61 protein-coding genes and 2 pseudogenes (2 of these 63 cut by a window edge) are annotated in these 54701 nt (G+C 65.7%); 30 read left to right on the top strand and 33 right to left on the bottom strand.

The window, feature by feature from the left end:
- The 13 genes and pseudogenes from AB839_RS03135 to AB839_RS03190 form a co-directional block, all read left to right on the top strand.
- A protein-coding gene (locus AB839_RS03135) for a CBS domain-containing protein (protein ID WP_061478230.1) crosses the window boundary here: on the top strand, nt 1-43 show its end. It extends 407 nt beyond the left edge of the window; only the last 43 of its 450 coding nucleotides appear in the window; its start codon lies off the left edge, out of view; the stop codon is at nt 41-43.
- Nucleotides 44-162: 119 nt separating this feature from the next.
- Nucleotides 163-990, top strand: coding sequence for a universal stress protein (locus AB839_RS03140; RefSeq protein WP_197467667.1), 828 nt, complete (start codon nt 163-165; stop codon nt 988-990).
- A gap of 83 nt (nt 991-1073) precedes the next feature.
- Nucleotides 1074-1913: a universal stress protein gene (locus AB839_RS03145; RefSeq protein ID WP_061478232.1), complete on the top strand. Its 840-nt coding sequence runs from the start codon at nt 1074-1076 to the stop codon at nt 1911-1913.
- 130 nt (nt 1914-2043) lie between these two features.
- Nucleotides 2044-2694 carry a BON domain-containing protein gene (locus tag AB839_RS03150; protein ID WP_061478233.1) on the top strand — a complete coding sequence of 217 codons (651 nt, stop codon included), beginning with the start codon at nt 2044-2046 and terminating at the stop codon, nt 2692-2694.
- A 99-nt stretch (nt 2695-2793) separates the two neighbouring features.
- The gene (locus AB839_RS03155; RefSeq protein ID WP_082783278.1) at nt 2794-4275 is read left to right on the top strand and encodes an MBL fold metallo-hydrolase; all 1482 of its coding nucleotides are present in this window, start codon (nt 2794-2796) and stop codon (nt 4273-4275) included.
- A gap of 9 nt (nt 4276-4284) precedes the next feature.
- The gene (locus AB839_RS03160; RefSeq protein WP_061478234.1) at nt 4285-5544 is read left to right on the top strand and encodes a DUF4010 domain-containing protein; all 1260 of its coding nucleotides are present in this window, start codon (nt 4285-4287) and stop codon (nt 5542-5544) included.
- 112 nt (nt 5545-5656) lie between these two features.
- Entirely contained in the window at nt 5657-6652 is a 996-nt protein-coding gene (locus AB839_RS03165; RefSeq protein WP_061478235.1) for a universal stress protein, read from the top strand.
- Nucleotides 6642-7352 carry a DUF2238 domain-containing protein gene (locus AB839_RS03170; RefSeq protein WP_061478236.1) on the top strand — a complete coding sequence of 237 codons (711 nt, stop codon included), beginning with the start codon at nt 6642-6644 and terminating at the stop codon, nt 7350-7352. Before AB839_RS03165 ends, AB839_RS03170 begins: the two co-directional genes overlap by 11 nt.
- Before the next feature lie 147 nt (nt 7353-7499).
- The gene (locus AB839_RS03175; RefSeq protein ID WP_061478328.1) at nt 7500-8366 is read left to right on the top strand and encodes an MBL fold metallo-hydrolase; all 867 of its coding nucleotides are present in this window, start codon (nt 7500-7502) and stop codon (nt 8364-8366) included.
- A complete protein-coding gene (locus AB839_RS03180; protein WP_061478237.1) occupies nt 8363-8794 on the top strand; it encodes a hypothetical protein in 432 nt (143 codons plus the stop codon). Before AB839_RS03175 ends, AB839_RS03180 begins: the two co-directional genes overlap by 4 nt.
- A 1-nt stretch (nt 8795) precedes the next feature.
- Nucleotides 8796-9109: pseudogene (locus AB839_RS20965) on the top strand (sulfur transferase domain-containing protein); the annotation flags it as partial.
- Nucleotides 9110-9136: 27 nt separating this feature from the next.
- Nucleotides 9137-9705 (top strand): annotated as a pseudogene (locus AB839_RS03185) (sulfite exporter TauE/SafE family protein); the annotation flags it as partial.
- A 342-nt stretch (nt 9706-10047) separates the two neighbouring features.
- Nucleotides 10048-10515 carry a tetratricopeptide repeat protein gene (locus AB839_RS03190; RefSeq protein ID WP_241776737.1) on the top strand — a complete coding sequence of 156 codons (468 nt, stop codon included), beginning with the start codon at nt 10048-10050 and terminating at the stop codon, nt 10513-10515.
- A gap of 61 nt (nt 10516-10576) precedes the next feature.
- On the opposite strand, the gene AB839_RS03195 is transcribed toward AB839_RS03190, so the two are convergent.
- Nucleotides 10577-11101, bottom strand: a complete 525-nt coding sequence (locus AB839_RS03195) for a hypothetical protein (protein WP_061478238.1) — start codon at nt 11099-11101, stop codon at nt 10577-10579.
- A 589-nt stretch (nt 11102-11690) separates the two neighbouring features.
- Between AB839_RS03195 and AB839_RS03200 the strand changes: the two genes are divergently transcribed.
- Together AB839_RS03200 and AB839_RS03205 are read left to right on the top strand one after the other, a co-directional pair.
- Nucleotides 11691-12047 carry a hypothetical protein gene (locus tag AB839_RS03200; RefSeq protein WP_061478239.1) on the top strand — a complete coding sequence of 119 codons (357 nt, stop codon included), beginning with the start codon at nt 11691-11693 and terminating at the stop codon, nt 12045-12047.
- Entirely contained in the window at nt 12048-12518 is a 471-nt protein-coding gene (locus tag AB839_RS03205; protein WP_061478240.1) for a hypothetical protein, read from the top strand.
- Nucleotides 12519-12622: 104 nt separating this feature from the next.
- Here the strand turns inward: AB839_RS03205 and AB839_RS03210 are convergent, their stop codons facing one another.
- The 8 genes from AB839_RS03210 to AB839_RS03245 all read right to left on the bottom strand — a co-directional run bounded on the left by AB839_RS03210 (nt 12623) and on the right by AB839_RS03245 (nt 20121).
- Complete coding sequence (locus AB839_RS03210) at nt 12623-13249, bottom strand: nucleotidyltransferase family protein (protein ID WP_061478241.1); 627 nt, start codon at nt 13247-13249, stop codon at nt 12623-12625.
- A complete protein-coding gene (locus AB839_RS03215) occupies nt 13225-14286 on the bottom strand; it encodes an XdhC/CoxI family protein (protein ID WP_061478242.1) in 1062 nt (353 codons plus the stop codon). Before AB839_RS03215 ends, AB839_RS03210 begins: the two co-directional genes overlap by 25 nt.
- Before the next feature lie 9 nt (nt 14287-14295).
- Nucleotides 14296-16500: an aldehyde oxidoreductase molybdenum-binding subunit PaoC gene (paoC, locus tag AB839_RS03220; RefSeq protein WP_061478243.1), complete on the bottom strand. Its 2205-nt coding sequence runs from the start codon at nt 16498-16500 to the stop codon at nt 14296-14298.
- Complete coding sequence (locus AB839_RS03225) at nt 16500-17450, bottom strand: xanthine dehydrogenase family protein subunit M (protein ID WP_061478244.1); 951 nt, start codon at nt 17448-17450, stop codon at nt 16500-16502. Before AB839_RS03225 ends, paoC begins: the two co-directional genes overlap by 1 nt.
- Entirely contained in the window at nt 17447-18094 is a 648-nt protein-coding gene (gene paoA, locus AB839_RS03230) for an aldehyde dehydrogenase iron-sulfur subunit PaoA (protein WP_061478245.1), read from the bottom strand. The genes AB839_RS03225 and paoA overlap by 4 nt, the downstream gene beginning before the upstream one ends.
- Nucleotides 18095-18405: 311 nt before the next feature.
- Complete coding sequence (locus tag AB839_RS03235; RefSeq protein ID WP_061478246.1) at nt 18406-18933, bottom strand: hypothetical protein; 528 nt, start codon at nt 18931-18933, stop codon at nt 18406-18408.
- Nucleotides 18934-19012: 79 nt separating this feature from the next.
- On the bottom strand, nt 19013-19489 hold the full coding sequence (locus AB839_RS03240; protein WP_033834192.1) for a nuclear transport factor 2 family protein: 477 nt from the start codon (nt 19487-19489) through the stop codon (nt 19013-19015).
- 62 nt (nt 19490-19551) lie between these two features.
- Nucleotides 19552-20121 (bottom strand): TetR family transcriptional regulator, encoded by a 570-nt coding sequence (locus AB839_RS03245; protein ID WP_061478247.1) that lies wholly within the window; start codon nt 20119-20121, stop codon nt 19552-19554.
- A 168-nt stretch (nt 20122-20289) separates the two neighbouring features.
- Between AB839_RS03245 and AB839_RS03250 the strand changes: the two genes are divergently transcribed.
- Nucleotides 20290-21243, top strand: coding sequence for an alpha/beta hydrolase (locus AB839_RS03250; protein WP_061478248.1), 954 nt, complete (start codon nt 20290-20292; stop codon nt 21241-21243).
- A gap of 237 nt (nt 21244-21480) precedes the next feature.
- Nucleotides 21481-21792 carry a hypothetical protein gene (locus AB839_RS03255; protein WP_061478249.1) on the top strand — a complete coding sequence of 104 codons (312 nt, stop codon included), beginning with the start codon at nt 21481-21483 and terminating at the stop codon, nt 21790-21792.
- A 43-nt stretch (nt 21793-21835) separates the two neighbouring features.
- On the opposite strand, the gene AB839_RS03260 is transcribed toward AB839_RS03255, so the two are convergent.
- Nucleotides 21836-22135 carry a hypothetical protein gene (locus tag AB839_RS03260; RefSeq protein ID WP_061478250.1) on the bottom strand — a complete coding sequence of 100 codons (300 nt, stop codon included), beginning with the start codon at nt 22133-22135 and terminating at the stop codon, nt 21836-21838.
- 550 nt (nt 22136-22685) lie between these two features.
- On the opposite strand from AB839_RS03260, the gene AB839_RS03270 reads away from it, so the two are divergent.
- Complete coding sequence (locus AB839_RS03270) at nt 22686-22934, top strand: hypothetical protein (protein ID WP_241776738.1); 249 nt, start codon at nt 22686-22688, stop codon at nt 22932-22934.
- On the opposite strand, the gene AB839_RS03275 is transcribed toward AB839_RS03270, so the two are convergent.
- Nucleotides 22931-25612: an excinuclease ABC subunit UvrA gene (locus AB839_RS03275; RefSeq protein ID WP_061478252.1), complete on the bottom strand. Its 2682-nt coding sequence runs from the start codon at nt 25610-25612 to the stop codon at nt 22931-22933. The genes AB839_RS03270 and AB839_RS03275 overlap by 4 nt on opposite strands.
- A 271-nt stretch (nt 25613-25883) precedes the next feature.
- On the opposite strand from AB839_RS03275, the gene AB839_RS03280 reads away from it, so the two are divergent.
- The 3 genes from AB839_RS03280 (at nt 25884) to AB839_RS03290 (ending at nt 27161) form a co-directional block, all read left to right on the top strand.
- Nucleotides 25884-26138 (top strand): hypothetical protein, encoded by a 255-nt coding sequence (locus tag AB839_RS03280; protein ID WP_061478253.1) that lies wholly within the window; start codon nt 25884-25886, stop codon nt 26136-26138.
- Nucleotides 26135-26551: a low affinity iron permease family protein gene (locus AB839_RS03285; protein WP_082783279.1), complete on the top strand. Its 417-nt coding sequence runs from the start codon at nt 26135-26137 to the stop codon at nt 26549-26551. The genes AB839_RS03280 and AB839_RS03285 overlap by 4 nt, the downstream gene beginning before the upstream one ends.
- A 112-nt stretch (nt 26552-26663) precedes the next feature.
- Nucleotides 26664-27161, top strand: coding sequence for a DUF892 family protein (locus AB839_RS03290; protein ID WP_005416567.1), 498 nt, complete (start codon nt 26664-26666; stop codon nt 27159-27161).
- 39 nt (nt 27162-27200) lie between these two features.
- Here AB839_RS03290 and AB839_RS03295 read toward each other — a convergent pair whose 3' ends face one another.
- The 3 genes from AB839_RS03295 to AB839_RS03305 are packed head-to-tail and all read right to left on the bottom strand — an operon-like array spanning nt 27201 to nt 29159.
- Nucleotides 27201-27935: a DNA-formamidopyrimidine glycosylase family protein gene (locus AB839_RS03295; protein WP_061478255.1), complete on the bottom strand. Its 735-nt coding sequence runs from the start codon at nt 27933-27935 to the stop codon at nt 27201-27203.
- A complete protein-coding gene (locus tag AB839_RS03300) occupies nt 27928-28695 on the bottom strand; it encodes a DUF72 domain-containing protein (RefSeq protein WP_061478256.1) in 768 nt (255 codons plus the stop codon). The genes AB839_RS03295 and AB839_RS03300 overlap by 8 nt, the downstream gene beginning before the upstream one ends.
- Nucleotides 28692-29159 carry a BLUF domain-containing protein gene (locus tag AB839_RS03305; RefSeq protein ID WP_061478257.1) on the bottom strand — a complete coding sequence of 156 codons (468 nt, stop codon included), beginning with the start codon at nt 29157-29159 and terminating at the stop codon, nt 28692-28694. The genes AB839_RS03300 and AB839_RS03305 overlap by 4 nt, the downstream gene beginning before the upstream one ends.
- 303 nt (nt 29160-29462) lie before the next feature.
- On the opposite strand from AB839_RS03305, the gene AB839_RS03310 reads away from it, so the two are divergent.
- Nucleotides 29463-29786 carry a KGG domain-containing protein gene (locus AB839_RS03310; RefSeq protein WP_061478258.1) on the top strand — a complete coding sequence of 108 codons (324 nt, stop codon included), beginning with the start codon at nt 29463-29465 and terminating at the stop codon, nt 29784-29786.
- Nucleotides 29787-29907: 121 nt separating this feature from the next.
- On the opposite strand, the gene AB839_RS03315 is transcribed toward AB839_RS03310, so the two are convergent.
- The 3 genes from AB839_RS03315 to AB839_RS20970 all read right to left on the bottom strand — a co-directional run bounded on the left by AB839_RS03315 (nt 29908) and on the right by AB839_RS20970 (nt 31916).
- The gene (locus tag AB839_RS03315) at nt 29908-30816 is read right to left on the bottom strand and encodes a manganese catalase family protein (protein ID WP_061478259.1); all 909 of its coding nucleotides are present in this window, start codon (nt 30814-30816) and stop codon (nt 29908-29910) included.
- Between the two features lie 39 nt (nt 30817-30855).
- Nucleotides 30856-31377, bottom strand: coding sequence for a ferritin-like domain-containing protein (locus AB839_RS03320; RefSeq protein WP_049416479.1), 522 nt, complete (start codon nt 31375-31377; stop codon nt 30856-30858).
- A 158-nt stretch (nt 31378-31535) separates the two neighbouring features.
- Nucleotides 31536-31916, bottom strand: coding sequence for a hypothetical protein (locus tag AB839_RS20970; protein WP_241776739.1), 381 nt, complete (start codon nt 31914-31916; stop codon nt 31536-31538).
- A gap of 166 nt (nt 31917-32082) precedes the next feature.
- Between AB839_RS20970 and AB839_RS03330 the strand changes: the two genes are divergently transcribed.
- Nucleotides 32083-32475, top strand: coding sequence for a response regulator (locus AB839_RS03330; RefSeq protein ID WP_061478260.1), 393 nt, complete (start codon nt 32083-32085; stop codon nt 32473-32475).
- 15 nt (nt 32476-32490) lie between these two features.
- Here AB839_RS03330 and AB839_RS03335 read toward each other — a convergent pair whose 3' ends face one another.
- From AB839_RS03335 to AB839_RS03370, 8 genes are all read right to left on the bottom strand, one after another.
- Complete coding sequence (locus tag AB839_RS03335; protein ID WP_061478261.1) at nt 32491-32838, bottom strand: BLUF domain-containing protein; 348 nt, start codon at nt 32836-32838, stop codon at nt 32491-32493.
- A 188-nt stretch (nt 32839-33026) separates the two neighbouring features.
- On the bottom strand, nt 33027-33455 hold the full coding sequence (locus AB839_RS03340) for a BLUF domain-containing protein (protein WP_061478262.1): 429 nt from the start codon (nt 33453-33455) through the stop codon (nt 33027-33029).
- Nucleotides 33456-33632: 177 nt separating this feature from the next.
- Entirely contained in the window at nt 33633-34322 is a 690-nt protein-coding gene (locus AB839_RS03345) for a glycosyltransferase (protein ID WP_061478263.1), read from the bottom strand.
- Nucleotides 34319-34906, bottom strand: coding sequence for an SAM-dependent methyltransferase (locus AB839_RS03350; RefSeq protein ID WP_061478264.1), 588 nt, complete (start codon nt 34904-34906; stop codon nt 34319-34321). The genes AB839_RS03345 and AB839_RS03350 overlap by 4 nt, the downstream gene beginning before the upstream one ends.
- The gene (locus tag AB839_RS03355; RefSeq protein ID WP_061478265.1) at nt 34903-35661 is read right to left on the bottom strand and encodes a PIG-L family deacetylase; all 759 of its coding nucleotides are present in this window, start codon (nt 35659-35661) and stop codon (nt 34903-34905) included. The genes AB839_RS03350 and AB839_RS03355 overlap by 4 nt, the downstream gene beginning before the upstream one ends.
- A complete protein-coding gene (locus tag AB839_RS03360) occupies nt 35649-36590 on the bottom strand; it encodes a hypothetical protein (RefSeq protein ID WP_061478266.1) in 942 nt (313 codons plus the stop codon). The genes AB839_RS03355 and AB839_RS03360 overlap by 13 nt, the downstream gene beginning before the upstream one ends.
- 109 nt (nt 36591-36699) lie before the next feature.
- Nucleotides 36700-37197, bottom strand: a complete 498-nt coding sequence (locus AB839_RS03365) for a hypothetical protein (protein WP_061478267.1) — start codon at nt 37195-37197, stop codon at nt 36700-36702.
- Between the two features lie 10 nt (nt 37198-37207).
- The gene (locus AB839_RS03370) at nt 37208-38371 is read right to left on the bottom strand and encodes a zinc-dependent alcohol dehydrogenase (protein WP_061478268.1); all 1164 of its coding nucleotides are present in this window, start codon (nt 38369-38371) and stop codon (nt 37208-37210) included.
- Between the two features lie 148 nt (nt 38372-38519).
- Between AB839_RS03370 and AB839_RS03375 the strand changes: the two genes are divergently transcribed.
- The 3 genes from AB839_RS03375 to AB839_RS03385 all read left to right on the top strand — a co-directional run bounded on the left by AB839_RS03375 (nt 38520) and on the right by AB839_RS03385 (nt 40001).
- Nucleotides 38520-38708: a hypothetical protein gene (locus AB839_RS03375; protein WP_005409707.1), complete on the top strand. Its 189-nt coding sequence runs from the start codon at nt 38520-38522 to the stop codon at nt 38706-38708.
- A gap of 99 nt (nt 38709-38807) precedes the next feature.
- The gene (locus AB839_RS03380; protein WP_061478269.1) at nt 38808-39446 is read left to right on the top strand and encodes a DUF6766 family protein; all 639 of its coding nucleotides are present in this window, start codon (nt 38808-38810) and stop codon (nt 39444-39446) included.
- Nucleotides 39447-39449: 3 nt separating this feature from the next.
- Nucleotides 39450-40001 carry a cysteine hydrolase gene (locus tag AB839_RS03385; RefSeq protein ID WP_061478270.1) on the top strand — a complete coding sequence of 184 codons (552 nt, stop codon included), beginning with the start codon at nt 39450-39452 and terminating at the stop codon, nt 39999-40001.
- A 15-nt stretch (nt 40002-40016) separates the two neighbouring features.
- On the opposite strand, the gene AB839_RS03390 is transcribed toward AB839_RS03385, so the two are convergent.
- The 4 genes from AB839_RS03390 to AB839_RS03405 form a co-directional block, all read right to left on the bottom strand.
- Nucleotides 40017-40250, bottom strand: coding sequence for a hypothetical protein (locus AB839_RS03390; RefSeq protein ID WP_061478271.1), 234 nt, complete (start codon nt 40248-40250; stop codon nt 40017-40019).
- A gap of 147 nt (nt 40251-40397) precedes the next feature.
- The gene (locus AB839_RS03395; RefSeq protein ID WP_241776740.1) at nt 40398-40844 is read right to left on the bottom strand and encodes a Rap1a/Tai family immunity protein; all 447 of its coding nucleotides are present in this window, start codon (nt 40842-40844) and stop codon (nt 40398-40400) included.
- A 45-nt stretch (nt 40845-40889) separates the two neighbouring features.
- Entirely contained in the window at nt 40890-41510 is a 621-nt protein-coding gene (locus AB839_RS03400; RefSeq protein WP_229298446.1) for a hypothetical protein, read from the bottom strand.
- A 96-nt stretch (nt 41511-41606) separates the two neighbouring features.
- A complete protein-coding gene (locus AB839_RS03405; protein WP_061478273.1) occupies nt 41607-42590 on the bottom strand; it encodes a LacI family DNA-binding transcriptional regulator in 984 nt (327 codons plus the stop codon).
- A gap of 157 nt (nt 42591-42747) precedes the next feature.
- Here AB839_RS03405 and ptsP point away from each other — a divergent pair, with 157 nt between their 5' ends.
- From ptsP to AB839_RS03425, 4 genes are all read left to right on the top strand, one after another.
- Nucleotides 42748-45261, top strand: a complete 2514-nt coding sequence (ptsP, locus tag AB839_RS03410; RefSeq protein WP_061478274.1) for a phosphoenolpyruvate--protein phosphotransferase — start codon at nt 42748-42750, stop codon at nt 45259-45261.
- Nucleotides 45258-46214, top strand: coding sequence for a 1-phosphofructokinase family hexose kinase (locus AB839_RS03415; RefSeq protein WP_061478275.1), 957 nt, complete (start codon nt 45258-45260; stop codon nt 46212-46214). The genes ptsP and AB839_RS03415 overlap by 4 nt, the downstream gene beginning before the upstream one ends.
- 86 nt (nt 46215-46300) lie before the next feature.
- On the top strand, nt 46301-48007 hold the full coding sequence (locus AB839_RS03420; protein ID WP_061478276.1) for a fructose-specific PTS transporter subunit EIIC: 1707 nt from the start codon (nt 46301-46303) through the stop codon (nt 48005-48007).
- A gap of 14 nt (nt 48008-48021) precedes the next feature.
- Nucleotides 48022-49275: a carbohydrate porin gene (locus tag AB839_RS03425; protein WP_061478277.1), complete on the top strand. Its 1254-nt coding sequence runs from the start codon at nt 48022-48024 to the stop codon at nt 49273-49275.
- Nucleotides 49276-49364: 89 nt separating this feature from the next.
- Here AB839_RS03425 and AB839_RS03430 read toward each other — a convergent pair whose 3' ends face one another.
- The 4 genes in view from AB839_RS03430 to AB839_RS03445 are tightly spaced (at most 59 nt apart) and all read right to left on the bottom strand, a layout consistent with a single transcriptional unit that may run on beyond the window.
- Nucleotides 49365-50210: an aldose epimerase gene (locus AB839_RS03430; protein WP_061478278.1), complete on the bottom strand. Its 846-nt coding sequence runs from the start codon at nt 50208-50210 to the stop codon at nt 49365-49367.
- A complete protein-coding gene (locus tag AB839_RS03435) occupies nt 50200-51237 on the bottom strand; it encodes a glycoside hydrolase family 43 protein (RefSeq protein WP_061478279.1) in 1038 nt (345 codons plus the stop codon). Before AB839_RS03435 ends, AB839_RS03430 begins: the two co-directional genes overlap by 11 nt.
- A gap of 16 nt (nt 51238-51253) precedes the next feature.
- Nucleotides 51254-52738: an MFS transporter gene (locus AB839_RS03440; RefSeq protein ID WP_061478280.1), complete on the bottom strand. Its 1485-nt coding sequence runs from the start codon at nt 52736-52738 to the stop codon at nt 51254-51256.
- A gap of 59 nt (nt 52739-52797) precedes the next feature.
- Nucleotides 52798-54701, bottom strand: partial view of a glycoside hydrolase family 3 protein gene (locus tag AB839_RS03445; protein ID WP_156476612.1) — the 3' portion only. 790 nt of this gene lie beyond the right edge of the window; the window shows 1904 of its 2694 coding nt (coding positions 791-2694); its start codon lies off the right edge, out of view; it ends in the stop codon at nt 52798-52800.

Below are 54701 nucleotides of genomic sequence, written 5' to 3' on the forward strand. Positions count from 1 at the left end.
GTTTACGCGAGAACAGGTCCGCGAGATGGAGAAGAACGCCTAGCATCAATGGGGCCAATGCCTGTGACTTTGACCTGGATCAACATCGAGCAACCCGTTGCGCGGCACATTGCCAGCAAGAGGTCGTTGCGTTCAAGAATCCGCATAGAGCCGGAGTTCGCCATGTACAAAGATATTCTGCTCCCATTTGCACTCGGGCGTGTCCACGAAGGCGCCCTTGGGGTTGCCGTCGCGCTCGCGCGGCATTCCAACGCCAGACTGGTGGCATTCATCGGAGCAAGTATCGCCGTTCCGATCGCGACTGGCTGGATGTACTATCCGTCAGAGTATGCTGCCCTGCATGGACCAGCCAAGAATACAGTGCGAACGCTTTCCGCCAGGATGCATGAGCGTCTTGCCAAGGAAGCTGCTGCGTCGGAGGTGCGTTCCAACGAGAACGTATGGGAGAGCGCAACCTATCAGACATTGCCTCACGCGCGTACGGCGGATCTGGCCATCGTCGGGCTGCATCGGCAGGACCACGGAACGGAAGAGGCATTTGCCAACTCGTTGTTGTTGGAGGCGGGAATCCCGATCATCTTCGTGCCTGGCGAGACCGCGCGGATGCCACCGCAACGCGTTCTGGTTGCATGGAAGAATACGCGTGAGGCCACCCGTGCCATACACGACGCGCTTCCGATCCTGAAGGTCGCCAAACACGTTGACATTCTGCATGTCTCATCCGGCGCCGGCGCTGGTGACAATGTCAACGACGCGGCTGCACAGCTGCTGGCCCACCTCCAGCAGCACTCGGTGAGTGCGACCCTGGTGCAAAGGGAGCCCATGGATGGCGGAACTTCGCCGGTGATTCTGAGCCATGCCGAGCAGTCCGGTGCTGACTTGATCGTGGCGGGTGCCTATGGCAGATCAAGAGCATCCGAGTACGTCTTTGGTGGCGTGACACGGACATTGCTGAGGTCGAGCCCGCTTCCAGTGTTGCTTTCGCACTAGCCAGTCATCGCCACGTCGCCACTCGGGGCCATTGCGCGCGGAAGAGACTGCAACTGATGTTCCAGAATTCAAGGAGTGTAGCCATGTTCAGAGACATCTTCGCTCCGCAGACTGGCTCGCTCTGCGACGACGAGGCGCTCGCTTCTGCGGTGAAGCTGGCGCGGGCGCTTCAGAGCCATCTGACCGTAATGGAGCTGGTCAGTCTGCCCTACCCAATGGTAAGCGCATGGGGGCCGTCCGCCGATTTTGCCGTCGGCGATCTTTATCAACAGTTGCAGGCACAAGGTGAGGCCAACGTTTTGCGGTTGACTGCCCGTTTGCGCGGAGAGCACATTTCCCACGAGGTGCGCTTGGTCCAGGCGTACTATGGGGCGCCCGCGCAGATTGCCGCCCAGCATGCCGTCCATGCGGACGTCTCGGTCATTTCGGGGGCTGCAGGTGACACGGCCGAAGGCGATCTCGGCCGCTCTTACTTCGGTAGCCTGCTGATCGCCTCCGGGCGACCGGTGCTCGTCATTCCGAAGGGTTCCAGTGCGGCGCTGCCACCCGCGACCATGCTGGTGGCCTGGACGCCCACCCGCGAATCATCGCGGGCACTCCACGATGCACTTCCGCTCCTGCTGGCTGCTCATTCAGTGCACCTGATCGTGGTAGTGGAAAACGGAGAGGGCGCAGTCGAAAGGACAGACATGGCAGAGATCGCCCGGCATCTGGAACGCCATGGAGTGAAGGTTCAGGCGAAGATCCTGAAGGAGGAGGGCGTCAGCACAGCTGCCCTTCTCCTCGAACACGCGGATCACGTTGGCGCGGACATGCTGGTCGTCGGTGGCTTTGGCCATTCACGGTTCCGCGAATGGGCGTTCGGTGGCGTCACGCGCGAGTTGTTGTTCGATGCAAAGCTCCCAGTCCTCTACTCTCACTGACAGCTCACGTGAATGCGCCACAGAGCTCGCGCAAAACTTGATATTTCAGCTAGCAACTTGACCTGGATCAGGATGCGCGCTCTGCCAGAACGGACAGTATCCTCTCCCCAACAAGGCTGGAGAAGCCATCATGAACGATCTCGAACTGCGCCGCGACGTCCTGGAAGAGTTGGAGTTTGAGCCAAGCATTGACGCCGCTGGCATTGGCGTAATGACCGAGAACGGAGTCGTTACGCTTGATGGGCATGTTCCCAGCTACGCGCAGAAGCTTGCCGCTGAGCGTGCCGCTTGGCGTGTGAAGGGGGTGAAAGCGCTTGCCCAGAACATTGAGGTGCGCCTGCCTGGCGACGACGTCATTCACGATGACGAACTTGCCGAGAGAGCAATCACTTCAATGACCTGGGCGACGGCCGGGCTGCGGGACAAAGTCAAGATCCGCGTTTCCCATGGCTGGGTCACGCTCTCAGGGGAGGTGGATTGGAACTACCAGCGGATGCTCGCCGAATCGGTCGTTCGCAAGCTGAGGGGCGTTCGCGGCATCACGAACAGCATTGTGCTTGCCAAGACCGTCGAGCCGGCGGACGTGAAGCAACGCATATCCGAGGCATTGAAACGGCATGCCGAGGTCGAAGCCAGCAGGATCCGGGTGAAGGTAAGCGGTGGTGGAGCGGTGACGATCGATGGTGAAGTCGATACCTGGGATGAGCGGCGGGCGGTAGAAAGGGCCGCGTGGTCGGTCGCGGGCGTGAACTCGGTTGTGGATCAGATCAAGATTCACTGACTCGCACGAACTGTCAATTGACCTGGCGGTGTTCCCGGAAAGTGCTCCCGGGAACAAATCCGCCTCGGACAGCGACGGCCACCGCTCGGAATGCGCGACATGCACTCAGGTCTTTCCAGCGTCAAGCAGTTACCTTTCCGCCTCACCTTCCTGGGGGCTGCGGGAACCGTGACCGGGTCCCGCTATCTGGTCGAGGCGGGGTCCTCCAGGGTGCTGGTCGACTGCGGACTTTTCCAGGGATACAAGTCGTTGCGCCTTAGAAACCGGGCCCCCTTCCCGGTTGAGCCGGGATCGATCGACGCAGTAATACTCACGCACGCGCACCTGGACCACAGTGGTTACCTGCCCCGCCTTGTCGAGTCGGGCTTTCGAGGACCGGTATGGTGTACCCCGGCAACCCGCGACCTGTGCGGAATATTGTTGCCCGACTCGGCTCAACTGCTGGAGGAAGAAGCGGACTACGCCAACCTCAAGGGCAGCTCCAGGCACCATCCCGCGGAGGCGCTGTATACCACTGAACAAGCGCACCGCTGCCTTCGACAGTTGTGCCCGGTAGCCTATCGGGAGACGTTCGAGCCGGTTCCGGGCCTGGCGGCAACCCTGTTTCCCCAGGGCCACATTCTTGGCGCCGCCTCGGTGGCCCTGGAGTTTCAGGGGACCCGCCTTGTGTTCAGCGGCGATGTGGGGCGCCCGCATGATCTGGTGATGAATCCCCCCTCGCCTCCACCTGAATCGGATTGGCTGGTGGTGGAGTCGACCTATGGCAATCGTCGGCATGCTGGCGCCGCGCTGGACGATGAGATCGAGCAGGTGCTCTCACCCGTACTGGCGCGCGGCGGTGTGGTGATCATCCCGGCCTTTGCGGTGGGGCGCGCGCAGCTTCTGCTCCATGCTGTCATCAGCCTCCAGGCAAGGGGACGCCTTCCTGCGGTGCCTGTATATCTGAACAGCCCGATGGCCAGTGATGTCACAGCACTGTATGAGCGCTACAAGGCCGAACATCGATTGACCCACCAGGATCTTGACCTGATCCGGAAGGTCACTCGGGTCGTCAACAGCGTGGACGAATCGAAGGCGCTCAACCGCCGGCATGGCCCCATGATCATCATTTCTGCGAGCGGGATGCTGACTGGCGGGCGCGTTCTTCATCACCTCATTGCCTTTGCACCTGACCATCGCAACGCGATAGTGCTGTCAGGCCATCAAGCGGGAGGCACGCGCGGTGCGGCCTTGGCCGAGGGCGCAACGCATCTGCGCATCTACGGCGAGGACATCCGCGTGAAGGCGCAAGTCATCGCGATCTCGTCCGCATCCGCACACGCAGACGCGGACGAGCTGCTGGACTGGATGCGCGGGCTGGGCAAATCGCCGCGGGCCGTGTTCATCACACACGGTGAACCAGACTCTGCCGACGCATTGCGACTGCGAATAGAACGTGAACTCGGATGGTGCGTATGCGTGGCCGAACAGATGCAGTCAGTGGATCTGATGATGCGCGCTACTGACGGTGATCCTGCTGCACAGATGCACGACGCAGGTACTTCGCCACCGCATGAACTGACAAGCGGCCAGGACCAGTGAGCTCGTCCCATGATGGACTTCATGCAGGCCTCGAACCCTACGCCCTGGGGTGTGGCTATGGCCGGCGGGTTGGGGTTGCTGATTGGAGTGGAGCGGGAGCGCAGCAGCGGCGGTAATTCCGAGGGTGCCGGAATCCGCACGTTCACCGTGATTGGGCTGACCGGCGGTTTGGCGGCCTGGGCTGGCACAATTCCGCTCCTTGTCTCAGGCCTGGGCGTAGTCAGCATGGCGGTCGCAAGTTACCGTCATACCGCAGCCAATGACCCCGGTTCAACCAGCGAATTTGCGATGCTGCTGACGTGGCTGCTGGGGGTCACCGCAATGCACTCTACCGTGCTGGCTGCGGCAGCCGGTATCGGTGCGGTGCTGCTTCTGGCATCCAAGTCCCGCATCCACTATTTCGCTACCCGACAGCTCACTCGACGGGAGCTGCATGACGCGCTGCTGTTGGTAGCTGTTGCCTTCGTGGTGCTGCCGCTTCTCCCTGCTCGGGCGGTCGATCCCTGGGGTGCCATCAATCCCCAGCGCCTGGGCTTCCTGATAGTGGCGATGATGGTGGTGAGCTCGGCCGGCTACCTTGCGCTGCGCTTCCTTGGGCCGCGACTGGGCCTGGCGCTTACCGCTCTCGCCGGGGGGCTGGTCTCAAGTACCGCCACCATCGCGGCGATGGCCAGCAAGGCTCGCGATGATCCGGCCAACGCGTCGGCCTTTGCAGGGGCAGGATTGCTTTCCAACATCGGCACCTTGGCGCAGATTGGAGTGGTTGTCGCGCTGCTCTGCCCCGCATTGCTGACGCCTCTGGCAGTGCCTTTGCTTGCATCGTGCGTGACGACTCTTGTGGTAGCGGTAATGTCCGGCTGGCGGGCAATGCGCTCACTACCGCACGGGGCGCTGTCGCCGGGTGCTCGCCCTTTCCAACCCCGGCATGTTCTTGCCTTCGTTGGCCTCATGGCGTTGCTTATGCTGGTCGGCGCTTTCGCGCGGAACTGGCTTGGGCAAGGCGCTCTGGCGTGGATATCCGCCGTATCGGGGCTGGCCGACGTGCACGCTGCCATAGCGGCCGCAGCGCAACTCACTGCGGGTCATCAGGTCGACGCAGAGGAAGCCCTGCAGGCCATGGCGGCTGCCCTTGCCAGCAACTCAGTGCTGAAGTGCACGCTTGCCATCGCCCGCGGCGGGCGAAGCTACGCGAGCTGGGTAATTGCGGGCATCGTCGCGATGGTCGCCACCTTTGGCGGCAGCCTGATGCTGGTGCTTTCAACCGCATGACAATGGGCGGGCAGATGTCCACGCCGATCTGCCCGCAACAGTGCGCCGACCGGAACATTGACCCACGTCAATATGCACCCACAGCGCTGGCGGACAATGCAGGCCACTCCCGATGCAGAAGAAAACCAGCCAGGATGGACCGCCCGTCGCCTTCGCAGGAGCAGCTGCCGGCCGTGTTGCATGGACAGATGCGAGCGTCGACATGTCTACCCCCATTGTCAGGTCAACCCCAGCGTTCCTGTTCCGCTGGAATGATCAAGAGGACAGAGCCGTGTTGAAGGACCTTCTGGTGCCGCTGGCTGATTCGACAGCAGACGGCGCGGCCATACGTTTTGCTATTGAACTGGGCGAGTCACAGGGCGCACGCGTGCGCATCATCGAAACGGTCTACCTGCCGCCTCCTGCGATAGGAACGCCTGATCCAACACCCAGGCCATCGTTCCTGGCGGCGCAGGATGCGCTGCGCAGGGAGGCCGCCGATAGAGCCGCAAGGATCAGGGCGAGAACCGCAGAACACCCTGGAATCTCCGTGGAAGTTCATGAAGCCGGAACTGAAACGCCTGCAGAGCTTGCCGCGCAACTGGCCTTCTCTGCGGACATGGCCATTCTGGGCGGCTGGTCGGGGTTTGCGACTCCCGACCCGATAGGCCTGGCCCTGTTCAACGCGTTGCTTTTTGAAGCGGGACGGCCTGTTGTGGTGGTTCCGCCACACTGGCGGCCGAGTGGTAACGCGTGCGCAATCGTGGGCTGGAAAGGCACCGCCAATGCGTGCCGCGCCCTGCATGCTGCCATTCCGCTACTGCAGCAGGTCCAGTCTGTGCAGCTGGTGGAAGTATGCAGGTACCGGGACGAGCTGGACGAGGCTGACACGGTGATGCCCTCCCTTGTCGAGCACCTCCGGGGCTGGGGCATCGCGGCATCCGCCACCAGGCTGTCTGGGAGACACCGCCGCTCCAGCGAGGTCCTTGTCGACCATGCCAACGCGGTCAAGGCATCGCTGATCGTGGTCGGTGGATACGGTCATTCCCGCCTCCGCGAGTGGGCAATCGGCGGAATGACAAGAGAGCTGCTGCTGGGGGCGGCCATCCCGGTCCTGTATGCCCACTGACGATCCCTCACTGGAGCCGCTCAGCCCGGCAAGGCCAGAAGGCAGGTTCCTTGCCACGCTGCTGGAGCCCGGTCGCTTTGCGTTGTTCTGCCTTGCGATCTATGCGGTCTGCTGGCTGCTGGCCGCGGTGGAGCCGTACCACCGTCGCGATTGGTTGCTGGAGAATCTACTGGCATTCGTTGCCGTTCCCTACCTCGTCGTCCAGCAGTGGCCGCGCCCGTTTCGGCCTGGCACCAACGCGCTGCTTCTCATCTTTCTTTGCCTTCATGCCGTGGGCGCCCATTTCACCTATGCCGAAGTTCCTTATGACGCGTGGGCACAGAAGCTGACCGGCCGGACTGTCTCTGATCTGCTGCACTGGGATCGCAACCATTTCGACAGGCTCGTTCACTTTGCCTACGGCGCATTGGTGATGCCTGCGGCAAAGGAGCTCTATGCAAGGCATCTGGCCGCCAGTGAGTTGACGCTGAATCTGATTGCCATTCAGTTCATCGTCGCCACGTCCGCTGCCTATGAACTGATCGAATGGGGCGCAGTACTGGTGGTCGATCAGGACCTTGGAATGGCATATCTCGGTATCCAGGGCGACGTATGGGATGCCCACAAAGATGTGCTGTTGGCTTCGGTCGGGGCCATCGCCAGCGCGGTGGGTATCAGCGTGCGCCGCGTCACCGCCGCTCATGCCTGGCCGTCGGCCTGATCTACGTACAAGAGCCCATGCAGTGCAACCAGCCATGAATTGATATCCCTCATCGAACGCCAGGAGCATGTCGTGGATACCCCTGTCATCGTCGATTCCGCATTGGAGCGAGCTCAGGACATCGTGCGCAAGGCGCGATGCGGCCTCCTGCCTTCACCCTGCGTGAAGACGTTCTTTGACCCCGTCACCTTTACGGCGAGTCATGTAGTACGTGCCCCCGAGTCTGCAGCTTGCGCCGTCATCGACTCCGTTCTTGACTTCGACATGACCTCTGGACGCATCTCGACCGGCTCCGCCTCAGCGCTGGTCCAGTACATTCGTGATGAAGGCCTGCAGGTTCAATGGCTGCTGGAGACGCATGCCCACGCCGATCATCTTTCCGCCGCATCGTTGTTGCAGCAGCAGGTTGGCGGAAAGCTTGCCATTGGCGAGCATATCACTGCCGTGCAGGACACCTTCGGCAAGGTGTTCAACGCTGGTACGGAGTTCAAGCGCGACGGAAGCCAATTCGACCATCTGTTCGCCGATGGCGCTGAGTTCAGTGTTGGAGATCTGCAGGCAATCGCATTGCATGTGCCGGGACACACCCCTGCGTGCATGGCCTACGTCATCGGGGACGCGGTGTTTCCCGGCGATACGCTGTTCATGCCGGACTACGGCACGGCCCGCTGCGACTTTCCCGGAGGCTCGGCCCGCCAGCTCTATCGCTCCATAAAGCGCCTGCTGGTTCTGCCGGATGAAACCCGGGTCTTCCTCTGCCACGACTACAAAGCCGCGGGCCGGGATCGGTTCGCATGGGAAACTACGATAGGCGCGGAACGAACCGCCAATCTCCATGTGCACGAGGGTGTGACGGAGGCCATGTTCGTGGAGATGCGCGAGAACCGCGACGCGACGCTGCCCATGCCGCGCCTGATCCTGCCCTCTGTGCAGGTCAACATGCGCGCGGGCCATCTGCCCGAGCCTGAAGATAACGGGGTGCGTTACCTGAAGTTGCCGGTGGACCTGCTATGACCCTGCCCTCCTTGGCGTGGTACTGGCCACTCATTGGCGGCCTGATGATCGGTACGGCAGCCGGTGGCTTTCTGGTGCTGACCGGTCGCATTGCCGGCGTCTCTGGCTTGCTCACCGACCCCCTCGGCCTGTCGTCAGGTGGCGACCGCTCCTTGTCGAGCCTGTTACTGGCAGGGCTGCTGGTTACGTCCGGCTTGGCGATGGCGATCAAGCCCATTGCGCTGCCCTCGCTTTCAACCTCCGCGACGCCGTTGTTGGTGTGGGCCGGGCTGCTGCTCGGCTTTGGAACGAGCCTCGGATCTGGCTGCACGAGCGGGCACGGCGTTTGCGGCTTGGCCAGGCTGTCATCGCGTTCCATGGTGGCCACCGGCGTTTTCATGCTCATCGGCATGGCGGTCGTGCGCATGATTGTCGGAGGTGGAGCATGATCCGGAACAGCCCGATCACCTTGCACTGCAGGCGGCCTGTTCCAGGGCGAGCCTGACCTTTGCCTATCTGCCCGTCGTGCCTGGCAGCATCACCGATAGACATGTTCAGCAGTTCGCGGTGCTGCTGGAACAACTGCCTGCACCCATCGCCGCTTACTGCAGGACCGGCACCCGCTCTGCGTCGCTATGGGCACTTTCCCAGGTCCGTGCCGGCAGCGCTACGCTTGAACAGGTGCTGTCCGTTGCGGCGAGGCTGGTTACGACCTGTCCTCTCTTGCTTCGCGCCTGCGAGGCGCCCCGTCCTCCCCTGCCTGACGGCCAACTGACATGCAAACCCTTTCCCTGCTGCAGCTCGCGCTGGGGGGACTCTCTGGCATTCTCGTTGGTTTCATACTCGGACTGGTCGGGGGAGGCGGCTCCATCCTGGCTGTCCCGCTGATGCTCTACCTGGTGGGTATCGACAACCCTCACGTCGCCATTGGTACGAGCGCACTTGCGGTTGCTGCCAATGCTCTCTCAAACCTGTTCGTTCACGCACGCAGGGATAATGTCAGATGGCCGTGCGCATCGGTCTTCGCCTCGGCAGGTGTCTCGGGTGCGTACCTCGGCTCGACCTTGGGCAAGGCCATCGATGGACAGCGACTGCTGTTCCTGTTCGCCCTGCTCATGATCGTGGTCGGCATCCTCATGCTGCGCAAGCGCAATGCGGAAGGCTCGGCATTGGCGGAGGCGTCCTCGTCGTCCGCGGGTTGGTGGCTGCGACCGGGACGCCGATGCTGGCGGCGATGGGCAGCTACCTCGTGGCGGTTTCTGCTTTTGGTCCGGCGACCGCCATCAACCATGCGTCATCCGGACTGGTGAACTGGCAGCTCGCCGCAGTATTCATCGTTGCAGGCAGTGTGGGCGGCATCATTAACATGACGCGTCACGCTCGATCACCCCCACCCCATTGGCACCTCACCCCACCCCCACTATAGTTCCACCCCTCACAAGGACGAGGCGGCAGACATGCCCTATATAGGAATCGGACTCCACGTACTGGCGGCCATTGGCTCATCCTGCTCTTCTCGTTCCCGCTGCTCGGCAGCGTCGTCTACTTCCTGGCGATCTACTTCCCGGAAGTCCGCCATTCGCGTGGTGCCCGGCAGGTCGTCCGCTCCGCCAAGCAGCTCATGGACCCGGGCCAGGACCTGCGCAACGCCCGCGCCGAGCTAGCGCGTACGCCCACCGTGCAGAACCGGGTTCGCCTGGGCATGACGCTGCTGGATGGCGGCCAGGCCGAGGAAGCCAGAACCTTGCTTGAGCAGGCAGCCAGCTCGCCGTTGGGCGACGATCCCTACATCCTGACCGGACTCGCCCGCGCTCGCCTCGAGTCCGGACAGCCCGCGCTTGCGGTGGAGACGCTGGACGGCCTGTTCGCCCGCCACCCGGATGTGCGCCGCAAGCCGGAACAGACCCTGCTTTACGCGCAGGCACTGGCGGCTGCCCAAGCGCCCGGCACCCGTGCCGCGTTCGAGCGCGCCGTGGAATGCGGAAACGATGCGGCCGCTCGCTGCCTCTACGCCGAATGGCTGATGGCGCAGCCGCAACCCGACGATCGCGAGCAAGCCCGCAGCCTGTTCGCCAGCATCATCGATGATGCCCAGCACTGGTCGCGCCATGCGCGCAGCCACAATGCCGCATGGCTGGAGCGAACCAAGGCGGCGTTGAAGGGCTACTGACGCCCCGGCAGCGGGTGGCGGGCTCGAACACCTGCACTTCCAGGAAACTATCGCAGCCGGCCTAGCGGGAGCCCGGCTTGGGGAAGAGCAGCTTGGGGGTTCCGATAAACAGCAGCCATGCACCCAGGGCCGCTGCGTAGGCGAGCACCGTTCCCACAAGGAATGTGCCGAAGAGACTGCCAGTGAACAGCTGATACAGCCCTTTGCCGCGACCTGCAGCGCTGCCTCCAACAGTCAGCACGATGACTGGCAGCATGATCATTCCGCTGCAGAGGACCAGGGAGAACGCGCCCAGCAACCAGCGCTTGAGTGGCGGGTTCCATGGCATGGGATAGCCTGCGAGCAGTCGCCTCATCCGAAGAAACAGCACTGGAAAGGCGATCAGGTACATCAATGCCACATACAACCAGGTTCGAGCATCAGCGCTGCCCGCCTCGAAGATGGCTCGCGGGTATACCCCTATGCGATAGAGCGTTTCTGCGCTTGCCGCCAGCGCCGCGCTAATGATCATCGCAGGCTTGAACAGGCGCGACACCTTGCCCCATTGCGCGTTGCGTAGTTGCTGCCCGTCAGTCATACCAGACATGAAGACCTTCTTGGGCGGGTGTGTCCATGAGGCACCAAGGGGCATTGTGCAGATGATTCGTCCGCCACATGGTGACATGCAGCGCCCTGCTTCGCAGATTTCACCTATTAACGTGACGCGTCACACGCAGTCGGCAGCGCATTGCCGGACAGGCCTGTCGCATTCGCCTCGCTCACGGCCTCGCCGGGCGGATGCCGACACTCGCTAGGCTTGCACCACCGGCATCGCCGATAGCGTTGTAGCGCAAGGCTCCAGCTTGGTTGCGTCGTATGCAACGATTCTGAAAATGTTGAAAGTAGTGACGTCATCAGCCCTACTGCATTGGCATCACGCATAGGTCCGCGTATTCCTTGCCCTGCCACCGTGCATCGGTGGTCGGGATTCGAAACCCCGGTTGTGTGGATGTTGCTCGCACTTGCCAGCCGGCACTGCTTCGCGCGGTGCCGGCTGGCAATCCGTCAGTCGGCTATGGCGGGCGGTGCGTGGAGGCCTTGCGCCTGCCCGGTCATCCACACACGGGGTTTCGAACCACGCATCGTCCGCCACCTTTATCGGTGGCGGCTTCTGCATGCACGCAAGGAGCCCCGCCATGACCCAGCCCCACTCCCCTGCCCCGCGCCCGATCCACGACGCGCCCGCCAACGGTCCTGCCTTGGACCCGAACACGCTCATCGCCCTGCTGCACAGCATCGGCGCCGGTGTCGCCTCCGATGGCCAGCCCTGGCCAGAACGCCATCAGATGCCCGGTCGACGCATCGCCTTGGCGGATACCGATTGCTCGCTGGCCGGGCTTCGCGTGGTCCTGGAGATCCTGCTGGCCGCACAGCGTGCCCGCGAGAACGGCGAGCTGGAGCAATACGTCGGCCCGCGCGTGATGGAGGGGCTGATCATGGCCGGAATCGGCCTTACCGCACACGCGAGTACCCGACTGCATCCGGAGGGCTGAGTGGCGTGGTGCCGCTGGGCGGCCACAGCGCTGCTCCTCACGTCAGTGGTCGCGGCACAACTTTGGTGGTCGGTGCGGCCTGTGCCCGAGCAGCTCGCGTTCCACAGCATCGCTGACAATCGCTTTTCACAGCTGCGCCGCCAAGCCGTTCAGTTCGTGGAGGATCGGCCACGACAAGGCTTCCAGTTCGTCGAGCGGCATCGAGATGCCGAGCTCCAGGTTCATTGCCGAGGCATACCCGTGCTGTGGCTGGAGAGGCGCCCGCACCATCTGCTGTTGCAGGTCTCACTGAATGCGAAGCAGCGGGCGCCTGCCGTTGTGCGGTTGCGGGCGCTCCTCCAATGGCAGTTGGAGCCGTTGGATTACCTGGAGCAGGTACTGGCGGGCGTGCCGGAGCCTGTTGTGTTGGATCGGGTGCTGCAGATTCTTGCTGGTGATCTGCCTGTTGGGGCGCGATGTGGCGTGCCGTAGTCGAGCATGGCTCGACTCTACAGGGCTGAGGGCAGCGAGGGTTCGGGCTCCAGTCCTTCCGCTCGTCACGTGCGCGACAGGCATTGGTCCAGTGATCATGCGGGTCACCTCCCGGCATCGATCCAGCCCGCATCGCGCGCACGCGCAAGATCTTCTGGCGTATCGATATCCAGGGCCAGTTCAGGCGCCTGCAGGACATGCACCGTATCGACAGGAAGTTGCCGCAGGCGCGCTCCGAATCCGCGGTCACCGGCTGCACCGACAGCGGTGAACCAGGCGCGCGGCACTACTGCGGGAACGCCAAGCACATTTCCGTGGCGGGTGCCCGCGCACGTTGACGCTGCGGCGCGGGCACCCGAAAGCAGCGCCTGCAGATGGCAGCGCTCGATCGCGGGCTGGTCGCATGCCACGACCATCACCGCGGTCACCGTGGGCAGCAGGTGTGCGCCGGCAACCTGCAGGCTGCTCGCCAGGCCGCGTTCCCAGTGGTGGTTGGTTACCGGGGTGGCATCCAGCCCGGCAATGCTGGATGTCACGGCCTGGGCGTTCGCGCCCACCACGACCAGCACCTGCGCTGGCGCGAGCTCCCGCGCCAACCGCACCACGCGATGTACCAGGGTCTCGCCCTGCCGGGTCAGAAGCTGCTTGGGCTGGCCAAGTCGGGTGCTCCCGCCGGCAGCCAGCACGACGACCGCATGCGCGTCAGTCACCTGCCGTGCGCGCTTCGCCATTGCTGCAGCTGCGCGGCGATGCTGAGCGAAATCGCCTCTGGCCCCCGGCCGCCGATGTTCAGGCCGACCGGTGACCGTAGTCTCGGGGAAAGGCGGTGGCGCTGATCCGGTGTCAGCAGCTTGAACAGGTCCTCGCGCCTTCGCCGCGGACCCAGCAGCCCAATGAACGCGACGTTGGTATCAGCCAGGGCCACCAGCGTCTCCCGGTCCAGTTCGAAATCGTGATGCATCACCAGTACCGCGTCGCACGGGTCGCCATGAAGGGCCTCTGCCGGGCTGGTCTGAAGATGCGCATCCGCGCACTGCCCGGCTGAGGCCCAGCGCGCTCGCCGTTCGGCCACGCTGACCCGCCACCCCAGGCCCCGCAGCAACGGAACCAGCAAGGGCGTTTCGGGACCGCCCCCCAACACCAGGGCCCGCGGAAGACGGGGCAACGGCAACCGCCATGCGCCCTCGCCAAAGGATTGCGCCCCCTCCATCGGATGCAGCTGCCACGCCTGCTCGCGATGGCCGGCGCGGAAGACGACCTGGCCCGACGTACGAAGGTCGCGCTGGAGTGACACGCCCTCGCGCAGCCAGACCTCGATGACGTCGTCGATGCCGGCCATGGCACGCAATGGCAGGAGCGCAATCCGCAGCCGGCCGCGGCACCCGAGCGCGGACCCACTCAACAGATCGTCGTCACTGCGGGTGTCGATCTCGATCCAGTCGACCCGCCCTGCCGCGCTCACCTGCTCCGCGCGTCGCGCGAGCTCCGGCTCCAGGCATCCGCCGCTGAGCCAGCCGACCTGGCTGCCGTTGCAGAACAGCACCATGTCGCCGGCACCGGCGTAGGTGGAGCCATCGATTTCCAGCACCAGCGCGAGCACGGCGTGCTCCCCCGCGCGCACGCGCGTCAAGGCCGTCTCGAGTACGCCGCGCGGGCTGCCTTCGGCGAGGAAGCCCGGCGCTGCGGACAGGTCCCCGGCAAGATCGCCGGGCTCCCCTCCGCCTGCGGCGGAGGCCTCCAGAGTGGGCGAGGCTGCGGGTCGGTCCATGCGCAAGGATCAGCCCACGTCGGGCAAGCCGGGCAACAGCTTGTCCAGGGTAATGGGATAGTTGCGCACGCGCACGCCGGTTGCGTTGTAGATCGCATTGGCGATCGCGGCGCCAACCCCGCAGATGCCCAGTTCACCCACACCCTTGGCCTTCATCGGCGAGATCACCGGATCCAGCGTGTCGAGGAAGACCACCTCCTGGTACGGGATGTCGGCGTGCACGGGAACCTCGTAGCCGGCCAGGTCGTGGTTGATGAACAAGCCCAGCCGTTTGTCGACCACCAGCTCCTCCATCAGGGTCGCGCCCGCACCCATCACCATCCCGCCGATGACCTGGCTGCGTGCGGACAGCGGATTGAGGATCCGGCCGCCATCGCATACGGCAAGCATGCGGCGAATGCGCGTCTCTCCCGTGTAGGCATGCACGGCAACCTCGCAGAAATGCCCTGCATAGGTGCCGACGTCGTAGCCTTGCTTGAAGTCGCCGAAGGCAATGCCGTCCTCCGCCGACAGTGTCCCCGCCTCCGCCAGCTTGATCGTCCGCCCACCCGCTTGGATGCGGCCATTGGCGAAGTCTGCGGTGTCGCCGTCGAAGCCCAGTTTCTCGCCCACTTTGCGGCGCAGGCTGACGCACGCCGCGTACACGCCTGCGGTGGAGCTTGCCGCACCCCACTGGCCGCCGGAACCGGCGGAGGCGGGATGACGGGAGTCGCCGAGGGTCACCTGGACCCGGTCCAGCGGCACGCCCATGGTCTCGGCTGCCGTCTGCGCGATGATCGTGTAGGAGCCGGTGCCAATGTCGGTCATGTCGGTCTCGACAATCACCCCGCCCTGGCCGTCAAGCCGGACCCGCGCCGCCGACTTCATCGTCGGTGCGCCGCGATAGCCCGCAGACACGCCCATGCCGACCAGCCAGTACCCTTCCCTGACCTGCGCCGGCCTGGCGTTGCGCTTGTTCCAGTTGAAGCGCTCCGCGCCTTCGCGCAGGCAGCGCACCAGGTTGCGGTCGGAGAACTTCTTGGACGGATCGCCGGGCACGACCTCGGGCTCGTTGAGGATGCGGAACGCGATTGGGTCGAGACCCAGCTTCTCGGCCATTTCGTCCATCGCCACTTCCAGCGCCATGTGGCCCGGTGCTTCGCCCGGTGCGCGCATCGCATTACCTTCGGGCATGTCGAGCGTGGCGATGTAGTTGGCCACCAGGCGGTTGGCGCCCGCATAGAGCTTGGGCGTCTGCAGGGTGCCGTTCTCTCCATCCTCGCCGTTGATGTTGCCCGACCAGTTCTCGTGGGCGATGGCGGAGATCCGGCCATCCTTTCCGCAGCCGATCCGCACGCGCTGGAGGGTGGCGTGCCGGTGCGTGGTGTTGTTGGGCATCAACGGGCGTTGCAGCGCGATCTTCACCGGTCGCCCGACCTGCTTGGCCGCCAACGCGGCCAGCACCGCGTCGGCACGGATGAACAGCTTGCCGCCGAAGCCGCCGCCGATATAGGGCGAGTCCACGCGCACCTTGGCAGGATCGATGCCGAGGATCGCCGCCATGCCTTGCCTGGCCCAGTCGATCATCTGGTTCGCCGTCCACAGCGTGAGCGTGTCGCCCTCCCAGGCCGCGATGGTGGCGTGCGGCTCCATCATCGAATGACTTTCGTCGGAGGTGTGATAAGTCTCATCGAGCTTGACCGCGGCGCTCGCGTAGGCGGTGTCGAAATCGCCGAGCGTCTGCCGGTCGGGCTTGCCACCGCGCCCCTTTGCCAGCGGCGCGGACGGCGCCAGGGCCGGGAAATCGAAGCGCCCCTTGCCGCGCTCGTAGCGGGTGCGGATCAGCGCCGCGGCGGCGCGGGCCTGCTCGAAGGTCTCTGCCACCACGCAGGCGATGGCCTGGTGGTAGTGGGCCACTTCGGGTCCGCCGAACAGCGGCGCGTTGTTCCAGTTCGATGTGCCGACCGGCTTGGTTTCCGGTGCGGTGATGACCGCCAGTACGCCGGGCGCGGCACGTGCGCGGGAGGCATCCATCGAAATGATGCGCCCCTTGCCGATGCCCGCACCGACGATGTAGCCGTAGGCCTGGTTCGGCGCCACGTCGTGGCGCTCGTAGGCATAGGGAGCGGTGCCGGTGGTCTTGCGTGGACCGTCGATGCGCGGCGTCGACTTGCCGACGACCTTGGCCTTGTCGAACAGGTTGTCGCCGGCGGGGGCGTTGAACTCAAGGGGCATCAGCGCTCTCCTTCCACCAGCACGGCCGCGAGGGTGCGCTCGGCGAGCGCGATCTTGAACGCGTTCTCCGGCGTCGGACGGGCGCCGGAGAACACCTGCCGGGTCGCGGCCTTTACGCCGTCGCGCAGCAGCGGTTCGGCTGCCTCGACGCGCCACGGCTTCGGCGCGACCCCACCGAAGGCGAACCGTGCCGAGCCGTCACGCTGCACGACCGCGGCGACCGACACCAGTGCGAACGCATAGGACGCGCGGTCACGTACCTTGTGGTACACGTGCCGACCGCCCAGGGGCTTCGGCAGCGTGACGTGGGTGATCAGCTCACCGCGCTGCAGCACGTTGTCCTGCTGCGGCCTGTCGCCGGGGGAACGATGGAAATCGGCAATCGGGATGCTGCGCGTACTGCCGTCACCGCTGACGGTCTGGATCGAGGCGTCCAGCACCCGCAGGGCCACCGCCATGTCGCCCGGATAGGTCGCGATGCAGCTGTCCGAGGTGCCGATCACGCCCATCTGCCGGGAGAACCCCTCGAGTGCGCCGCAGCCGGATCCGGGCAGGCGCTTGTTGCAGGGCAGATTGGGGTCGTAGAAATACGGGCAGCGCGTGCGCTGCAGCAGGTTGCCGCCGGTGGTGGCTTTGTTGCGCAGCTGCCCGGAAGCGCCTGCCACGATCGCGCGGGTCAGCACCGCATAGTCGCGGCGCACGCGCTCATGCGAGGCCAGCGCGGTATTGGTGACCAGCGTGCCGATGCGCAGGCCGCCCTCGTCGGTGGGTTCAATCCTGTCCAGGCCGATGTCCTGCACATCGACCAGATGCGCTGGCGTCTCGACCTCCAGCTTCATCAGGTCGAGCAGGTTGGTCCCTCCGGCCAGGAACTTCGCGCCCTCGGTACCGGCGACGGCCTTGGCGGCCTCGGCCGGGGATTTCGCGCGTTCGTAACTGAAGGCCCTCATGCGCGCCTCCCTGCAGAGGTCACGCCAGCGACCTCTGCCATCGCCTCGGCAATGTTGGAATAGGCCCCGCAGCGGCAGAGGTTGCCGCTCATGCGTTCGCGCATCTCCATGTTGGTGGCCCGGGGCCTTGCACTGACGTCTGCCTGCACATGGCTGGGGACACCCCGCTTGATCTCGTCCAGTACCGCCACCGCCGAGCAGATCTGCCCCGGCGTGCAGTACCCGCACTGGTAGCCGTCATGCTTGATGAAGGCGGCCTGCATCGGATGCAGGTCATCGGGGGTTCCGAGGCCTTCGATGGTGGTGATGGCATCGCCCTGGTGCTGCACCGCCAGGCTGAGGCAGGCATTGATGCGCTCACCGTTGACCAGCACGGTACAGGCACCGCATTGACCGTGGTCGCAGCCCTTCTTGGTGCCGGTCAGCTTCAGATGTTCGCGCAGGGCATCGAGCAGCGTGGTCCGGGTGTCGAGTTCAAGCTCCCGCCGCACGCCGTTGACGGTCAACGCCACCGTGCTGATGACCGGCGGCCTGGGCGGCGGGTGCGCCGCCAGTTCGGCGGCGAGCGATGATGCCCCCGGTGCGGCGGACATCGCCACGGTCGTGACGCCACCGGCGATCACCTGGCGACGCGTCAACTTCATTCCTTCATCACAACTTGGCACAGTGACCTCCTGGCGTTCGGGGAAACCCCCGTGGCTGGATGGACGCGCTCACACTACCCAAAGGCCACTATGCCCATCTGCGGGGTACAGATCTGTGAAGCCGGCGAAATGTACGGCCCGACCAAGGCAGTCAGCCTGCGTGCCTAGAAGAACGTGTTGTAGTAGGTCCGAAGAAATCGACTGCATCGAGCTCTTTCAAGGACACCCGGACTCATTCCCAGCCTGCAGGCCAACTACGGCGGGCTTGACTGAGTTGCCACGCTCGCTTCTCTCGTAGGTAGATGGCTTCTCTATTCCTCTCGCTTGCTGGCACATCGCCGAGACGCCGTGCGTGCCGCGTGCTCAAGTTCGGAATCCGCGACCGTCACTCCCTTCAGCGCGGCACTCCTGAGCCATGCGTATGCCTCACTGGATGACTCACAGTCCTGCTTGTCCCTCAACATGAAGAACACGTTGTACTGTGCAATCGGGTGCCCCAGCGCTGCGGCGTAGACAAGCCACATATGGGAGTTGCCGGCCACGCCTTTGCCCTCAAAGTGGCGCGAAAGTCGAAACGCCGCATCAGCATCGCCTGCATCTGCGCGCCGGACCAGCGTGCGTAGCTGCTTGTCATCAAGCTCCGCGCCACTATCCGTTGCGATCGGGCCGTCAAGCTCAACTTTCGGCCTGTCCGGTTGAGGGGGTACCTGCGCATTAACCAACCCTGCGCCCGCCAGGCACAAGAGAAGACCGGCTCTCTTGAATAGGATCATCAATCCCAGTTCCTGCGAATCGGTCTTCGCGGGCGGAACGAATCCGCCCCGTGCCTGCATGTCCATTGCGCCCCCTGCCCCGCCGGCGCGGATGCCGGCGGTCTCATCGTACCCGAGCGCGCTTCGGATGGCGTCTCAGCGGGAATCACATACCCAGCTCAGACAACCCCGGGTGGTCATCCGGGCGACGCCCCAGTGGCCAATGGAACTTGCGGTCGCTTTCCTTGATCGGCAGGTCGTTGATGCACGAGAAGCGGCGCTGCATCAGGCCATCGGCGCCGAATTCCCAGTTCTCGTTTCCATAGGAACGGAACCAGTTGCCGGAGTCGTCGTGCCATTCGTACGCGTAGCGGACCGCAATGCGGTTTTCGGTAAAGGCCCAGAGCTCCTTGATCAGGCGGTACTCGAGTTCCTTGTTCCATTTGCGTGCCAGGAACTGCCGGGCTTCCTCCCGGCCGTTGGTGAACTCGGCACGGTTGCGCCACTGGGTGTCGAGCGAATAGGCAAGCGACACCTTGTCGGCATCGCGGGAATTCCAGCCATCCTCGGCAAGACGCACCTTCTGGGTGGCGGATTCGAGGGTGAACGGAGGAAGCGGCGGACGGGGTTGTTCTGCGGACACGGGGAGACCTCCAATCGAAATGGATACATGGATTGCTTCAAAGGATCTGGCATACCCAGGCGCTAACGCTTGGCCTGTTCCAGCAACAGCTTCGCGACATCCTTCGCAGTGTCTGCAGCGTCGTAATCACCCATCACGCGCGACAGGGTGATGGCGCCTTCCATCAGGACCAGCAGCTGACGGGCCAGGTCCGCCGGCTGCTCCACATCCAGTTGTTCGGTAAGTTCCAGCGTGTAATCGAGCAACTTCCGCTTGTGATTCCGCGCGATCTCCCGGATCGGATCAGCCGGGTCGCCGACCTCGCCCGCGGTATTGATGAACGCACAACCGCGATAGCCCTCGGACTGGAACCAACCCTTGAGCACGGTGAACATGCCGAGAATGCGTGCTTCCGGGGTGTCCGCTTTATCGCATTCGTTCCGGAACCAGGCCAACCAGCGCACGTCGCGCGCCTTCAACGCGGCGGCGGCCACGTCGTCCTTGTTCTCGAAGTGGCGGTAGATGCTCTTCCGCGCCACGCCCGAGGTCTTCACCAGCAGGTCCATGCCGGTGGCGTGGATCCCGTTCTGGTAGATCAGCGCCTCGGCCGTGGCCAGGATCTTCTGTTGGGTGTCGGTGGTGAGCTTGCTCATGGCTGCAAAGTAGAACGAGCGTTCTACCCTGTCAACAGGCGATCGCGATCGATTCGTACGCGCACATCCGTGCAAGACGATCTATCAAGAAATCAGGACAGTTCATCACCCGGACGCCTGATTGCAGGCGCAAAGTACGTCTCATCACCCACCCATGAGAGTTCCCGCATGAACACCTTCGCCCGTACCCTGGCCGTTGCCGCCCTCGCCCTCTCGGTCCAGGCCGGCCTGTCCGCGCAGGCCGCCGAACCGCCCAGGCCGGCGGCAGTCACCAGCATCGCGCGCACCGCCAGCTACATCACCACCGCCGATGGCGTGCAGCTGTACTACAAGGACTGGGGCCCGAAGAACGGCCCGGTCGTGACCTTCAGCCATGGCTGGCCGTTGAACTCGGACAGCTGGGAGTCGCAGATGATCTTCCTGGCCAACCACGGCTACCGCGTCATTGCCCATGACCGTCGCGGCCACGGCCGCTCCAGCCAGCCGTGGGACGGCAACGATATGGATCATTACGCCGATGACCTGGCCACGGTGATCAATACGCTGGATCTGCACGATGTGACCCTGGTGGGCTTCTCCACCGGTGGCGGCGAAGTGGCGCGCTACATCGGCCGGCATGGCACCGGGCGGGTGAAGAAGGCCGTGCTGATCAGCTCGGTGCCGCCGTTCATGCTGAAGACCGCTGACAACCCGAACGGCCTGCCGATCGAAGTGTTCGACGGCATCCGCAAGGCACAGATGGAGAACCGCGCGCAGCTGTACAAGGACATTCCGTCGGGCCCGTTCTATGGCTTCAACCGCCCGGGCGCGAAGGTGTCGCAGGGGCTGATCGATGCGTGGTGGGCGCAGGGCATGCAGGGCGGCCACAAGAACACCTACGATTCGATCGCCGCGTTCTCGGCCACCGATTTCCGCGCCGACCTGAAGAAGTTCGATGTTCCTACCCTGGTGATCCACGGTGACGACGATCAGATCGTGCCGATCGATATCTCGGGCCGCCAGTCGGCAAAGCTGATCAAGGGCGCAAAGCTGATTGTCTACCCGGGTGCGCCGCACGGCCTGACCGACACCCACAAGGACAAGGTCAACCAGGACCTGCTGGCGTTCCTGCAGGAAAAGTGAGTGTACGGGGCTCCGTCGTGATGGCGGAGCCCTTCCTGCCCAGAGGCAGGGCCGGCACCGGACGAGCGCCGGCTGCCACGTCAGTGCACGATTGCGGCCGTGGGATTTCAGGCCAATCATGGAGCGCGGTGTGCACCTTGATGAAGGGTTAACCTCCAACAAGGCACACTGCGTTCTCACGGCTCTTCTCCGGCGCAGAATCCTTTGCTCCCGTGTCCAGCCCCAGACGACACGGCCATGCATCCTCCCAATGCCTTCCGGATCCACGCGATCCAGCCCCTTCTTGCGCGCAATGGCGCCATCGTTCGCCTCGATCAGTTGCGATCGACCTGCAAGAGCTGCGGCTTGCGCTCATCAATGACTCAGGACGAGGGCCTCAAGACGAGTCCATTGGGCACGACGCTCACGTGCCCCGCGTGCGGTGCCACGGGGCTGATGGACGAGGTGGAGATATGGCACCACTGGCTCGAACAATGTCGGCGGGAACGGATGCTGGCGCTCTTCGATCCCGCACCTGACGAACCACTGGAGCCTGATGGCCCCGAATGAGAGCGACGCATGGACTGTCCGGCCGGCGCCTCAGCGCCGCGCCTCAACCGTCGCCGGGGTGACGCCCTGCCAGGCTACCCATCGTGAAGGCGTAGCCGGCCTCCTCCAGCAGCGCTCTCATGCGCAGCTCCACACGCCGGGGGGAAAGCAGGCTGTTGGGCGCGTACAGGGCATAGACGTAGCCTGCGCCGTCGATGATCTCGCGGCGCACGGCGCACTCATTGGATTCGGCAGCCTCGGACCAGACGGACATCAACCTGGCGGGACTGATGGATTGGCCATTGCGAAGACGGAAGAACAGCCAGCGCACTCCCAGGGAACGCACCGGATTCAACCTAGCCATTGCGAACCCCCGATGCGCCGGAAAAGGTCCCTCAGGACCTCTGGATCCAAGCGTGGGTGCTCGTCTTTCGAAGAGCGCGGAAGGTCGATGCGTGCGGCGCCGTTCACCAGCGCGGGCAGATCGGACTGAAGGTCGATCCACCACCCCGCGGGCAGCCGGAGCCCCGTGCCCGTTCTATCGTAGATGCAGATCGGAAAAGTCATCGCGTTGCTCCTGGATGACCCGAGCATACGCCTGCGCGATGTCAGGTCCGGATGCGACGCCTAGGAAGATGCCGCATCGGCGCGCTTTGCGCATTCGAATACGTGTGCTTCGTCCTGCTGGACCCTGCGGAACGACTCCAGCCAGCCGAACGCTGCGCCACGATTGCTCCGTCGCAGCAAGTGTGCTGCCGATTGACTGTGGGCCTGTTGCCGTTACGGGAACGTGCCGGCAAGCGCGTTGTATGAACGGTTGTGATGAACAGGCTCCCGGCAGCAAGCGTGTACAGTGAGGTTTCGAACAGGGGTAGGGCGCCGTGAGCCACGGAAGAAGCAGGCACGTTGTCGATGTGGAGCGCGAGCTGGCCCACTGGGAAACCGCGTTCAACCTGGGCGCGTTGCCCGCGGTGAGTCTCCGGCACGAAGTGGCGCCGGTCATCCGGCTTGCCTGCGACATCTATGTGAGAGATCCGCACGGTACCCGGTCAGCCTGGATGGACGATCTGCAGTGCCGCCTTGCGAAACGATCAAGCCTGCGCGGCCACCCTGGCGCGGCAGAGATTGCCGATCGTTGCTGGACGCTGCTGTCCTGCGGCTAGGCGCCTCCTGCCGGATGATTCCGCTCGCGCACACCCTGCCCCAGCTCGGATGCCAGGAACGGTGCCGTCCTGCTGCCCTTGGCGTGGGCCACCTGATGCGGTGCCCCCGCCGCCACGATGGTGCCGCCCGCGCCGCCAGCGCCCGGGCCGACGTCGATCACCCAGTCGGCCTGTGCGACAGAACGCATGTCGTGCTCGATCATCACCACCGTGTTGCCTGCGTCCACCAGCCGCTGAAGCTGCATCAGCAGCCTGTCCGCGTCTGCTGCATGCAGGCCGGTGGTGGGTTCGTCCAGCACGTACAGCGTGCGCCCGCGCTGGCTGCGCTGCAGCTCTGTAGCCAGTTTGATGCGTTGCGCCTCGCCACCTGAAAGTTCCGTGGCCGGCTGGCCCAGCCGCAGGTAGCCCAGGCCGATCTCCTGCAGCAGCTGCAGCGGGCGGGCGATGGCCTCTTCCTCGGCGAAGAACGCATGGGCCTGGTCCACCGTCATCTGCAGGACCTCGGCAATGTTGCGACCGTTCCACTGCACCTTCAGCGTGGCCTCGTTGTAGCGGGCACCGTGGCAGGTGGGGCATGGTGCATAGACGCTGGGCATGAACAGCAGTTCGACGCTGACGAAGCCCTCGCCTTCGCAGGTTTCGCATCGGCCCTTGGCCACGTTGAACGAAAAGCGGCCCGCGTCGAATCGGCGGCGGCGCGCGTCGGGTGTCGCGGCAAACAGCTTGCGCACGTAGTCGAACAGGCCCGTGTAGGTAGCCAGGTTGGAGCGTGGCGTGCGGCCGATGGGCTTCTGGTCCACCTGTACCACGCGCTGGATGGCGTCTACGTCGCCGGCCAGCTGGCCCCGCGTGGCTTCGATCACGCTGGGTCCATCCGTGGGCGCGCTGTCGGTGCTGTCATCTAACGTCTCGTGCCCCAGGTGCAGCAGCATCAGCTCGGGCAGCGCCTGCGCCATCAGGCTGGATTTGCCCGATCCGGAAATGCCGGTCACTGCAGTCAGCAACCCCAACGGCACCTGCGCATCCACGCCGTTCAGGTTATGGCGGTGGATGCCTTTCAGCTCCAGCCAGCTGTTGGCACTGCGCTGCCGGCTGGCCGGCGCGGGCACCCGGTCGAACAGGTACTGCGCCGTGCGCGAATCCTGAACGTTGCGCAGGCCATCGGGCTCGCCACTGTAGAGAACGCGTCCGCCATGTTCCCCTGCCTGTGGGCCCACATCGACCAGCCACTGCGCGCGGCGCATCAGCTCCAGATCATGTTCAACAACGAACACCGAGTTACCGCCGTCGCGCAGGCGTTCCAGCGCGTCGTACAGCGCCTGGCTGTCGGCCGGATGCAGGCCGGCCGACGGTTCGTCGAGCACGTACAGCACGCCGAACAGCAGCGAGCTGAGCTGCGTGGCCAGGCGCAGGCGCTGCAGTTCGCCGGCCGACAGCGTGGGCGTGGCGCGATCCAGCGAGAGATAGCCAAGGCCGAGCTCGCGAAGTTGCCGTACCCGCGCCATGACCCCGCCCGCCAGCCGTTGCGCCGCCAGGCGCTTTTCCTCAGACAAGGCTGAGGTCAGGCGCACGTCGGGTGCGCCGGCGTGGGTCGCGCGGCCACTTGCTGCCCGCTTGGCGCGATCGCGGGGCGTTGCACGCCTGCTGGTACGCGCGCCGTGGCTGTGTGCACTGAAGTCGCCCTGCGCGATGGGCTCGAGCAACGTCGCCAGCTGGTCCAGCGGCAGCCGCATGAACTCGCCGATGTCCACGCCGGCGAAGGTGACTGAAAGCGCTTCCGGCTTCAGGCGCTTCCCGTGGCAGGCGGGGCACAGCCGGCCCTCCATGTAGCGGGAAACACGCTTGCGCATCAGCGCGCTCTGGGTGTTGGCAAAGGTGTGCAGCACGTAGCGGCGTGCGCCGGTGTACGTGCCCATGTAGCTGGGCTCGAGCTTGCGCTTGAGCGCGGCGCGGGTCTCGGCGGGCGTGAACCCGGCATAGACCGGCACGGTCGGGGTTTCCTCGGTGAACAGGATCCAGTCCCGGTCCTTCTTCGGCAGCTTCTTCCACGGCACATCGATGTCGTAGCCCAGCGTGACCAGGATGTCGCGCAGGTTCTGGCCATGCCAGGCCGGTGGCCAGGAGGCGATGGCGCGCTCGCGGATGCTCAGCGATGGGTCCGGCACCATCAGCGCTTCGGTCACCTCATAGACGTGCCCCAGGCCGTGGCAGGTGCTGCAGGCACCCTGTGGGGTGTTGGGCGAGAAGTCTTCGGCGTACAGCATGGGCTGGTGGGCCGGGTAGGCCCCCGCCCGCGAGTACATCATGCGCACCAGGCTGGACAGCGTGGTCACGCTGCCCACCGACGAGCGCGCATTGCTCGCGCCGCGCTGCTGCTGCAAGGCCACCGCCGGCGGCAGGCCGTCGATGGCGTCCACGTCCGGCACGCCCGCCTGGTCGATCAGGCGGCGCGCATACGGTGCGACGGATTCGAAGTAGCGCCGCTGCGCCTCGGCGAAGACCGTGCCGAAGGCCAACGAGGACTTGCCGGACCCCGATACGCCGGAGAACACCACCAGCGCATTGCGTGGAATGGAGACATCGACATTCTTCAGGTTGTGCTCGCGCGCACCGCGGACCTCGATGCAGCCACTGGCTGCGGCAGCACATGACGACTCGCCAAAGGGGGTGTTGGACATTTCAGCATTCCTGCATTCGGTGGGCGGATCGCGCATGGTGCGCCCGAGGGGCCATTGTCGCTGTTGCGCGGTGAATGGCGTGAGGGGGTGCGCAACCACGTGCCGCATCAGAACGCCATGGCCGACGCAGACCGCGCCGCCACGCTGATTGTTAACGCGCGTTGCCTTAAGGATTGACGCCACGTTGCCCCGCCCTTGATGAGGCCGCTCACAGTGCATTCCTATGCTGGGCCCGCCACCTGCGAGGTGGTGATCAACCTGGAGATGCACCATGCAACGCGACCAGAAAGACCTTCCCCATCCGGACACGGAGGCGCAGCGCCCCGAGCCTGTCAGTCCGCTGCAGGCAAAGCTGCACAACCACCGCAATCATGACGAAGCGCTGCAGGAAACCTTCCCGGCCAGCGACCCGATCTCTCCCTTCGTCGCTGCACCAACGCCGGACGAGCAGGCCAAGCGCCTTGGGGAGCGGGTCAGGCTGCCAGACCGTCGCACGGATGAGGAGGCCGCGGGAGGTGACGCGTGATGCGGCACCGCTTCGCCCGTGTCGCGGCCGCGACGGCGCGATTGTCCGGCAGCCTGGGGGCATTCGTCGCGGCGCTGGGTGTGATCATCACCTGGGCCGCGAGCGGGCCGGCCCTCCACTTCAATGACACGTGGCAGCTGGTGGTGAATACGGGAACAACCATCGTGATCTTCCTGATGGTGTTCCTGATCCAGCACACGCAGAACGCCGATACGGCCGCGTTGCACACCAAGCTGGATGAACTGATCCGTGTCAGCAAGGACGCCAACCAGGAGCTGTTGAACCTGGAGTCGATGGAGCCGGCGCATCTTGAGGAGATTCGCCAGCGCTACGAGGCACTGGCGAAGACCGCTGCAGACATCAAGTCCAGGAAGGAGCGCTGCATGCCGTGTGGTTCGGGCGCACTCTCGTAAAGACCGTGCGCAGTAATCCTGCGGGCGCTCACATGCCGCCTTCACCTGGCCCCTGCCCGATCGCAACCGGGCAGGACCTACGCTGAGCACTCCACTCACTGCGGAGCCCAGTATGGCTATCAAGACGGCGGAAGACCTGTTCATCCATGAACTCTCGGATATCTACAGTGCCGAGAAGCAGCTGACCAAGGCCCTCCCGCGCCTGGCCCGTGCGGCCGAGAACCCGGACTTGGCCGCAGCGTTCGAAACACACCTGGAAGAAACTCAGGGCCAGATCGAACGCATCGATCAGGTGGTGGAGGTGCTCGGCATTCGCCTGAAGCGCATCAAGTGTGCGGCGATGGAGGGCTTGGTGGAGGAAGGCAAGGAAGTGATCGACAGCATCGACAAGGGCCCTGTGCGCGATGCCGCCCTGATCGGCGGCGCGCAGAAGGTCGAGCACTACGAGATTGCGTCCTACGGCACCATCGCCGCGCTGGCCAAGCAGCTGGGCTACAAGGACGCCCTACCGCTGCTGCTGGAGACGCTGGAGGAAGAGAAGGCCACCGACGAGAAGCTGACCCTGCTGGCCAAGGGCGGCGGCAACGCCAAGGCTGCACAGGCCGCCTGATCGGCGCGCCGCGGAATACGGCTGCCACGGACGGCAGCCTCAGGTCCCGTACAGTACCTGATCATTGGGACAGAAGAACGTGCGTCGCCGCGTCGTCCCCAGATAGAGCTTGCTGATCGGGCCACCACACAGGGGACAGACCTTTTTCGTGTGCACCTGCCAATGCTTCTTCAGCTCGAAGCGGCGCTTCCACTCCAGGAAATCGAAGCTGTAGGCGCGAGCCTGCTCGATCAAGGCGGTAAGCCTTCGTGGCGGCAGGTCGCCCAGCCGGGAGGCGGGATGCACGCCTATCCGGAACAGCACCTCGTTCTTGATGATGTTGCCCACGCCGGCGAAGACGGTCTGGTCCAGGAGCGCATCACAGACCATGACGTCCGGCAGGGCCTTCAGCTTGCGCCGGGCCAGCTTCGGATCCCAGGCCTCGTTCATCACGTCCGCGCGCCAGTCGTAGACATCGTCCAACGGCTCATCGATCAGCCGCACGGAGCACGCATAGAAGTTCAGCTCGCCATTGTCGAACATCAGGGATACACGCGGCGGGGTTGGCTTCCGTTCGTCGATGCGCCAGCTGCCGAACATCATCAGGTGGATGCGCAGCGCGTGGCGGCTGAATTCCAGCAGGAAGTGCTTGCCCCAACTGCGGACCGCCTTGACCCGGCGGCCCTGCAGCGGTGACAGGTCGATGCGGCTGTTACCGGACACGGTGCGGACCACGTGCCCCTTGAAATGGCTCGCCGCTTCCCGCAACAGCACGATGGAAGGACCTTCAGGCATGGGCGTTCTCCTGCAGCAGCGCCTGCAGGCGCAGGGCGTTGCGGGTGGCGTGGCCGAGTGCGGTATTGTCCAGTACGAACCAGGCCGGCCGTTGCGCATCGGCTTCGCGCTGCAGCCGTTGCGCCAGCTTCGCCAGGGTCTGCTCGCTGTACGCACTGCGATAGATCTGCGGCTGGCCGTGCCAGCGCCAGTAGCTCCACGTGCGGTCACCGCCGGGGATCGCTGCCGCCGGCACCCGTGCCGGATCCGCGGCGACCCGTGCCACGCCATGCGCGCTCAGAAGCGCATCCACTTCCGGCGTGAACCAGCTCGGGTGGCGCGGCTCGCACGCCACATCGGCCTGGGTGCGTGAACTCAGGCCCCGCAGGAACTCCCTGGTCGTGGCCGCGTCGTACACCAGGCTTGGCGGCAACTGCAGCAGTAGCGGCCCCAGCTTTCCACCCAGCGTCAGCACGCCTTCAAGGAACTGTTCGAGCGGTTGCATTGCATCGCGCAGCCGACGCTCATGGCTGATCTCGCGCGGCAGTTTCACCGCGAACCGGAAGCCCTCCGGCACGCTCGCGGCCCATCGCGCGTAAGTCCTGGGCTGGTGCGGTCGATAGAAGGACGAGTTGATCTCCACCATCGGCAGGCGTGTGGCATAACGCTGCAGCAGGCTGTCGCCCGCGCCGAACGCTTCCTGATCCGCCCGCGGCAGCGACCATCCCGCACAACCGACGCGTGGTGGGGCGGGCGCAACCGGGGCGGCTGCGGCCTTCATCGTGCCAGCTGCCCGTCCGGTTCGGTGATGCCGCCCGCACCTGCCTCCGTGTGCGACTGCGAAACCGACAGCAGACGATCCAGTGCACTCTTCCCCGAGTCGAGCGCCGACGCGCTGCGCACGAAGCCGGTCCAGTCGGAGATGGCGATCTTTCCCAGCGCCAGCTCATCCACCCGCACGCTACGCATCCGCCAGTGCGGAAACTGTCGACGCCCCACCCTGCCCCGGTTCAGCTCGACGATCCCACTGTGGCTGCTGGCTCCCAGAATGCGCATGTAAGCGGCCTTGATTCCTGTCTCCGGGCCTTCCAGGTACTGCAGGAAGCGCGAGCCATCGAACAGCAGTGTGCCGGTCACATCGACGGATTCGTTGAACTGCACCGCCTCCGCCACAAGCTGCTGCAGCCGCTGTTCCGTCAGGTTGCGGGAGGCTTCACTTACGTAGGCAATTGCTCGAAAAGGCATGGCACCACCGCTTGTTGCAGACCGCTCTACCATAGCCACGCGGAGCGTACGCGCGGTGAGATCGGTGTGGACGCTGCGTCGAACAGTGGCGTGTCCCTTCCGCATCGCGTTGACGCGCGGTTGGGTTGCGGAAGACGTGCCTGCCGGTGCGCACACGCGTGCACCATGGTTCGTGGAGGCAGGATGAGGAATCGCGGGCTTCCGGATGAGGCCACGCTGGCAGCCATGCCACCGCCGTCTAGCGCCGGATCTGGAAGATGGTCGCTGCCGCCAATCGGGCGGCTGAACCCAAGGAGACTTTCCATGGCCAACCAGAACCAGAACCAGGGCAACAGCAACCGCGGTTTCGCTTCGATGGACGAGGACAAGCAGCGCGAGATCGCCGCCAAGGGTGGACGTGCCGCGCACGAGTCACGTAACGCCCATGAATTCAGCTCGGAAGAAGCACGCGAGGCCGGCCGCAAGGGCGGCGAAACAGTGAGCCAGGACCGCCAGCACATGGCCGACATCGGCCGCGAAGGCGGCCAGAACAGTCGCGGTGGTGGCAACCAGGGCGGCAACCAGGGAGGCGGGCAGCAACAGCAGGAACGTGGCGGCGGCAACAACCGCGGTGGCCAGCAGCGCTGATCGGCTTTGAAACCCGATGTACCCCTTCGTGGGCGGACGTGATGTCCGCCCACTTTCGTGCGCCCTCGCGTCACTCACGGGCGTTTCAACTGGGGCGCCGCAGGCGCGCGCCCCAGGTTTTTCACGGCTCGCGTGGCGGCAGGTCCAGTGCGCCCGCGCCCGGGCCGGCCCCCAGCTCGGCCCCGGTGGTCGGCCGCGCTTCCGGGTCGGAGAGCGTGCGCAGGGTCATGGCCTGCACCGCCGCTTGTTCGCGCGGATCCAGGTCTACCGTGCCGCTGCCGTCGCCACCGTCCACAGCGGCCTGTGCCTCGCGGTCGCTGACCCGCTCCCAGAGCTCGCCGCTGTTCCAACTGCCCTGCAGGTTGTCGGCGCCGTCGCCCTGCGACATGTCCATGTACAGATCGGTGAACGCGGGATCCCCCGGCAGCTTGCCCGGTGGGAAGTTGGGCTGGATGCTGTGCAGCGCCTTCTCGAACGACTTCATGTGGGCGATCTCGCGGGTCATCAGGAAGCGCAGCGCATCCTTGATGCCCGGGTCGTCGGTGACGTTGATCAGGCGCTCATACACCAGCTTGGCGCGCGCTTCGGCCGCAATGTTCGAGCGCAGGTCGGCGCTGGGGTCGCCGATCGAGTCGATGTAGGCGGCTGTCCACGGAACCCCGCTGGAATTGACCAGCGCCGGGCCGCCGCCGTACAGGATCTGTTCGGTGTGGCTGGTGCTGTTCTGGCCCAGCAGCCGCATGTCCTCGGCCTCGGCAAGCCCTTCGGACTGGATCGCCTTGGGCCCGCGGTTGAGCATGGCGATGATGGTGCCGATGATCTCCAGGTGGCTGATCTCCTCGGTGGCGATGTCCATCAGCAGGTCCTTGCGCCCGGGATCGCATTCGCCAAGTCCCTGGGTGAAGTAGCGCATCGCGGCGGCCAACTCGCCCTGCGAGCCGCCGAACTGCTCAAGCATGAGGCTGGCGAGCTGCGGATTGGATTCGCGGACGCGCACGGTATACATCAGTTTCTTGTGATGAAAGAACATGAGGATTTCTCCAGTGGCTGGCGTGGGCTGGCTTCGCGGTCAACGCTTGGCCTGGGCGCCAGGTGTTTCGTCACGGTTGAGGAACGCACCGACCAGGCCGTCCTGGTGGTCCTCCAGCCAGCGCGCCATGGCAACCTCTTCCTGCAGGATCTGGCCACACACCGCCGCGATGTCGGGCGCGCCGGCGCGCTCGGCAGCGATCACCAGCGCCCGGTACGTGGCGATCTCGGTGTTCTCGAAGCCGAACGAAAGGCCAACGCTCTTGACTACCTCATCTTCCATCAGGGTGTTGCCAGCGGCGTGGATGGCGGCGGTCATGCTGGCGAACAATCCCTTCGCCGTGGGCACGCTTCCTCCCAGCGCCTCGATGCACTGCCGCAGGGAAGCGGCCTGCCCCTGTGTCTCCTGGACGTGCTGGCCGATCCGGGCAGCGAGCTGGGGGTAGTTCTCGATCCGCGAAGCCATGGCCTTCATCATGGTCTCCGCTTCCTGTTCCATGGCGTAGGCATCCTGCAGCCATTTCAGCAGGCGTTCGCGTCGGGTGTCGTTGTGGTCTGCCATCTCGATCTCCGGTCTGGGGCGACATGCCTCCGGAGAACATGGTGGAGCGCTGGCAATCACCGCCTTGTCGGGCGCTGTGAACCGCTGGAGGTGGCCGCTGCACGCGGCCCTGATGCAGCGATAACATGCACGGACTGCGGGCTGGCCCCGGTCCGCGATCAGGGCATCGGGCTGGACAGTGCCGCGCCGCCGGCTTGACCTTGCCGGCTGCCGCCCGACGCGCGCGGAGCGTCCGTTGCCACCAGCGCCTGTACCACACGATGTTGCATACGATGAGCGCCGCCTTCCACGCCCACGACATACACGAAGCGCCCATCGAATTTGGCGTGCGCGCCCTCCAGGAGATCGTCGGCCTGCAGCGCCCGCTTGAGCGACTTCATCCACGTGCGTTCAGGCATGCGGTCCAGTTCCACTACGATCGCAGTGCCACCGCAGTCGAGCGGCATGCACTCGACACGCAGCACGCGTGGGGAAGCAGAATCGTTTCCAGATAGCGGCATGAGAGAAGCTCCAATGCGGGGGACGGCGGCAGTATCCATGGCACGCGCCAAGGCGCCGTCAACGAACGCCATCCGGCCCTGCACGCTGCCTCGACGGTGCTGGAAGCGCGCTGCACGGGCTTCGCGCGGGGCTGACAACCCGCACGCGCCGTATTGATGCTGCACAGCACAGACTGGCACTCCCGAAGCAATACAGACTGCACACATGCAATCCGGAATGAGCCAGCGCAGATGCAACCTGCTGCTGGTGGAAGACCAGCTCGACCTGGCAGTACTGATGGAACATGCACTTGAGGAGGCAGGCGACCAGGTGACACACGCCTACAGCGTGTTCGACGCGCTGGGGCTACTGGACACCCAGCGGTTCGACGGCGCCGTGCTGGACGTCGAGCTTCGTGACGGCGTGGTGTTTCCAGTCGCCGATCGCCTGGCGGAACTTGGCATCCCTTTTCTGTTCGTCTCTGCGGTCTATGACCAGCTGGTGCCACAGCGCCACCGCCGCGCCGCCTTCGTGGCCAAGCCGTTCCACGTCGATCAGTTGCAGGAGACGGTGCGGCGCGTGGTGGGCGACGCCTGCGCACCCCCTTCCGCACACTGACCCCAACCGCAGCGGTCAACCGAGGTGCGGGGCCACCACCAGGCTCAGCTGGCGCAGCGCACCACCACGGGAGAGCCCGTCCCAGTTGCTACGCGCCACGCTGCGGATCTCGGAGGCCTCAACCCACAGCAACCGCATCGACCGATAAGGAAAGAACCGGCCTGAAACCCTGCCGCGGCCCAGTTCGATCAGTTCGCGATGGCTGCGGGCACTGAGAATGCGGCTGTACACCACGTTGATGCTGTCTTCCGGTCCCTCGATGTACTGGAGGAAGCGGAGCCCATCATAAAGAAGCACACCCGTAACGCCGGATTCGAAGTTGAAGCCGGCGGCGGCCCTGGCGAGGTCGTCCACATGGTCCATGGAAAGCCCGGTATCGCCTCACTTGCGTAGGCGATCGCGCGGTGGGGCACATTCGTCCCTTCTGGCGCAGGAGGTTTCCTGCACGGCAATGATCGCTGCCCCGTTGTAGGCGCGGATGAGGGCCTTCAGGCGCTGGGGCACCGCCCCCTCCCCTCGGCTGCACACTACGCTAACACCCGACCCGGACTTCAGGCGGCGTTCGCGTAGGGCTCAACGATTGCAAGCAGCTTTTCCATCGCTCCCCCTTCGTCCTGGCTCGTTACCGCCCGCTGGATGAAACGGCTCCAGTCAGCAAGGGCAATCCTCTGCAGCTCGCCCGCGCTGACCGACAGGCAGCGCATTGGCCAGAACGGCAACCGCCGCTGCCCGACACGGCCACGCCCGAGTTCGGTCAGTTCGGTGTGGCTGCGGGCGCCGCTTACGCGGGAGAACGCAACATCCAGCCCGTCGGCGGGGCCTTCCATGTATTGCAGGAAGCGCTGCCCGTCAAACAACAGGACCCCGGTCACGCCCGCTGATCGATTGAAGCGGGCCGCATCTTCCATCAGTGCAGCCAGGCGTTCCGGCGTGAACCCGGGGACAGCCCGGCTGGCGTAGACAATCGCGCTGTTCGGCATCGGCTGCTCCTACTCTCCCAGCCGATCAATCTAAGGGCGACAGCGTTCACACGCCGTAAACGCGTACAGGGAGCGCGTCACGCATGGGCCCATGTGCGCGGGTTTCATGGATTTGGGCTGGATCGGAGACGCCTGACGGCGCGACCGCATGCTGCGGTGCGGCGAAACGGCCGGTGTTTACGCAATGGCCGGCCCGGTCAGCACGGCAGGGGCACCCGCCGCACCCATCTCCGCCAGATAAGCCGAAAATCCCCCTGCGGCGCGCCCTTCCAGACGGGCGCTGGTCAGGACGACGGGAGCTCCGGCCCAGCGTACATCCGCGCCGCGGGCCTGCAGCGCCCTCACCATCTGAACATCTTCCCCGCAGCGCAAGGCAGGAAAACCGCCAACCGCACGATAGGAATGGGCAGAGACACCCAGGTTGGCACCATGGATGCGCCCGTGGCCCTCGCCCCACTGCTGCCGCCCCTGGAATACCCTGCGCAGGCGCTGTTCGGACGGGCAGGTCGCCGCAATGTCCACCAGTCCGCAGAAGGCATCACACGGCTGCGCCAGTTGTCCAACCAACCAATCGCCAGGGACCTCGCTATCGGCGTCCGTGCTGGCCAGCCACCTGGCGCCACGACCCAGCAGCTCGGCGGCGGCCACGCCGCGGGCAACCCCTACGCAGCGTGCATCCAGCCGCACAATGCCGACGCGCTGCTGGTGGCAGATGGACGCCGTCGCATCCGAGCAAGCGTCCAGTGCAACCACCACGTCCACTGCTTCGCCGCCCAGGCCCGGGTGCAGGGTAGCTCTTCGGATCGATTGCAGGCAGCGCGCCATGCTGGCTGCCTCGTTGTGCGCGGGGACCAGAACGCCTATCACCGCAGGCCCTCGTTGCGGGCCAGTGACAGCGTGCCGCGCGTCCAGCCTTGCAGCACGAAGTCCGCATCGCGATAGTGGAAGGCTTCGTGCAGGCCGTCGCCCAGGCAGCGATGCACGACTTCGGTCCGGCTCGCCCGCCCAGGGAACGGGGGCAACCAATGGCAGGCGACCAGCAATCCGTCGTCACGAAGTGCTTCATCGATTCCGGCCCGTAGCTCGCGAAGGGCGCTCGTCCCCAGGTAGTAGCCCATCTCACCGCAGACGATCAGGTCGAAGCGGCCCGGCGGCCATTGCTCGGGGTGGCTGGCGCAGTGGACCTGCACGTGCGGCAGGTGGGCCAGGTTGCGGCGGGCCCGGAACGCTGCGCGCGGGCTGATGTCGGTGGCCAGCAGGCGCTCGCAGCGCGCCGCCAGGGCCTCGGTCAGCACGCCGTTGGAGCAACCCAGCTCCCAGCCACGATTGAACTGGCGCTGGCTCAGGCTGGCCAACAGCAATGCACGCTTGCGTTCTTCATACCACCGGCTGCGGTAGCCAAAAGGATCTTCCTGCTCATGCAGTTCATCGAAGTACGGTTGCGCGCTCATGCCAGGAACACCTCGTAATCGCGGAAAAATCGGGCCAGTACATGGGAAGGCAGCACCGGCGGGCTGTTCAGGCCTGGCACGTTGCCGGTCTGCGTCCGGAACCGGGCGATCGCGCTTCGTTTCACCGACGCCACTGCGGAAATATCGACAAGTCGCGGGAGCTCCCACGCCATGTGCGCGCAGGCCGGATCCAGCCAGTGCCAGCCCCATACCGGGTACTCCAGGCGACAGCAACCCACTGCGCGCGCGGCGCGGCAGGCTGCACGCCCTGCCGCTTCGTGATCGGGGTGCCCATCGAAGCGCCAGGGCGCCAGTACCAGATCACCCGGCTGCAGGTGCTGCTGCAGCCAATCCTGCAGGCCCTGTTCGTGCTTGCTGACCGCGCCATCGCCGATGCCGAGATGAAACGTGGCGTCAGCCGGAATCCCAAGCTCCGCCAGCGCCGCGGCAAGCTCTGCCCGACGCGCCGACCGCAGGCGGTCCGGTGTCCACCAAGGTTCACCCGGATAACACGCTTCACCATCCGTCACGGCAATGACACCAATCTCCATGCCCTGTGCCGCGGCTTGATGGAGCAGCCCGCCACAGCCAAGGATCTCGTCGTCGGGATGCGGCGCAACGACCACAAGGCGGTCATGGTCGGCGCACAGCGAGCGGGCGGGCGTGGACGGTTGCTGCCAGAGCCAATCGCAGCGCAGCCAGGCCTGTTCTTGCGTTCCCTGTCCTTGCAGGGGTGTGCTGGCTACAGCGCCCATGCGGTCTCCTCTGCTGCCCGCTGCTCACCCAGCCACTGCCAATCCCGATCGGCGTGGCACTGCCTGAGGAACACCGTCAGGTCCGCCCAGCGGCGGGCGTGACCGTCTTCCAGGCACATCGGCGCCGGCCCGAGCGCCCGACCTGCAAGGTCCAGGACGCGCGTCGCCGCCCGCTCGACCACGCAGCGCAGCCGCACTACGTCTTCCCGATGCGCCGACTGGGGCGCGTCGTCGATGCGCGCGGCCACTTCGCGAAGCAGCGCCGCAGCCGGCCCCAGGGCAAGGTCCACTGCACCCAGCAGCCGTGCGCGGTTGCCGTCGCTGCAGGCTGGTCGCATGCGTTCAGCCAGTGCCACCGCTGCGCCAAACCAGACCGCCGCGATGCCCGCCCCGCCGTGCCAGAAGCCCGGGCGTTGCAGGTAGGCGTCGCGCGCTCCCAGAATCGTCATCGGTGCGCCGTCGAAGCGCACCGTCGTGGACGGAATGCCAGCCATGCCAGCGGCCGGCCAGGGCTCACCCGAAAGCGTGCACCAATGCTCCGCCGCCACGTGGCACAGCCACACGCCCTGTGTGCTCCGCACGGTTACCAGTGCCGCATCCACCCAAGTGCTGCCTGAACACCAGGGCTTGTCGCCATACAGCCCATCGCCGGCGTCGATGCGCAGGGTGTTGGCTGGGCCTTCTGCGGCCCATACCGCCAGCAGCTGCCCTTCAGCAACCACAGGCGCGTTCAGCTCGGCAATGATCGCCTGGGCGTCGTAATGCGCTTCCAGTACCTTGGCCAGGCAGAGATCCTCTGCGCCCCACGCCGCCAGCGCCCGCCAGCGCTGCAGCGTGTGGCCACTTCCGGGCAAAGGCAGTGCGGGCTGCTGGGCGAGAACCTGGCGTGCACGGTTGAACAGCGAAGAAGGCGACATCACATCCTGCATGGCCGATCTGCAATGAAGATAGGTCATGAACGTAGGCGCCCTGCGGTCACATCACTGTCTTGGCGGTGTGGCGGCCACATGAATACCCGGCGCAGTGTTCCTCACGCGCTCACCGCTGGCGATGTTCGCTGGCACGCACGCACAGGCGCAGCTCCCATAGCCATGGCAACACCACCAGGCCAAGTGCCGGCAGCAATACGAACCACCACCGCGCCGGTGCTGCCGGTGCCACATTGACTGCCCATCGAGGTTCGGCCTGCCACGCCACCCCGCCCAGCAGGACCCAAGGAGCGGCGTCGAGCACACTGTGCACGTGCTGCTCGGCCGGGCTGATGCGTCGCCGCCCGTCCGCGCTGACAGTGTCGAAGTAGCCGGCGATTGCGTGCGCGATGACCAGGACTGCCAGCAGCGTGACGAGCGACCACGTGCTTTCCAGCACGAGCCACGCCAGTACGCCGCTGCCGATGAGCAGCAGCTGCAGCCCATGCAGCAGGCTCTCGCGCATCGCGGACGTGTGCGGCAGGTCGGTACGCCGGTGAAAGTGGAAGTCCAGCGCACCGGCGGCCAGCCAGACTGCGTAGACACATGCCATGACAATCCAACTCATGACGGCCTGCTCAGGGAGTCAATACGATCTTGCGGCAGTCGTCGTCCTTGGCATCGAACATTGCATAACCTTGCGCTGCGTCGGCCAGGCGCATCCGGTGCGAGATGATGTCTCCCGGATCCAGCTTTCCTTCCAGGATTGCGTCCAGCAGTTCCGGCATCAGTCCCTGCACGTGAGTCTGCCCCATCTTGAATGTCAGGCCCTTGTCGAACGCATCGCCCAGCAGGAACCCGTGGATGAAACCGGCATAGACACCGGGAATGCTGACCACGCCGCCGCGGCGGGCGGCTGCGATGCACTGACGGATGGCCACGCCGCTGCTGCCTTCCAGTTTCACGGCGGTCAGCGCTGACTCCAGCGCACTGCCCTCGGCCTCGAAACCGACGGCCTCGATGCAGGCATCCACGCCGCGCCCACTGGTCTGGGTCAGGATGTAGTCGGCCGGGTCCTCGATCTCCTTGAAGTCGATCGGCGTCACACCATAGGCGCGGCGCGCGTAGTCCAGGCGGTAGCGAAGATGGTCGACCATGAAGATGGTCTCCGCTCCCAGCAGCCGGCAGCAGGCCGCGCTCATCAGTCCCACCGGACCGGCACCGAAGATCGCCACTGTCGAGCCCGGCTTGACCCCTGCGTTCAGCGCGGCCTGATAGCCGGTGGGCAGAATGTCTGACAGGAACAGAACCTGTTCGTCGGCCACGCCTTCCGGAATGCGCAGTGGGCCCACATTCGCCTTGGGCACGCGCACGAATTCGGCCTGTCCGCCTGCCACGCCGCCATACAGATGGCTGTACCCGAACAACGCCGCCGGAGGCAGAAGGCCCTTCTGGTTCAGCGCAGCGCCCTTGCCCGGGTTGGTAGTCTCGCAGGCGGCATACTCGGCCAGCCGGCAGTGGAAGCACTCGCCACAGGCGATCACGAAAGGGATCACCACGCGATCGCCCGGCCTCACATGGGTTACGCCGCTGCCGACCTCTTCCACCACGCCCATGAATTCGTGCCCCAGCACATCGCCGTCGTGCAGATCGGGAATCTTGCCCCTGTACAGATGCAGGTCCGAGCCACAGATGGCGGTGGCGGTAACCCTCAGGATCAGGTCGTCCTCGGCTGCCAGCACCGGGTCCGGCACGGTCTCGACGCGCACATCCTTGCGGCCGTGATAGGTCAATGCCTGCATCGTGCTTCTCCAGAAGATCGGAACGACAGCATTGCAGGGACGTCCTCCTGCCCCGGTGACATCCAGGTGTGCGCAGCGTTCATTCCGCGGCGTCGTGGCGTTAACCCGGCCCGGGGCACGCTGCGAACACCCGCCACAGGAGCTCACCATGAACGACAAGCTGCCTTTCAATCCAACAACAGACGTGGACGATCAATCGAAAGCGCACACGCCGGACAAGCGGCGCAATGATCGAGCGAAGTGGAAGGAGCACGACATGCCGGACGACGGTGATGGCCCCAAGGCCGTACCCGAGGACTACGAGCGTCCCGATCCCGATCCGACGGGCAAGCGTTGAGGCCGCCTCACATCCTGGATGCGCCGGGTTCACGCGTCATGGTGTGCTGCCGGCGCAAGCTGCATGCACGGCTTCTGGTCAGGCTGAAAGAGGTGTTGCATGTGGAAACGCAACGGTCTCTCGCTGGTACTGCTTGCACTCACTGTCGTCTTCATTGTCGGGCAGGCAGTTGCGGGACATCACGTGCACAATCAGGCGTTGACGCAGCACGGGCGCGCGCCGATCGGCCTCTGGCACTACCTGGCGACCGGGCATTTCGTGAGCGCTACATTCGAGAACTGGGAGAGCGAGTTCCTGCAGATGGGGATGTACGTTCTTCTGACCGTCAGCCTGCGCCAGCGTGGCTCAGCCGAATCCCGGCCCCTGGACCCGGCGCAGGAGCAGAACCGCATCGAGCCGGGACCTGCGCCGTGGCCGGTTCGTCGCGGCGGCGCATGGAAGGTGCTTTACGGTCACTCGCTTGCGATTGCCTTCGGGCTGTTGTTCCTGCTCAGTTTTGCATTGCATGCATTGGGTAGCTGGCGCGCCGAGCAGGTCGAGCAGCAGCTGCAGGGGTTGCCGGTGCCGGGTTTCCTGGAGCATCTGGCCAGCAGCACGTTCTGGTTCGAATCGATGCAGAACTGGCAGAGTGAGTTTCTTGCAGTGCTGTCCCTGGTTTTACTTACGATCTTCCTGCGGCAGAAGGACTCACCGCAATCCAAGCCGGTCGAAGCTCCGCACGCGCAGACAGGGGATTGAGCCATGGGAAATGCTCCGTCGACCGCCTTGCTGATCATCGATATGTTCAGTCACTTCGACTTCCCAGGCGCGCAGGCGCTGGCGCCAGCAGCGGAGCGGGCGGCCGCACAGATCCGACGCTTGAGAGACCACTTTGATGGCCACGGATGGCCGGTCATCTACGCCAATGACAACTTCTCGGACTGGAAGCGTGACTTCCGCCAACAGGTAGCACAGTGCCAGCGGGACGGAGGACCGGCCGGGCGGATTGCCGACCTCCTCTCTCCCCTGCCCGGCCACTACTTCGTGCTCAAGCCCAAGCATTCGGCGTTCCTGGCCAGCCCGTTGCCGATTCTGCTTGCCAAGCTTGGCGTGCGCAGCCTTTGGCTCAGCGGGATGACGGCCGATTCATGTGTCCTGGCTACCGCGCTGGACGCCAACGCCAGGGAATTCGACGTAGTGGTGGCACGGGAGGCCGTGGCGGGGACGCCGGCTCGGAAACAGCGTGCGATGGCGCTGCTCGCCGATTCGGGTGCAGCCCGGGTCGCACGGCTCGCCTCGCTGGTCCCGGCATGACAGGCCGGAACGGGCTCAGGCCCGGTCTGCGATTCCCTTTACACCGGCGTGACCGGCGCAATGTGCGCAGCAGAAGATATGACCGTTTCCTTCCACGCCATGCCCGATGATCGCGCAGTCGCAATGTGCGCAGCGCGGTGCGAACGCATGGATGGCGCACTCGAACGAATCGAAGGTGCCGCTGCGTCCGCCCTGCTGGAGGGTGAAGCTCTTGTCGTAGTCATTGCCGCAGACATCACAGGTGGCCATGGGGCACCTCATGCGGAGGAAGGAGCATGCAGTGTCGCGGGCGCGGGTGTCGGCGGTCGTGAATGCATCGTGTCGCCAGCGTGCAGAACACCGATGTGTTCATTACGCAGGCTGCAACCCGCGTTGCCAACGCCCAGTCCACGCGTCTCAGCGTGCCTTGCCGGGCGCGGCACTGCCATCAGGCGATGTGCCGCGACCACAGGGAAACGCCGCGCGCAGCCCTTCGACAACCAGGGGAGACGCATCCTGTTGCAATCGCTCGCGGGGCAGCTGCCGGAGATGGGAAGACACCTGATCGACCAGTTCATGCGGAAGGATCCGGCCCTGCCCACACCACTGACCGCGGCTGGCATCGGCGACACCCAGGATATAGCTGCTGGCCCGGGCGCTGGACAGCCCCCGGCAGTGTTCGCCATCGCAGAACCCGTCAGCGCCTTTGCCCTGCAGCAGCGTGATGAGCTCCGCCCCACTGACAAGCCAGGTGCGTTCCGGTTGCGTTGTGCCTGCCACGGCGGGTCCCACCAGGGCGCCGAGGCCCAGTGTCAGGAGCCAACGCATGCGGCGGTGCGCGCGGCGGGCGTGATGTCCTTTCATATCAGGGTCCTGGCTGTCGTTTTTCCGGATTCCACGCGGCGCCGGTCAGAGTTGATCAAGCTGGTTGCGTGGTTGAAACGCCGGGTCGTCCTCAGCGTCCAGCATGGCATCCACCAAGGCGTCGAAGGGCGCGGCAGCGGTATCCAGGTCCGTGGAAGAAAGGAATCCGGATTGCCCCTGGCCGGCCAGGGCAATCGCGGCAACGGTCTCGCGCTCACCTTCCTCTGCCCAGAGATAGTCGTGGACCAGTGCCACCCCGTGGTCGCCCGCCTTCAGGAAATCGGCCGCGCCCCGTGCCACAGTCAGAAACGCGATGAGATCGTAGAGGCTTTCCGAATACGTCAGCGATCCCGCAACAAAGTGCGTACCAGTGCGGTCATAGGCGGCAACCTGGATGTTCTCGGCCTGCGCGGATGCAAGGAAGGCCTTCAATGCGGCGCGATTGTCGGGGTAGCGGGCCAGCAGGGCCTGGCAGTCTACGAGCAGTTCATCCAACGCCTCGTCGCTTGAAGACGCCAGGCATTCACCGTTGCGCAAGCGCCACGACCCGGCGATGCATCGCCAGTCGGACCATCGGGATGGCGAAGGCAGGGGCGCCGCCAGCCATCTGGAGAGATCTTCGTGGCGCAACTGCAGGCGCAACAGCGCTGAATAAGGCTCTGACAAGGCGATGATCCATCGGGTCTGCGTGTCCAGATGGCTTTTAGCAGACAACGCGCGACCCGCCAACACCCCAGTGCCAGCCTCATGGACTGCGCCAGACTATCGCGCAGCCGTTGACCCTCTGACCACGCACCTTCCCGTCATCACCAGTCTGCGTACCGGCAGCTCCGGCATGCGCAGGCGCTCCAGCAGCAGCGACATCGCGGCCCGCCCCATCTCTTCAACCGGCTGCTCGACCACGGTAATACCCGGTTCGACCAGCTCGGTCCATCGCTCGTTGTCGAAGCCTGCCAGCGCCAGCGCGTCTGGAATCGCCAAACCTGCGCTGCGTGCGGCCTTCAGCGCCCCCATCATCAGCAGGCTGTTGCTGGTCACCAGCGCATCGGGACGCGAAGGACTGGTCAACCACTGCTCGACCGTCGCGATGGCGGCCTCGGCCGTGGGCTCTACCTCGCGGTAGTCCGGTTCCAGCCCGTGCCTGCGCATTGCAGCGATATAGCCGTCGCGGCGTTCGGCCGCCGTGGTACTGGTGCTGCCGAACAGGCCACCGATGCGGCAATAGCCGCGCTCGGCCAGGTGTTCGACCAGGCCCGCCATCGCCGCTGCGTTGTCGAGGACCACGCTGTCGATCGAGCCACCGGGTGCGGCACGATCGACCAGTACCGTCGGGTAATCCAGCGTGAGCCGGTCCAGCCGCCCCACCGTGGTCCGGGTGGGCGCAAAAATCAGCCCACTGATGCGTTCCTCATGCATCAACTGCAGATACAGCGCCTCGCGCTCGGGGTCCTCATCGGTGTTGCAGAGGGTGACGCGAAGGCCTTCCCGGTACGCGACTTCCTCCACGGCGCGGATCAGCGCGGTAAAGAACGGGTTGCGGATATCGGCCACGATCAGGCCGATGATGCCGGTATGCCGGGCGCGCAGGCGTCTTGCCTGCAGGTTGGGGTGATATCCGGTCTGGCGGATCGCCGCCTCCACCCGGCCGCGCACGGCCTCGCTGACCGGGCCGCCGCCGAGCACCCGCGACACCGTGGACTTGGATACCCCCGCCACGCGTGCGACGTCATTGATGCTGATGCTCACTGGTAACGTTCCCGGAATCGAGCGCTTTTCTGGGCCGGACGGCCGTCCAGGACCATGTTAACGCCAAAGGACTATTGGATTTTTGTGCACTGCACATTGAAATGGCGAGTGGGAACGTTCCCAATACGTCCCAGCCATCCCTTCCGCGGAGCCCCCTTTGTCGCCCCAGACCTTCCCTTCCCCGGCCAGCCGGGAACTGATCCGCCTGGACGCGCGGGCGCAGGACAAGACCGATGCCATTGCCCAGGTCGCGCAGATGCTGGTCGCGGCCGGCTGCGTGGCGCCGGGGTACGAAGCCAGCATGGGGCGGCGCGAAACGCTAGCGAACACCTTCCTGGGACACGGCGTAGCAATCCCGCACGGGCTTGGCGAGGACCGCCATCTGGTGCTCCGCGATGGCATCGCCGTGCTGCAGTTGCCGCAAGGCGTGGAATGGAACCCGGGACAGGTCACCCGTCTGGTGGTCGGCATCGCTGCCCAGTCGGATACCCACATCACGGTGCTGCGCCGCTTGACCCGGCTGATCCAGGACGAGTCCACGCTGCAGCGGCTGTTCACCACCACCGAGGCGGGCGAGATCGTGAACGCGCTGGCCGGCGATGTTGCGATTGCCGCCACCCACGCGCCAGCGGTGGATCTGGCCGAGCGCTTCGAATGGACCATCGCCTACCCCAACGGACTGCACGCCCGTCCGGCCACGCGCTGGGCCGAGACGGCGCGCGGCTTCGCAGCCCGCGCGCAGGTCCGCGCAGGCGATCAGGCGGCCGATGCCAAGAGTCTGGTAGCGCTGCTTCAGCTCGGGCTGCGTGAGGGCGATGCCGTGCGTGTTTCTGCCGAGGGCGCCGATGCCCCCGCGCTGTTGGCTGCGCTGCGCAAGGTCATGGATGGATTGGTCGCACAGGAAAGGGCTGATGCCGAGCGTGCAGCCCAGCGCAAGGCAGCAGCCCCTGTCGCCGGGTGGAAACCGCCCGAAGCGCAGGCGACGATCATTGGCATCGGCGCCAGTCCCGGATTGGCGATCGGCCCGGTGCATGTGCTGGCCAGCACGCAGGCGGAAGTCACTGACCGTCCCGCCCCGCTTGGCGAGGGCGGCGCACGCCTGCAGGATGCACTCGGCCGCACCCGCCAGCAGCTGGCCGCCCTGCAGGACGACACCCAGCGCCGCCTTGGCGCTTCGGATGCGGCGATCTTCAAGGCGCAGGCCGCGCTGCTCGACGACACCGACCTGATCACCCGCACCTGCCAGCTGATGGTCGAAGGCCATGGTGTGGCGTGGTCATGGCACCAGGCCATCGAGCAGATCGCCTCCGGGCTGGCGGCGCTGGGCAATCCGGTGCTGGCCGGGCGCGCGGCGGACCTGCGTGATGTCGGCCGACGCGTGCTGGCGCAGCTTGACCCTTCTGCTGAAGGTGGTGGCCTGGCGGATCTGCCGTCGCAACCGTGCATCCTGATCGCCACAGATCTGTCGCCTTCGGATACCGCCAATCTCGACACCGGTCGCGTGCTCGGCCTGGCCACCGCGCAGGGCGGGCCGACCTCGCACACCGCCATCCTCTCGCGCACGCTGGGCCTGCCGGCACTGGTGGCCGGCGGCGCCGGGCTGTTGGCGATCCAGCCAGGCCGCGAAGCGATCCTGGACGGCAGCAGCGGACGGCTCTACCTGTCTCCGTCCGAAGCCGATCTCGCCTCGGCGCGCGAATGGATCGCCGAACAGCAGCAGATCCGCGAGCGCGAAGCCGCGCAACGCGCGCAACCCGCCCAGACCCCCGACGGCCACCGCATCGACATCGGCGCCAACGTCAACCTGCCCGACCAGGTGCCACTGGCACTGGAACAGGGTGCGGAAGGCGTCGGCCTGATGCGCACCGAGTTCCTGTTCCTCGAACGTGGCAGTACGCCCAGCGAGGAGGAGCAGTACACCACCTATCTGGCGATGGCCAAGGCACTCAACGGCCGCCCGCTGATCGTGCGCGCGCTCGACATCGGCGGCGACAAGCAGGTGGCGCACCTGGAACTGCCACGCGAGGAGAACCCGTTCCTCGGCGTGCGCGGCGCGCGCCTGCTGCTGCGCCGCCCTGACCTGCTGGAGCCGCAACTGCGTGCGCTGTATCGCGCCGCCAAGGACGGTGCACGCCTGTCCATCATGTTCCCGATGATCACGTCGGTGACCGAGCTGGTCGCACTGCGCGCCATCTGTGAGCGCCTGCGTGCCGAGCTGGAGGCGCCGGTGGTGCCGATCGGCATCATGATCGAAGTGCCGGCTGCCGCCGCTCAGAGCGACGTACTGGCGCGCCATGCCGACTTCTTCTCGATCGGCACCAATGATCTGACCCAGTACGTGCTGGCGATCGACCGCCAGAACCCGGAACTCGCCGCCGAGGCCGACAGCCTGCATCCGGCGGTGCTGCGCGCGGTCCGTGCCACGGTTGAAGGCGCACGGCTGCATGGGCGCTGGGTCGGCGTCTGTGGCGGCCTGGCCGGCGATCCCTTCGGCGCCATGTTGCTGGCTGGCCTGGGCGTGGACGAACTGTCGATGACTCCGAACGACATCCCGGCGGTGAAGGCGCGCCTGCGTGGCACCGCGATGACCGAACTGAAAGCGCTGGCCAGCACCGCACTGGGGTGCGAAACCGCCGAGCAGGTGCGCGGCCTCGATGGAGCACGCGCATGACTGCCCGCGCCGTCACCGTGACCCTGAACCCGGCCATCGACCAGACCGTGCGCCTGGCCCGCCTGCAGCCAGGCCGCGTGCATCGCGCCGGCAGCTCCCGCGACGACGCAGGCGGCAAGGGCATCAACGTGGCGGCCTGCCTGGCCGACTGGGGCGTGCCGATCACCGCGCTGGGCGTGCTGGGCGACGGCAACGACGGCGTGTTCCGCACGCTGTTCCGTGAGCGGGGCATCATTGACGGCTGCCTGCGCGTTCCGGGCCATACCCGCACCAACATCAAGCTGGTCGAAGAGGCCAACGGCGAAACGACGGACATCAACCTGCCAGGCCTGGCCGTGGACGCTGCCGATCTGGACGCGGTGTCGCGCCAGCTCGGCGCCCTGCTCGCGCCCGGCCTGCCGGTCGTGCTGTCCGGCAGCCTGCCGCACGGACTACCGGCCGATGCATGGGCGCGGTTGCAGGCGCAGGCCGGAACGGCCGGTGCGCGCGTGCTGCTGGACACCAGCGGCGATGCGCTCGTAGCTGCGCTGGACGGCGCGCAGGGCGCGCTGCCCTACGCCATCAAGCCCAACCGCCACGAACTGGAGGCCTGGACCGGCACGTCGCTGCCGGATCGCAGCGCACTGCGCGCTGCAGGCCAGGCCTTGGTCGAACGCGGTGTCGCACTCGTCGCCATCTCCATGGGGACCGACGGCGCGCTGTTCATTGATCGCGCCGGCGCACTGGTCGCGCGACCGCCGCGTCTGGCCCAGGGCAGCACGGTGGGCGCCGGTGATGCCATGGTCGCCGGCATCGCCGCCGCGCTGTTGGAGCGCTCCCTCGACCTGGCCGCCTGTGCACGACTGGCCACGGCGTTCTCGATGAGCCGGCTGGATAGCGGAGACGCGCGGCGGCTCGATCCGGCGCAGGTGCGCGCCGGGGCCGGCGATGTACTGATCGAGCGGTTGGATTGAAACATCTGCCGGAGGAGCAGCGGTTGGCTTTGGGCCACCCGCGATGCCTCCGGCAGGGACGAACCCGAAGCATTCCAGGAGTTCCCATGCACGCTTCCACCGTAGTCATCGCCGCTGGCGAACGCAGCATCGAGGCGGTACTTGCCGCCGAGGCCCTGCGTCGCGCGGCCCGCCAGCGCGGGCTTGAGTTGATGATCGAAATCCGCAGCGACCAGGGCGTGACCGGCGCGCTGCCCGCCTCGGACGCCGCCTCCGCGACCCAACTGCTGCTGGTGGGCGATGGCGAGGCAGACATCGCACGCTTCGGCAATGCCCGGATCGTGCATGCCAGCCTGGGCGAGGTATTGGACGATCCGGTCGCCGCGCTTGCACCGCTCGCAGCCGCGCCGGCCAGTGTCCCCGCCACCGGGGCTGGCAAGCGCATCGTTGCCGTCACCTCCTGCCCCACCGGCATCGCTCACACCTTCATGGCGGCGGAAGGCCTGCAACAGGCTGCCAAGGTGCTGGGCCATGCGATCCGGGTGGAAACCCAGGGCTCGGTCGGCGCGCAGGACGCGTTGAGCGATGAAGAAATCGCCGCCGCCGACCTGGTGCTGATCGCCGCCGACCGCGAAGTCGATCTGTCACGCTTCGCCGGCAAGCGCCTGTTCAAGAGTGGTACCAAACCGGCGATCAACGATGGCCAGAACCTGATCCGCAAGGCGCTGGCCGAGGCCGGCGTGCACGCGGGGACAGCGGCTTCGGGACGTGCCGCAGAAAAGAACAGGAGCACCGGCCCTTACAAGCACCTGATGACCGGCGTGTCGTTCATGCTGCCGTTCGTGACAGCCGGCGGCCTGTTGATCGCCCTGGCGTTCGCACTCGGCGGCATCTATGCCTTCGACGACGCACACAAGGGGACGCTGGCCTGGTCGCTGTTCCAGATCGGCGCCAAGTCCGGTTTCATGCTGATGGTGCCGGCGCTGGCCGGCTACATCGCCTACTCCATCGCCGACCGCCCCGGCATCGCGCCCGGCATGATCGGCGGGCTGGTTGCGGTCAACATGGACGCAGGTTTCATCGGCGGCATCCTCGCGGGCTTCATCGCCGGCTATGGCGTGCACTGGATCAACCGTGCGCTGCGCCTGCCGCGCAGCCTGGAAGGCCTCAAGCCGGTGCTGATCCTGCCGGTGCTGGGCACGCTGCTGGTCGGCCTGCTGATGATGTACGTGATCGGCACGCCGGTGGCCGCACTGCTGGCCTGGCTGACCGACTGGCTGCGCGGCATGGAGGGCAGCAGCGCGATCCTGCTCGGTTTGCTGCTGGGCGGCATGATGGCCGTTGACATGGGTGGACCGGTCAACAAGGCGTCCTACGCCTTCTCCACCGCCCTGATTTCCAGCCAGGTCTACACGCCGATGGCGGCGACCATGATCGGCGGCATGACGCCACCGCTGGGCATCGCGCTGGCGACGTGGTTGTTCAGCAACCGCTTCACTGCCGAGGAGCGCGGCACCGCCGGTGCCGCCGGCGTGCTCGGCCTGAGCTTCGTGACCGAGGGGGCTATTCCCTACGCGGCACGCGATCCGCTGCGCACCATTCCTGCGCTGATCCTCGGCTCGGCGGTGGCCGGTGCGATCTCGATGGCCGCAGGCGTCGAGTTGAAGGTGCCGCACGGCGGTGTGTTCGTGCTGCCGATCCCGAACGCGGTCACCCATCTTGGTGTCTACCTGCTGGCGCTGTTGGCCGGCGTGGCGGTCACCGCGATTGCACTGCGCATCCTCAAGAAGCCGGTCACGGCCCCCACCCTGTAAAAGGAACCCCGCCCATGACCTGCCCTTCCTGCCGCCTGGTGCCGGTAGCGATCCTGCTGGCCCTGCCCTCACTGGCCGTAGCTGCCAACGCGAGTGATGTCCTCACTCCCAAACTGGCTTACACCGGCGAGGCGGCCGCCACGCTCGATGGTGGCAAGCGCAGCGGCACCGCCTACGCCGGCCAGCTGATGTTCGGCGCCGATGTTGACCTCGACGCTGCGTTCGGCTGGCGGGGGGCCACGATCAAGGCCTATGGCATCAATCGCCACGGCACCAACCTCGCCAACAGCAGCACCGGCAACAGCACCTCGGTGCAGGAAATCTACGGCGGCCAGGGGACCCGCCTGGCCAACCTGACCCTGGAACAGAAGCTGTTCAACGACCGGCTGGTGCTGGAGGCCGGTCGCAGCGTCGCCAACATCCACCACCTCGGGTCGGAGCTGTGCCAGTACTTTCAGGGCAACTCGGCGTGCGGCAACCCGACCTACGTTTTCCGCACCAGCAACTTCACCTGGTGGCCCGTATCAAGCTGGATGGCCGACGCCACGGCCTGGGTGACGCCCGATGTCTACGTGCGCATCGGTGCCTACCAGGTCGACCCGAGCCAGGCCGAGGATGGCCAGCATGGCCTGAAGTGGAATACGAACCAGGCCACCGGCTGGATCGTGCCCTACACGATCGGCTGGCGCAGCCCTGCTTCGGCACGACTGAAAGCCCGCTACGAACTCGGTGGCTGGCAGGACAACTCGACCTATCGCGATCCGCTGCGCGATGCCAACGGCATTCCCGCGCTGCTCAGTGGCCAGGAGTACACGGCACGCCATGGTCGCTCCGGTGCGTTCGCGCGCTTCGAGCAGCAGCTTACCGGCGATGGCAATGGCCGCGGCCTGACTCTTTTCGGCGCGGCGCTCAAGGGTACCTCCGGGCAGCTGATCGAGGATCACTTCCTGCAGGCCGGGCTTGTGCAGAATGGCACGTTCGCCGGCCGGCCGCAGGACAGCATCGGCTTCGTCGTCACCCGGCAGAAGTACAGCGACATCGCGCTGGAGAACCTCCGCCTGGCCCGCGCTGCCGCCGGCGGCAGCGGCACCCCGCACGGAAGCCAGGTGATGATGGAGCTGAGCTATGGCATCCAGCTCACCCCGCAGCTCAGGATTGCACCGAACCTGCACTACATCGTGCATCCGGACCCGTTCAACGAACCTGCGCGGCAGCGGGACCTGCCGAATGCACTGATCGCGGGCATGCGGGTTGACTGGAACCTGTAGCAGATGGCACGTGGTGGTGAGGCGCAGCCCGTGTCAGGCACCAGGGTCCACAACCGGTCCGGGCGGCGTACCGATACTCTGGCCGGGCTTCAGCTGCTGTCCGCCACCCACGCCAGTTCGAACGTCAACGCGAGGCGCTGGCCAGGCTCCAGCCGGTGCGGTGCCAGCGTGAAGCCGTCCGGCGGGCCACTCTGCGGTTCGACACAGGTGGCGTGCGGCGCAGCGTCGTAGACCACCCAGTGGTCGTGGTCCGACCTCAGCCGCAGGCGTTGGCCTTCGTGTACCAGCGTGATGTCACCGTCGGCAACGAAGCAGTCATCCCAGGGGCCGGTGGTGGGCTCCACGTGGGGCAGCGTGGCAATACCTTCCCTGTCCCGCGGATACATCGCGCGAGGATTGAACAGCAACCGGTCCGGCTTCCTGAACCAGGGGTGCCAGCCCAGCACCGCCGGCATCGCCTGCTCGCCGGCCTGGACCGAAAGGCGCATCTGCAGGGTGTGCCCCTGCAACCGCAGTTCCAGCATGGCAATGCCACCGAAGGGCCAGTAGCTGTCGCGCGGCAGCTGCAGCGAGACCTCGGCTGCGGCCGCATCCAGCCGGTCGATCTGCCAGGGTCGCGAGAAGCCCACCCCATGGATGGCATGCCCGTCGAAGTTGAGCGGCAGCCGATGCGGCATGCCGTCAAAACGGAACTGTCCACGGCGGATGCGCCCGGCCCACGGCACCATCGGGTAGCAGCCCCAGGCGATCGCCGCCGCCCCGGTCTCCTGCGCGTCCACCAGCCATTCCACGCCCCGGTAACGCAGGCGCGCGATGCGCCCGCCCGCCGCTGCGGCGAGCGCAACCTCCAGTTCGCCGCATCTCAGCCAGTGCAGCTGACCGGCCGGCAGCGGGGCCAGCGCATCATCCCTCGGCAACATGCGCTCAGGCCCCATAGGGATTGATCGTGCGGATGCTTCCGTCCGGCTCCATGTGCAGCGGCGTGCACTTGGCCGAGCGCAGGTGGGTAATGCCGCCGGACATCAGCGCATCGTGATAGAACAGGTACCACTGTCCCTGGAACTGGCAGATGGAGTGGTGGGTGGTCCAACCGACCACGGGGGTGAGGATCACGCCAGCATAGGTGAACGGCCCGTACGGGCTGTCACCCACGGCGTAGCACAGCTGGTGGGTGTTGCCAGTGGAGTACGACAGGTAGTAGCGACCCTGGTACCTGTGCAGCCACGGGCCTTCGAAGAAGCGGCGCGCATGGTCGTCCGCACGCAGCGGCTGGCCATGCTCATCCAGGATCTGCACTTCGCGGGTGGGTTCGGCCAGCTCGGTCATTCCGGCATCCAGGCGGCCCACGCGCGGGCCCAGGGCCGGCGCGCTGCCCGCGGGTTCCTCGTGCGCTTCGCTGTACTGGTTGTCACGATACTTCTGCAGCTGCCCGCCCCAGATGCCACCGAAGTACAGGTAGTGGCTGCCATCGTCGTCTTCGAACACGGCCGGGTCGATCGAGTACGCGCCCTTGATCGGCTCCGGCTGAGGCACGAACGGGCCCTCCGGTCGCGCACCGATCGCCACGCCGATCCGGAACCAGCCCCCGGCATCCTTGGCCGGAAAGTAGAGGTAGTAGCGGCCATCGCGGCAGGCAGCGTCGGGGGCCCACATCTGTTTCCGCGCCCAGGGCACGTCGCGCACGTGCAACGCCATGCCGCAATCGACGGCGGTGCCGTTGGGCGTATCCATCTTCAGCACATGGTAATCCTGCATGCCGAAATGGCCGCCTTCATCATCGAAGGGTTGGCCACCGTCGATGTCGTGCGACGGATAGATGTACAGGCGTCCCTCGAACACGTGCGCCGAAGGGTCGGCCGTGTAGATGTGGGTCACCAGCGGTTGCGAAATGGCGTGTGCGCTGAGCTGTGCAAGTCGGGCTTCGCTGGCCTGGCCGTCTTCACCGGCAGAGAGGTCGATCATGGTTGTCATCTTGGCGTTACGCAGAGGCGTCGGCGGAACGGCGACGCAGGTGGAGATCCTGCTCGATGCGTGTTTCCGCGCGCTTGTCGATCCGGTAGAAGAACAGCAGCGCCACGGCGAGCAGGAAAGGAAGGGAGCAGTAGACGCTTACGGTCAAGCGGATGCCCTGCACCACGGCCTCAGGCTGCTGCACCAGGCCTGCCTGGTAGCCGTAGTGGGCAAGGATCGCGGCGACCAGTGCGCCGCCCACGCTGAGGCCGATCTTCAGCCCGCACAGCATCGCCGAGAAGATGATCGCGGTCGCCCGCCGATGGTTCTTCCACTCCGAGTAGTCCGCGACGTCGGCGATCATCGCCCACAGCAACGGGATGGTGATGCCATAGCAGAAGCCATGCAGCATGAAGGCAGCGAAGGCCACCGCCACGCCCGTGGGTGGAAACAGGTAGAAGGCCAGCAGGAACAGGGTCGAGACAAACAGGGCGCCACCGAAGACGTCGCGCTTGCCGAAGCGATCCGCCAGCCGCCGTGATGCACCAATACCCAGGATCATGCAGAGGATGCCGCACGCGTTGAACAGGCTGAACGCCGAGGTGGCCGCGTCCTTCGGCCAGGTGAACGCCGCGAAGCCGGCGCTGGCGAGGGCGCCATTCAATGCACGGATCAGGCCGTTGAAGCCTGAGTTTTCCAGGAAGCCGGCCAGCGCCGCTTCGCTCATGTAGTACTGGAAGTAATAGATGTAGGTGCCGCCTTTCAACGCCAGGTTGATGAACACCAGCACGGTCAGCGCCAGCATCACCTGCCACGGGCGGTTGTGCAGCAGGTCGGACAGGTCCTGCACTATGCCGCCGGTCTGCTCGCGCGTCGGCACGATGCGCTCGCGGGTGGTGGCGAAGGTGATCAGGAAGAACACCGTGCCGATCACTGCGAAGGCGGTCATGACCTGTTCGAAGCCGCGCACCCGGTCGCCGTCACCCAGGATCAGCACCAGCGGCATCAGCAGCACCTGGATGATGAACTGCGCGATCATCACCGCCACGAAGCGGTAGGCCGACAGGCTGTTGCGCTGGGCCATGCTGCCGGTCAGCACGCCGCTCAACGCCGAGTACGGCAGGTTGTTCGCGGCGTAGACGCAGACCAGCAGCGCGTAGGTGGTCAGTGCATAGATCACCTTTCCGCGCTCGCCCAGGTCCGGGGTGCTGAACGCCAGCAGCGACAGTACGCCAAAGGGAATGGCCGTCCACAGGATCCACGGGCGGAAGCGGCCCCAGCGGGTGGACGTTCGGTCAGCCGCGATGCCGATCAAGGGCGTGAACACGAACGCACCCAGCAGGCCCACCACGAAGATGATCGTGGCCGCGGTGGCAGCCGGCAGGCGGTAGACGTCGGTGTAGAAGAACGCCAGGTAGGTGATCAGGGTCTGGAAGATCAGGTTGGCGGCGAGATCGCCCAGGCTGTAGCCGAGCTTCTCGCGTACCGATAGCGCGTGTTCAGTGCTTGCCATGCAGCGGACGTCCTTGAAAAGGAATCTGGTCGAAGAGGAACCGATGCCGGCGGGGGCGATCAGTCATGCGCGGGCACCACGTTAAACCTGCCCTGCGCACGTATATCGGCACTGGATGCCCCCACCCTGACCTCGTAGGCACCGGGCTGCACCGCGTACGCCGCACGCGCCTCGTCATAGTGGCGCAGGGCCTGCGCCGCCTGCAGGGTGAACGTCACCGTGCGGCGTTCGCCCGGGGCCAGCTGGACGCGCTGGAAGCCACGCAGTTCCTGCACGGCATCGCCGCTGCCGGCGTGTTCGCGCCGCACGTACAGCTGTACCACTTCGTCACCGCTGCGTGTGCCCGCATTGGTCACATCCACCGTCACGCCCAGGCGGCCATCGGCGCCGATGGTGTCCGCATCGAGGCGGAGCGCTCCATAATCGAAGCGCGTGTACGAGAGCCCGTGACCAAACGGGTACAGCGGCGTGCCGCGGAAGTAGCGGTAGGTGCGGCCCTCCATCGCGTAGTCGTCGAATGCCGGCATCACTTCGCCGGCCTTGTAGAAGGTGACCGGCAAGCGACCCGCCGGATTGATGTCGCCGAACAGCGCCTGGCCGACGGCGGTGCCGCCGCGCTGCCCGGGGTACCAGCTCATCAGGATCGCCGGCAGATGCGCCTGCGCCCAGTCCACGGCGATGGCCGAGCCGCCGGTGAGTACCATCACCACCGGCTTGCCGGTAGCGTGCAGGGCCTCCAGCAGGGTGCGCTGCGGCGCGGGCAACCGCAGGTCGGTGCGGTCGCCACCGGCAAAGCCCGGATAGTTGACCGTCATCTCTTCGCCTTCGACATCGCCGGTAAGGCCTCCGACAAACACCACCACGTCGGCATCGCGTGCGGCATCGAGCGCTTCATCGAACGGCGCCTTGGCACCGGGCATGCGCCAGCCCAGGCGCACGCCGGCATCGCGCTGGTCGTCGTAGTACTCCAGCTTCAGGTCATAGGCACGCCCCGCCTGCAGGTCGAGTTCGACACCTTCGGCATGCAGGCGATCCGTGTTCACCCAGTGATCGATCACACGCTTGCCGTCCAGGTACAGGCGGTAGCCATCATCGCCGGCCACCTCCAGCCGGTAACGACCGGACACGGGGGGCAGCAGCTGGCCACTCCAGCGGATGCTGAAGCGGTCGTCGGGAATCCCCTGCCCCGGTGCCGCTTCGCCGCGTGCCAGCAGGTTGTCGGTCGGCGAGCCGCGGTCCCAGCGGAAGCCGATCTGCGCGTCGGTACGCACCAGGGCCGGAGTGCCAGACAGGTCGGGCGTGCGGAAGTACTCGCCGCGCAGGCCGCGCTCGGGCGAGTCCGCTGAGGGCCGCAGGAAGGTCGGCTCGATCAACGGCGTGGCACCGGGGTCGTCGCGCCCTTCCACCAGGTCCACGCCGCGGGCATAACGCACTTCAACGCCCTTGGCCGCCTCGCGTATGCCCTGCAGGATGGTGACCGGCGCGGCCGGTGTACCGAAGTAGTTGCCGAGCAGCGCCATGGTGTCGTCGGCGGTGGGTCCAACCACGGCAATGCGCCTGGTGTCGCGCGACAGCGGCAGGACGCCGTCGTTCTTCAGCAGCACCAGCGATGCCTGCGCGGCTTTCAGGGCCAGCGCATCATGGGCCGGCGCCTGATTCACCGAGGCCGGAATGCGCGCCCAGCGCACCCGCTCCGGCGGATCGAACATGCCCAGGCGCATCCGAGCGGTGAACAGGCGGGTCACCGCATCGTCGATCTCCGCTTCGCTGATCAGCCCCTGGCGCACTGCCGCAGGCAGCGTGGCGTACTCCTGGCCGCATTCCAGCTCGGTGCCGTTCCTGACCGCCAGCGCCGCGGCGGCCTCGCGCGTGGCGACGATATGGTGGTGCTTCCAGATATCGACGATGGCCCAGCAGTCAGAGACCACGTAGCCCTTGAAGCCCCAGTCGCGTCGCAGCACAT

Source organism: Stenotrophomonas sp. DDT-1, assembly GCF_001580555.1.
In the GTDB taxonomy this organism is placed as follows: domain Bacteria; phylum Pseudomonadota; class Gammaproteobacteria; order Xanthomonadales; family Xanthomonadaceae; genus Stenotrophomonas; species Stenotrophomonas sepilia.

Excerpts from the sequence above, each read along its gene's own strand:
- AB839_RS03140 (WP_197467667.1), top strand. The coding sequence starts at position 163 with ATGTACAAAGATATTCTGCTCCCATTTGCACTCGGGCGTGTCCACGAA.
- AB839_RS03145 (WP_061478232.1), top strand. The coding sequence starts at position 1,074 with ATGTTCAGAGACATCTTCGCTCCGCAGACTGGCTCGCTCTGCGACGAC.
- AB839_RS03150 (WP_061478233.1), top strand. The coding sequence starts at position 2,044 with ATGAACGATCTCGAACTGCGCCGCGACGTCCTGGAAGAGTTGGAGTTT.
- AB839_RS03155 (WP_082783278.1), top strand. The coding sequence starts at position 2,794 with ATGCACTCAGGTCTTTCCAGCGTCAAGCAGTTACCTTTCCGCCTCACC.
- AB839_RS03160 (WP_061478234.1), top strand. The coding sequence starts at position 4,285 with ATGATGGACTTCATGCAGGCCTCGAACCCTACGCCCTGGGGTGTGGCT.
- AB839_RS03165 (WP_061478235.1), top strand. The coding sequence starts at position 5,657 with ATGCAGAAGAAAACCAGCCAGGATGGACCGCCCGTCGCCTTCGCAGGA.
- AB839_RS03170 (WP_061478236.1), top strand. The coding sequence starts at position 6,642 with ATGCCCACTGACGATCCCTCACTGGAGCCGCTCAGCCCGGCAAGGCCA.
- AB839_RS03180 (WP_061478237.1), top strand. The coding sequence starts at position 8,363 with ATGACCCTGCCCTCCTTGGCGTGGTACTGGCCACTCATTGGCGGCCTG.
- AB839_RS03190 (WP_241776737.1), top strand. The coding sequence starts at position 10,048 with ATGACGCTGCTGGATGGCGGCCAGGCCGAGGAAGCCAGAACCTTGCTT.
- AB839_RS03195 (WP_061478238.1), bottom strand. The coding sequence starts at position 11,101 with ATGTCTGGTATGACTGACGGGCAGCAACTACGCAACGCGCAATGGGGC.
- AB839_RS03200 (WP_061478239.1), top strand. The coding sequence starts at position 11,691 with ATGACCCAGCCCCACTCCCCTGCCCCGCGCCCGATCCACGACGCGCCC.
- AB839_RS03210 (WP_061478241.1), bottom strand. The coding sequence starts at position 13,249 with ATGGCGAAGCGCGCACGGCAGGTGACTGACGCGCATGCGGTCGTCGTG.
- AB839_RS03215 (WP_061478242.1), bottom strand. The coding sequence starts at position 14,286 with ATGGACCGACCCGCAGCCTCGCCCACTCTGGAGGCCTCCGCCGCAGGC.
- paoC (WP_061478243.1), bottom strand. The coding sequence starts at position 16,500 with ATGCCCCTTGAGTTCAACGCCCCCGCCGGCGACAACCTGTTCGACAAG.
- AB839_RS03225 (WP_061478244.1), bottom strand. The coding sequence starts at position 17,450 with ATGAGGGCCTTCAGTTACGAACGCGCGAAATCCCCGGCCGAGGCCGCC.
- paoA (WP_061478245.1), bottom strand. The coding sequence starts at position 18,094 with ATGAAGTTGACGCGTCGCCAGGTGATCGCCGGTGGCGTCACGACCGTG.
- AB839_RS03235 (WP_061478246.1), bottom strand. The coding sequence starts at position 18,933 with ATGGACATGCAGGCACGGGGCGGATTCGTTCCGCCCGCGAAGACCGAT.
- AB839_RS03245 (WP_061478247.1), bottom strand. The coding sequence starts at position 20,121 with ATGAGCAAGCTCACCACCGACACCCAACAGAAGATCCTGGCCACGGCC.
- AB839_RS03250 (WP_061478248.1), top strand. The coding sequence starts at position 20,290 with ATGAACACCTTCGCCCGTACCCTGGCCGTTGCCGCCCTCGCCCTCTCG.
- AB839_RS03255 (WP_061478249.1), top strand. The coding sequence starts at position 21,481 with ATGCATCCTCCCAATGCCTTCCGGATCCACGCGATCCAGCCCCTTCTT.
- AB839_RS03260 (WP_061478250.1), bottom strand. The coding sequence starts at position 22,135 with ATGGCTAGGTTGAATCCGGTGCGTTCCCTGGGAGTGCGCTGGCTGTTC.
- AB839_RS03275 (WP_061478252.1), bottom strand. The coding sequence starts at position 25,612 with ATGTCCAACACCCCCTTTGGCGAGTCGTCATGTGCTGCCGCAGCCAGT.
- AB839_RS03280 (WP_061478253.1), top strand. The coding sequence starts at position 25,884 with ATGCAACGCGACCAGAAAGACCTTCCCCATCCGGACACGGAGGCGCAG.
- AB839_RS03290 (WP_005416567.1), top strand. The coding sequence starts at position 26,664 with ATGGCTATCAAGACGGCGGAAGACCTGTTCATCCATGAACTCTCGGAT.
- AB839_RS03295 (WP_061478255.1), bottom strand. The coding sequence starts at position 27,935 with ATGCCTGAAGGTCCTTCCATCGTGCTGTTGCGGGAAGCGGCGAGCCAT.
- AB839_RS03300 (WP_061478256.1), bottom strand. The coding sequence starts at position 28,695 with ATGAAGGCCGCAGCCGCCCCGGTTGCGCCCGCCCCACCACGCGTCGGT.
- AB839_RS03305 (WP_061478257.1), bottom strand. The coding sequence starts at position 29,159 with ATGCCTTTTCGAGCAATTGCCTACGTAAGTGAAGCCTCCCGCAACCTG.
- AB839_RS03310 (WP_061478258.1), top strand. The coding sequence starts at position 29,463 with ATGGCCAACCAGAACCAGAACCAGGGCAACAGCAACCGCGGTTTCGCT.
- AB839_RS03315 (WP_061478259.1), bottom strand. The coding sequence starts at position 30,816 with ATGTTCTTTCATCACAAGAAACTGATGTATACCGTGCGCGTCCGCGAA.
- AB839_RS03320 (WP_049416479.1), bottom strand. The coding sequence starts at position 31,377 with ATGGCAGACCACAACGACACCCGACGCGAACGCCTGCTGAAATGGCTG.
- AB839_RS20970 (WP_241776739.1), bottom strand. The coding sequence starts at position 31,916 with ATGGATACTGCCGCCGTCCCCCGCATTGGAGCTTCTCTCATGCCGCTA.
- AB839_RS03330 (WP_061478260.1), top strand. The coding sequence starts at position 32,083 with ATGCAATCCGGAATGAGCCAGCGCAGATGCAACCTGCTGCTGGTGGAA.
- AB839_RS03335 (WP_061478261.1), bottom strand. The coding sequence starts at position 32,838 with ATGGACCATGTGGACGACCTCGCCAGGGCCGCCGCCGGCTTCAACTTC.
- AB839_RS03340 (WP_061478262.1), bottom strand. The coding sequence starts at position 33,455 with ATGCCGAACAGCGCGATTGTCTACGCCAGCCGGGCTGTCCCCGGGTTC.
- AB839_RS03350 (WP_061478264.1), bottom strand. The coding sequence starts at position 34,906 with ATGAGCGCGCAACCGTACTTCGATGAACTGCATGAGCAGGAAGATCCT.
- AB839_RS03355 (WP_061478265.1), bottom strand. The coding sequence starts at position 35,661 with ATGGGCGCTGTAGCCAGCACACCCCTGCAAGGACAGGGAACGCAAGAA.
- AB839_RS03360 (WP_061478266.1), bottom strand. The coding sequence starts at position 36,590 with ATGCAGGATGTGATGTCGCCTTCTTCGCTGTTCAACCGTGCACGCCAG.
- AB839_RS03365 (WP_061478267.1), bottom strand. The coding sequence starts at position 37,197 with ATGAGTTGGATTGTCATGGCATGTGTCTACGCAGTCTGGCTGGCCGCC.
- AB839_RS03370 (WP_061478268.1), bottom strand. The coding sequence starts at position 38,371 with ATGCAGGCATTGACCTATCACGGCCGCAAGGATGTGCGCGTCGAGACC.
- AB839_RS03375 (WP_005409707.1), top strand. The coding sequence starts at position 38,520 with ATGAACGACAAGCTGCCTTTCAATCCAACAACAGACGTGGACGATCAA.
- AB839_RS03380 (WP_061478269.1), top strand. The coding sequence starts at position 38,808 with ATGTGGAAACGCAACGGTCTCTCGCTGGTACTGCTTGCACTCACTGTC.
- AB839_RS03385 (WP_061478270.1), top strand. The coding sequence starts at position 39,450 with ATGGGAAATGCTCCGTCGACCGCCTTGCTGATCATCGATATGTTCAGT.
- AB839_RS03390 (WP_061478271.1), bottom strand. The coding sequence starts at position 40,250 with ATGGCCACCTGTGATGTCTGCGGCAATGACTACGACAAGAGCTTCACC.
- AB839_RS03395 (WP_241776740.1), bottom strand. The coding sequence starts at position 40,844 with ATGAAAGGACATCACGCCCGCCGCGCGCACCGCCGCATGCGTTGGCTC.
- AB839_RS03415 (WP_061478275.1), top strand. The coding sequence starts at position 45,258 with ATGACTGCCCGCGCCGTCACCGTGACCCTGAACCCGGCCATCGACCAG.
- AB839_RS03420 (WP_061478276.1), top strand. The coding sequence starts at position 46,301 with ATGCACGCTTCCACCGTAGTCATCGCCGCTGGCGAACGCAGCATCGAG.
- AB839_RS03425 (WP_061478277.1), top strand. The coding sequence starts at position 48,022 with ATGACCTGCCCTTCCTGCCGCCTGGTGCCGGTAGCGATCCTGCTGGCC.
- AB839_RS03430 (WP_061478278.1), bottom strand. The coding sequence starts at position 50,210 with ATGGGGCCTGAGCGCATGTTGCCGAGGGATGATGCGCTGGCCCCGCTG.
- AB839_RS03435 (WP_061478279.1), bottom strand. The coding sequence starts at position 51,237 with ATGATCGACCTCTCTGCCGGTGAAGACGGCCAGGCCAGCGAAGCCCGA.
- AB839_RS03440 (WP_061478280.1), bottom strand. The coding sequence starts at position 52,738 with ATGGCAAGCACTGAACACGCGCTATCGGTACGCGAGAAGCTCGGCTAC.